47 protein-coding genes and 1 riboswitch (1 of these 48 only partly in view) are annotated in these 57,671 nt (G+C 40.9%); of the genes, 19 read left to right on the forward strand and 28 right to left on the reverse strand.

The window, feature by feature from the left end:
* Both ACE1CI_RS02435 and ACE1CI_RS02440 read right to left on the reverse strand, forming a co-directional pair.
* On the reverse strand, positions 1 to 1,808 hold the 5' portion of the coding sequence (locus ACE1CI_RS02435; RefSeq protein ID WP_459564165.1) for an efflux RND transporter permease subunit. Its footprint begins 1,381 nt before the window's first position; 1,808 of the gene's 3,189 nt are visible here — the first part of the coding sequence; its start codon is at positions 1,806 to 1,808; its stop codon lies off the left edge, out of view.
* Positions 1,808 to 3,382, reverse strand: a complete 1,575-nt coding sequence (locus ACE1CI_RS02440) for an efflux RND transporter periplasmic adaptor subunit (protein WP_413268104.1) — start codon at positions 3,380 to 3,382, stop codon at positions 1,808 to 1,810. Before ACE1CI_RS02440 ends, ACE1CI_RS02435 begins: the two co-directional genes overlap by 1 nt.
* 680 nt (positions 3,383 to 4,062) lie before the next feature.
* Here ACE1CI_RS02440 and phnD point away from each other — a divergent pair.
* From phnD to ACE1CI_RS02460, 4 genes are all read left to right on the forward strand, one after another.
* Positions 4,063 to 5,034 (forward strand): phosphate/phosphite/phosphonate ABC transporter substrate-binding protein, encoded by a 972-nt coding sequence (gene phnD / locus ACE1CI_RS02445; RefSeq protein WP_413265543.1) that lies wholly within the window; start codon positions 4,063 to 4,065, stop codon positions 5,032 to 5,034.
* An 88-nt stretch (positions 5,035 to 5,122) separates the two neighbouring features.
* Positions 5,123 to 5,836 (forward strand): phosphonate ABC transporter ATP-binding protein, encoded by a 714-nt coding sequence (locus ACE1CI_RS02450; protein WP_459564087.1) that lies wholly within the window; start codon positions 5,123 to 5,125, stop codon positions 5,834 to 5,836.
* 16 nt (positions 5,837 to 5,852) lie between these two features.
* Entirely contained in the window at positions 5,853 to 6,680 is an 828-nt protein-coding gene (phnE, locus tag ACE1CI_RS02455; protein ID WP_413265545.1) for a phosphonate ABC transporter, permease protein PhnE, read from the forward strand.
* 296 nt (positions 6,681 to 6,976) lie between these two features.
* Complete coding sequence (locus ACE1CI_RS02460; protein WP_413265546.1) at positions 6,977 to 8,893, forward strand: AAA-like domain-containing protein; 1,917 nt, start codon at positions 6,977 to 6,979, stop codon at positions 8,891 to 8,893.
* 132 nt (positions 8,894 to 9,025) lie between these two features.
* Here ACE1CI_RS02460 and ACE1CI_RS02465 read toward each other — a convergent pair whose 3' ends face one another.
* Complete coding sequence (locus ACE1CI_RS02465; protein WP_413265547.1) at positions 9,026 to 10,009, reverse strand: CHAD domain-containing protein; 984 nt, start codon at positions 10,007 to 10,009, stop codon at positions 9,026 to 9,028.
* 117 nt (positions 10,010 to 10,126) lie between these two features.
* The gene (locus tag ACE1CI_RS02470) at positions 10,127 to 10,849 is read right to left on the reverse strand and encodes a hypothetical protein (RefSeq protein WP_413265548.1); all 723 of its coding nucleotides are present in this window, start codon (positions 10,847 to 10,849) and stop codon (positions 10,127 to 10,129) included.
* 365 nt (positions 10,850 to 11,214) lie between these two features.
* Between ACE1CI_RS02470 and carB the strand changes: the two genes are divergently transcribed.
* Positions 11,215 to 14,520: a carbamoyl-phosphate synthase large subunit gene (gene carB / locus ACE1CI_RS02475; protein WP_413265549.1), complete on the forward strand. Its 3,306-nt coding sequence runs from the start codon at positions 11,215 to 11,217 to the stop codon at positions 14,518 to 14,520.
* Between the two features lie 48 nt (positions 14,521 to 14,568).
* On the opposite strand, the gene ACE1CI_RS02480 is transcribed toward carB, so the two are convergent.
* From ACE1CI_RS02480 to ACE1CI_RS02490, 3 genes are all read right to left on the reverse strand, one after another.
* Entirely contained in the window at positions 14,569 to 14,766 is a 198-nt protein-coding gene (locus ACE1CI_RS02480; protein ID WP_413265550.1) for a DUF6887 family protein, read from the reverse strand.
* 328 nt (positions 14,767 to 15,094) lie between these two features.
* Complete coding sequence (locus ACE1CI_RS02485) at positions 15,095 to 16,429, reverse strand: Rid family detoxifying hydrolase (RefSeq protein WP_496615200.1); 1,335 nt, start codon at positions 16,427 to 16,429, stop codon at positions 15,095 to 15,097.
* A gap of 157 nt (positions 16,430 to 16,586) precedes the next feature.
* Positions 16,587 to 17,018, reverse strand: a complete 432-nt coding sequence (locus ACE1CI_RS02490; RefSeq protein ID WP_413265579.1) for an NUDIX domain-containing protein — start codon at positions 17,016 to 17,018, stop codon at positions 16,587 to 16,589.
* Between the two features lie 284 nt (positions 17,019 to 17,302).
* Here ACE1CI_RS02490 and malQ point away from each other — a divergent pair, with 284 nt between their 5' ends.
* A complete protein-coding gene (gene malQ, locus ACE1CI_RS02495) occupies positions 17,303 to 18,799 on the forward strand; it encodes a 4-alpha-glucanotransferase (RefSeq protein ID WP_413265552.1) in 1,497 nt (498 codons plus the stop codon).
* Between the two features lie 67 nt (positions 18,800 to 18,866).
* On the opposite strand, the gene ACE1CI_RS02500 is transcribed toward malQ, so the two are convergent.
* Both ACE1CI_RS02500 and ACE1CI_RS02505 read right to left on the reverse strand, forming a co-directional pair.
* Positions 18,867 to 19,652, reverse strand: coding sequence for a helix-turn-helix domain-containing protein (locus ACE1CI_RS02500; protein ID WP_413265553.1), 786 nt, complete (start codon positions 19,650 to 19,652; stop codon positions 18,867 to 18,869).
* Positions 19,653 to 19,782: 130 nt separating this feature from the next.
* Entirely contained in the window at positions 19,783 to 20,547 is a 765-nt protein-coding gene (locus tag ACE1CI_RS02505) for a pseudouridine synthase (RefSeq protein WP_413265554.1), read from the reverse strand.
* 96 nt (positions 20,548 to 20,643) lie between these two features.
* Here ACE1CI_RS02505 and ACE1CI_RS02510 point away from each other — a divergent pair, with 96 nt between their 5' ends.
* On the forward strand, positions 20,644 to 21,405 hold the full coding sequence (locus ACE1CI_RS02510) for an LmeA family phospholipid-binding protein (RefSeq protein WP_413265555.1): 762 nt from the start codon (positions 20,644 to 20,646) through the stop codon (positions 21,403 to 21,405).
* A gap of 131 nt (positions 21,406 to 21,536) precedes the next feature.
* Here the strand turns inward: ACE1CI_RS02510 and ACE1CI_RS02515 are convergent, their stop codons facing one another.
* From ACE1CI_RS02515 to ACE1CI_RS02525, 3 genes are all read right to left on the reverse strand, one after another.
* The gene (locus tag ACE1CI_RS02515; RefSeq protein ID WP_413265556.1) at positions 21,537 to 22,406 is read right to left on the reverse strand and encodes a phosphatidate cytidylyltransferase; all 870 of its coding nucleotides are present in this window, start codon (positions 22,404 to 22,406) and stop codon (positions 21,537 to 21,539) included.
* A gap of 74 nt (positions 22,407 to 22,480) precedes the next feature.
* Positions 22,481 to 23,083 (reverse strand): precorrin-6Y C5,15-methyltransferase subunit CbiT, encoded by a 603-nt coding sequence (gene cbiT, locus ACE1CI_RS02520; protein ID WP_413265557.1) that lies wholly within the window; start codon positions 23,081 to 23,083, stop codon positions 22,481 to 22,483.
* Positions 23,084 to 23,254: 171 nt separating this feature from the next.
* Positions 23,255 to 24,547, reverse strand: coding sequence for a tRNA nucleotidyltransferase/poly(A) polymerase-related protein (locus tag ACE1CI_RS02525; protein ID WP_413267092.1), 1,293 nt, complete (start codon positions 24,545 to 24,547; stop codon positions 23,255 to 23,257).
* Positions 24,548 to 25,198: 651 nt separating this feature from the next.
* Here ACE1CI_RS02525 and ACE1CI_RS02530 point away from each other — a divergent pair.
* Both ACE1CI_RS02530 and ACE1CI_RS02535 read left to right on the forward strand, forming a co-directional pair.
* Positions 25,199 to 26,752: a group II intron reverse transcriptase/maturase gene (locus ACE1CI_RS02530; RefSeq protein WP_413267091.1), complete on the forward strand. Its 1,554-nt coding sequence runs from the start codon at positions 25,199 to 25,201 to the stop codon at positions 26,750 to 26,752.
* Complete coding sequence (locus tag ACE1CI_RS02535; RefSeq protein ID WP_413267090.1) at positions 26,749 to 27,030, forward strand: Ycf34 family protein; 282 nt, start codon at positions 26,749 to 26,751, stop codon at positions 27,028 to 27,030. The genes ACE1CI_RS02530 and ACE1CI_RS02535 overlap by 4 nt, the downstream gene beginning before the upstream one ends.
* Positions 27,031 to 27,204: 174 nt before the next feature.
* On the opposite strand, the gene ACE1CI_RS02540 is transcribed toward ACE1CI_RS02535, so the two are convergent.
* Both ACE1CI_RS02540 and ACE1CI_RS02545 read right to left on the reverse strand, forming a co-directional pair.
* Positions 27,205 to 28,086 (reverse strand): exosortase-dependent surface protein XDP2, encoded by an 882-nt coding sequence (locus tag ACE1CI_RS02540; protein WP_413267089.1) that lies wholly within the window; start codon positions 28,084 to 28,086, stop codon positions 27,205 to 27,207.
* 609 nt (positions 28,087 to 28,695) lie between these two features.
* Positions 28,696 to 29,571, reverse strand: coding sequence for an exosortase-dependent surface protein XDP2 (locus ACE1CI_RS02545; RefSeq protein ID WP_413267088.1), 876 nt, complete (start codon positions 29,569 to 29,571; stop codon positions 28,696 to 28,698).
* Between the two features lie 383 nt (positions 29,572 to 29,954).
* Here ACE1CI_RS02545 and tsaB point away from each other — a divergent pair, with 383 nt between their 5' ends.
* Positions 29,955 to 30,608: a tRNA (adenosine(37)-N6)-threonylcarbamoyltransferase complex dimerization subunit type 1 TsaB gene (gene tsaB / locus ACE1CI_RS02550; RefSeq protein ID WP_496615202.1), complete on the forward strand. Its 654-nt coding sequence runs from the start codon at positions 29,955 to 29,957 to the stop codon at positions 30,606 to 30,608.
* A 42-nt stretch (positions 30,609 to 30,650) separates the two neighbouring features.
* Here tsaB and lnt read toward each other — a convergent pair whose 3' ends face one another.
* Entirely contained in the window at positions 30,651 to 32,204 is a 1,554-nt protein-coding gene (gene lnt, locus ACE1CI_RS02555) for an apolipoprotein N-acyltransferase (RefSeq protein ID WP_413267086.1), read from the reverse strand.
* Between the two features lie 62 nt (positions 32,205 to 32,266).
* The gene (gyrA, locus tag ACE1CI_RS02560; RefSeq protein WP_413267085.1) at positions 32,267 to 34,834 is read right to left on the reverse strand and encodes a DNA gyrase subunit A; all 2,568 of its coding nucleotides are present in this window, start codon (positions 34,832 to 34,834) and stop codon (positions 32,267 to 32,269) included.
* A 1,015-nt stretch (positions 34,835 to 35,849) separates the two neighbouring features.
* On the opposite strand from gyrA, the gene ACE1CI_RS02565 reads away from it, so the two are divergent.
* The 3 genes from ACE1CI_RS02565 (at position 35,850) to ACE1CI_RS02575 (ending at position 39,679) form a co-directional block, all read left to right on the forward strand.
* The gene (locus ACE1CI_RS02565; protein WP_413267084.1) at positions 35,850 to 36,524 is read left to right on the forward strand and encodes a hypothetical protein; all 675 of its coding nucleotides are present in this window, start codon (positions 35,850 to 35,852) and stop codon (positions 36,522 to 36,524) included.
* A gap of 96 nt (positions 36,525 to 36,620) precedes the next feature.
* Entirely contained in the window at positions 36,621 to 38,363 is a 1,743-nt protein-coding gene (locus tag ACE1CI_RS02570) for a hypothetical protein (protein ID WP_496615203.1), read from the forward strand.
* Positions 38,360 to 39,679, forward strand: a complete 1,320-nt coding sequence (locus tag ACE1CI_RS02575; RefSeq protein ID WP_413267082.1) for an O-antigen ligase family protein — start codon at positions 38,360 to 38,362, stop codon at positions 39,677 to 39,679. Before ACE1CI_RS02570 ends, ACE1CI_RS02575 begins: the two co-directional genes overlap by 4 nt.
* Here ACE1CI_RS02575 and ACE1CI_RS02580 read toward each other — a convergent pair.
* Entirely contained in the window at positions 39,621 to 40,967 is a 1,347-nt protein-coding gene (locus ACE1CI_RS02580; RefSeq protein ID WP_413267081.1) for a chloride channel protein, read from the reverse strand. The two genes, ACE1CI_RS02575 and ACE1CI_RS02580, sit on opposite strands and share 59 nt — an antisense overlap.
* A 172-nt stretch (positions 40,968 to 41,139) precedes the next feature.
* On the opposite strand from ACE1CI_RS02580, the gene ACE1CI_RS02585 reads away from it, so the two are divergent.
* The 3 genes from ACE1CI_RS02585 (at position 41,140) to ACE1CI_RS02595 (ending at position 43,232) form a co-directional block, all read left to right on the forward strand.
* A complete protein-coding gene (locus ACE1CI_RS02585; RefSeq protein ID WP_413267080.1) occupies positions 41,140 to 42,057 on the forward strand; it encodes a histone deacetylase family protein in 918 nt (305 codons plus the stop codon).
* A 62-nt stretch (positions 42,058 to 42,119) separates the two neighbouring features.
* Positions 42,120 to 42,569 carry a tellurite resistance TerB family protein gene (locus tag ACE1CI_RS02590; protein WP_413267079.1) on the forward strand — a complete coding sequence of 150 codons (450 nt, stop codon included), beginning with the start codon at positions 42,120 to 42,122 and terminating at the stop codon, positions 42,567 to 42,569.
* A gap of 174 nt (positions 42,570 to 42,743) precedes the next feature.
* The gene (locus ACE1CI_RS02595; RefSeq protein WP_413267078.1) at positions 42,744 to 43,232 is read left to right on the forward strand and encodes a hypothetical protein; all 489 of its coding nucleotides are present in this window, start codon (positions 42,744 to 42,746) and stop codon (positions 43,230 to 43,232) included.
* A gap of 82 nt (positions 43,233 to 43,314) precedes the next feature.
* On the opposite strand, the gene ACE1CI_RS02600 is transcribed toward ACE1CI_RS02595, so the two are convergent.
* The 5 genes from ACE1CI_RS02600 to ACE1CI_RS02620 form a co-directional block, all read right to left on the reverse strand.
* Positions 43,315 to 43,467, reverse strand: a complete 153-nt coding sequence (locus ACE1CI_RS02600; protein ID WP_413267077.1) for a hypothetical protein — start codon at positions 43,465 to 43,467, stop codon at positions 43,315 to 43,317.
* A 15-nt stretch (positions 43,468 to 43,482) separates the two neighbouring features.
* A complete protein-coding gene (locus tag ACE1CI_RS02605) occupies positions 43,483 to 43,650 on the reverse strand; it encodes a hypothetical protein (protein WP_413267076.1) in 168 nt (55 codons plus the stop codon).
* On the reverse strand, positions 43,647 to 43,994 hold the full coding sequence (locus ACE1CI_RS02610) for a hypothetical protein (protein WP_413267075.1): 348 nt from the start codon (positions 43,992 to 43,994) through the stop codon (positions 43,647 to 43,649). The genes ACE1CI_RS02605 and ACE1CI_RS02610 overlap by 4 nt, the downstream gene beginning before the upstream one ends.
* An 83-nt stretch (positions 43,995 to 44,077) precedes the next feature.
* Entirely contained in the window at positions 44,078 to 44,254 is a 177-nt protein-coding gene (locus ACE1CI_RS02615) for a hypothetical protein (RefSeq protein WP_413267074.1), read from the reverse strand.
* Entirely contained in the window at positions 44,251 to 44,601 is a 351-nt protein-coding gene (locus ACE1CI_RS02620; RefSeq protein WP_413267073.1) for a hypothetical protein, read from the reverse strand. Before ACE1CI_RS02620 ends, ACE1CI_RS02615 begins: the two co-directional genes overlap by 4 nt.
* A gap of 99 nt (positions 44,602 to 44,700) precedes the next feature.
* Between ACE1CI_RS02620 and ACE1CI_RS02625 the strand changes: the two genes are divergently transcribed.
* Complete coding sequence (locus tag ACE1CI_RS02625) at positions 44,701 to 45,975, forward strand: FGGY-family carbohydrate kinase (RefSeq protein WP_413267072.1); 1,275 nt, start codon at positions 44,701 to 44,703, stop codon at positions 45,973 to 45,975.
* A gap of 46 nt (positions 45,976 to 46,021) precedes the next feature.
* Here ACE1CI_RS02625 and ACE1CI_RS02630 read toward each other — a convergent pair whose 3' ends face one another.
* The 3 genes from ACE1CI_RS02630 to ACE1CI_RS02640 all read right to left on the reverse strand — a co-directional run bounded on the left by ACE1CI_RS02630 (position 46,022) and on the right by ACE1CI_RS02640 (position 51,022).
* Complete coding sequence (locus tag ACE1CI_RS02630) at positions 46,022 to 46,246, reverse strand: DUF4327 family protein (RefSeq protein WP_413267071.1); 225 nt, start codon at positions 46,244 to 46,246, stop codon at positions 46,022 to 46,024.
* A 298-nt stretch (positions 46,247 to 46,544) separates the two neighbouring features.
* Positions 46,545 to 48,893 (reverse strand): DNA helicase PcrA, encoded by a 2,349-nt coding sequence (pcrA, locus tag ACE1CI_RS02635; RefSeq protein WP_413267070.1) that lies wholly within the window; start codon positions 48,891 to 48,893, stop codon positions 46,545 to 46,547.
* 248 nt (positions 48,894 to 49,141) lie between these two features.
* On the reverse strand, positions 49,142 to 51,022 hold the full coding sequence (locus tag ACE1CI_RS02640; RefSeq protein ID WP_496615204.1) for an ATP-binding protein: 1,881 nt from the start codon (positions 51,020 to 51,022) through the stop codon (positions 49,142 to 49,144).
* Positions 51,023 to 51,814: 792 nt separating this feature from the next.
* Between ACE1CI_RS02640 and ACE1CI_RS02645 the strand changes: the two genes are divergently transcribed.
* Positions 51,815 to 52,900 carry an EAL domain-containing protein gene (locus tag ACE1CI_RS02645; RefSeq protein WP_413267068.1) on the forward strand — a complete coding sequence of 362 codons (1,086 nt, stop codon included), beginning with the start codon at positions 51,815 to 51,817 and terminating at the stop codon, positions 52,898 to 52,900.
* A gap of 309 nt (positions 52,901 to 53,209) precedes the next feature.
* Positions 53,210 to 53,294: riboswitch (Glutamine riboswitch) on the forward strand.
* Positions 53,295 to 53,326: 32 nt separating this feature from the next.
* Positions 53,327 to 53,752 carry a hypothetical protein gene (locus ACE1CI_RS02650; RefSeq protein ID WP_413263913.1) on the forward strand — a complete coding sequence of 142 codons (426 nt, stop codon included), beginning with the start codon at positions 53,327 to 53,329 and terminating at the stop codon, positions 53,750 to 53,752.
* Positions 53,753 to 54,046: 294 nt separating this feature from the next.
* On the opposite strand, the gene ACE1CI_RS02655 is transcribed toward ACE1CI_RS02650, so the two are convergent.
* Genes ACE1CI_RS02655 through ACE1CI_RS02665 form a run of 3 tightly spaced genes read right to left on the reverse strand, consistent with a single transcriptional unit; the run spans position 54,047 to position 57,493 of the window.
* Entirely contained in the window at positions 54,047 to 54,877 is an 831-nt protein-coding gene (locus tag ACE1CI_RS02655; RefSeq protein ID WP_413263914.1) for an ABC transporter permease, read from the reverse strand.
* Positions 54,878 to 54,880: 3 nt separating this feature from the next.
* Positions 54,881 to 55,786 carry an ABC transporter permease gene (locus ACE1CI_RS02660; protein ID WP_413263915.1) on the reverse strand — a complete coding sequence of 302 codons (906 nt, stop codon included), beginning with the start codon at positions 55,784 to 55,786 and terminating at the stop codon, positions 54,881 to 54,883.
* A gap of 24 nt (positions 55,787 to 55,810) precedes the next feature.
* Positions 55,811 to 57,493, reverse strand: coding sequence for an iron uptake porin (locus tag ACE1CI_RS02665; protein ID WP_413263916.1), 1,683 nt, complete (start codon positions 57,491 to 57,493; stop codon positions 55,811 to 55,813).
* Between the last annotated feature and the right edge of the window lie 178 nt (positions 57,494 to 57,671).

Genomic DNA, 57,671 nt, shown 5'->3' on the forward strand with positions numbered 1-57,671 from the left:
CCTGGTGGAAATTGAGCAAATAAATTCGCTTGACCAGTATTAATTCTAGGTAAAATTTCTTGGGGAATTTGTCCTGCCATCCACCAACTACCGCCGCCTAAAATTAGGAAAGCTGCCAGAATTATTAACACCCGAAACCGCAATACAAAAGCTAAAAACCTTCCATAACTGCCCATTGAAGCTTCAAATCTTTCATTGAACTTTCGCAACAGCCAAAAATTACTTGCCCCGCTTGTCCAACGAATAGCTAAGAGTCGCGAACAGATCACTGGCACAATTGTTAAAGCGACTAAGAGCGAAGCGGCGACAGAGAAACTAATGGTGAGAATTAACTCATTGAAAAGTAAGGAAAAGAAACCACCAATTAACAAAAATGGTAAAACTGAAACTAAGTTAGTAGTTGTGGAAGCAAGTAAAGCTGATTCTACACTTTGACTGCTATTAACGGCGCTTTCAACTAACTGTTTGGAACTGAGGCGAGTGCGCGAATCTTTTCCGGGAGTTAACCCCGCACCTTCGGCAATTGTCTCCATCATGACGATCGAGTTATCCACCACAATACCGACACCTAGCGCCAAACCACCTAAACTGAAAACGTTAATCGAAAGTCCAAATAATTGCATTAAAATAATTGCGGCAATTGTCGCTAAAGGAATCGCTATAACGATAATTAAAGTTTGCCGCAGCGAACCTAAAAATAACAGAACTGCGATCGCAGCTAACCCCGCACCAATTAAACCCGAACTTGTAACGTTAGAAATTGAATTATTAATAAATCTCGACTCATCCAAAGTCGCCACGATTTGCATATCTTCGGGAACTAACCCCGACTTTCGTAACTCAGATATGCGTTTTTTTACTCCATCGACAACAGTAATAGTATTAGCATCAGGCTGTTTAGTCACGCTAACTTTAACAGCTGGTTCGCCATTTAAAAATACAAATATTCTTTGTTCTTCCGTACCATCAATAACTTCAGCAAACTCGCGCAGATAAACCCGACGATTGGAAATAGTAGATGTTGTACTTGCTCCCGGAGTTCTCACTAAAAAAGACAAGTTTCTAATTTCTTCTGCATCGCGAAATCGTCCCACCGTTCGAGTTAAAGGTTCCGAATCTTCACCGCGTAATCTACCACCAGAAACATCTTGATTGCGTTCTTCTAAACCATTTAAAACATCAGTTAAATTGACACCTAATGCTTGTAAACGTTTCAGGTCAATTTTTACTCTTACTTCTTCTTGAACTCCCCCCGCTACATCCACTGACGCAACACCAGAAACCACATTCAATTCACGGGATAATTCTTCATCAGCAAACACCCGTAAATCAACATCTTTTAAAGATGGAGATTGTAAGGCAAATTCATAAACTGGTTGTTGGGAAGGGTCAATTTTAAATAAGCGTGGTTCTTCAATTATTTCTGGTAATCTACCCCTAGCGCGGTTAAAAGCAGCAGTTGCATCATTCAATGCTTGGTCAATATTTCCCCCTGGTTCAAAGTATAAATCTACGTTTACTTGACCTTCGCGAGTTTGGGAATAAACTTGCACTACACCTTCTGTAGCACTTAAAGCTTCTTCCAAAGGTCTAGTAATTTCGTCAATTGCTACTTCTGGCGAAACTCCAGGGGCGGTGAGTCGCACGCCGATGCGCGGATAGGTAATAGAAGGCAACAAATCAACTTGCAGTTGGGTAAAAAAGAAAAATCCTAATACCAAAACTGTTAAAGTCAGCATTAAAGTACCAATATGCTGACGAATAGAAGTAGCACTCAGGCTAAACCCAGATGTTTTGACATTTTCCATCATTGCCGACCTTTTTGTTGAGTGTTTTCTTCTTGAGTTGGTGCAGAAGACTGACGTTCGCGCCCGCCCCCTCCCCGCCCCACACCTTCAGACAAAATACTAAACCGCACCGCATCCCCATCTTTTATAGGTCTGCCACTACGCACCACAAACCTTTCTCCCGCTTGCAAACCGGAAATTACTTCAACTTTGCTATTAGCGCGATCGCCCAAAACCACCTGACGCGCCGCCACCTTCCCTTCCCTACCTTCTGCCGTCACCACAAAAATAGTCCCTTGGTTGGAGGACTGGGGACTGGGGACTGGGGACTGGGGACTGGGGAGGTAGGGGGATGGGGGGATGGGGGGAGAGAAAGAATTATTCTCCCCTGCTCCCCTGCTCCCCTGCTCCCCTGCTCCTCTGCTCCCCTGCTCCCCTGCTCCCCTGCTCCCCTGCTCCCCTGCTCCCCTGCTCCCCTGCTCCCCTGCTCCCCTGCCTCTACCTCTAGAAACTTCTAGCGCTGTCGTTGGAATCAGAACCTTGGGGGCATTTTGTTGAGTAAATTGGACTCTTGCTAATAAACCGCTACCAATTTGCCCATTTTGATTCGGAATTAAAATTTCTACGGGAATTTGCCTTGCAGTAGGATCGGCAGCAGGAGAAATTCGGGCAACTGTGCCTGCAAAATTTTGATTAGGAAAAGCGTCTAATTGTACTTGTACCGACTGTCCGACTTGAATATTAGGCAGTTCCAATTCGGAAAGCGGAACTATCACTTTTACTTGATTGAATTCTCCCAGTTTTAAAACCTCGCCTCCCGGTTGTACCAAATTTCCCGGTTCGCTGGTTCGTTCAATAACTACGCCATCAACGGGCGAGATGAGTTTGGCGTAAGATAAGCGCTCTTTCAACTCAGCAATTACGGCTCTTTGGGCAACTACTCTACCTTGAGCAGCGGCAACTGCTTGCTGTTCGGTACGAATTTGTTCTTCTGCGGCTAAAACTGCTTGTTTATTAGTGCCTACTTCGGTTTGGGCTAATTCGGCATCTTGCAGGGAAATTGCCCCTTGTTTTTGTAAAAATGCTCGTCTTGCTGCGGTTGACTGGGCTTGTTTCAGTGTTACTTTAGCTTGTTCGGCTCTAGCTCTGGCGTTACTAACTTGAGTTCTGGCGCGTGCTACTTCTGAGTCACGGGTAGCTAGTTCCGCTTCCGCTTGAGTTACTTGATTTAATAATAATGTGCTATCCAACTGCGCTAACTGTTGACCCCGCTGCACCCGATCGCCCACATTAACGTTCAAGTTCAGCAATCGCCCTTCAACTTGCGATCGCAAAGAAACTTCCCTTGCAGGTCTAGTTGTACCTATATATATAGGTGCTTCCTGGAGAACGCCAGGACGTGCGATCGCCACATCCACTGCTATAGAGGTTGGCCCCCTTTCGGCTCCTCTCTGGGCTCCAGATCCCCGACTTTGTGCTTCCGCTTCTGCTTTGGGCGTTCCGCTACAGCCCGTTAAAGTCAGCAGCAGCGGTGCAAGGCAAAAGCCAAAAGCCAAAATGTACGAATATGAAATTTTTACCTTGGCTCTTTTCATAATTTCTTTAGACTTCCTGCACAACTGCCAAGCTCAAACCCTTTACAAAAGTTAACCTCTCCCTAGAATAACGGCAAAGAGAAGATTTCAGCTTACATCTCTAGTAAGGTTTGCTCAAGACTAAAGCTACTAGGACTTACTGAGATCTTGCACCTGCGATGCGAGCTATTAGCCAGGGACTCAAGTCCCTGGCTAATAGCTCAAGTCCATTAAAATGGACTGAAAATTTTTGAATCCTAAGTAGGGCTTGCTGAATAAGTCTGTTGGTGAGGGTAGGGACACGGCATCAAAAACATTTGCAACTCCTGCGTTATCTCCTGAATGCCGTGTCCCTACAATTTCCCTGAAAAAGGCTTGGGGAATTCGCCAAAAGATGCGATCGCAAAGACTCGTTTTGAGCAAAAAAGGCGCTTTCACCCTTACCTATCTTACTTTCTTCCTTTCTTCAGCAAGCCCTAAGTATTTAGTCTTATGACAGAGGACTTTAGCTACTCGCGGTGCGAATCAATTCGCAGGCGGATTTTAGGACTCATGCAAGATCTGAGTACATCAGTCTTGACGGAGGCAGGAGAGATTTATTGCTTTGATTTCTCAATAGATAGTCAAATAAGTGAAAAATTATCTCAATTAGCCCGTATAATATAAACGCAGTTTAAATACCTAGTTTTCATTGTAAGGTCATGGGTCTGACAAAAAGATTTTTACTTGGTGTGAGTGCGGTAGCCTTAGCATTAACGAGTTTGACTTTGAACACAACCGGGAAAAAGTCATGGGCAGAAGCACCAAATGTTCCTCAGAAGTTAGAAAATACTCTGGCTCAAGCATCTCTGACAAAGATTAGAATTGCTTTTCCCGCTCGTGGTGATAGCGCTGATTTACAGAGAAAAGCTAATGCTGTGGCTCAATTCCTCTCCCAAAAACTAGGTATGCCTGTAGAAGCGTTAGTAGCTGATGACACGGCTGCTGTAGAAGCTTTACGAGCAAATCGTGCCCAAGTAGCTTTTTTGAGCAGTCGTCCAGCAATTAAAGCCGAACAATTAGCCAATGCTAAATTGTATTTAGCTGAAGTACGTCCGAATTATTCTGGTGGACACACTTACAGATCGATATTTGTAGTTCCTAAAGATAGCCCTTTACGCAGTGGCAATTCTCCTGATACTCTTAAACAATTGCAAGGAAAAAAAATCGCTTTCACTTCTCCAACTTCAGGTAGCGGATTCATTTTCCCTGTGGGAGAATTAGTTAAGTTGAGTTTAGTTCCAAATCGCGATCGCCTTAACGGTTTCTTTAGCCAAGTTAGCTACGGAAACGGTTACAGTGGAGCATTACAAGCCGTTTTACGGGGACAAGCAGATGTAGCAGCAGTTTCCGAATACACCCTTGGCGCACCTTATATCACTCCCCAAGAAGCAAGTCGCTTGCGGATACTTTATGCTATTTCAGGTGTACCTGCTCATGGAGTAGCAATTGATGATAGTGTTCCTCCAGCTATGCGTGAGAAAATCATCAACGCTTTGATGGAAATGAATAAGCCAGAAAATAATCAATTGCTGAAAAATTTGTACAATTCGACAAGTTTTGTAAAAGTTAACAGCACCACTCATTTACTACCTATGCGTGAAGCATTGCAACGCGCTGGAATTGAACCATAATTTTGTCATTAGTTATTTGTCATTGGTCATTTGTGAAAGTTAACTTTTGACCAATGACCAACTACCAATTACCAAGTACCAACTACCGATGACGATCGAATGTGAGAAAATAACTACTCCCTATAGTGCCAATCTGAATCGTCCGATTTTAAACGGGATTAGTTGCCAAATTGAACAGGGTGAATTTGTTGCTTTATTAGGATTAAATGGCGCGGGAAAGTCTACTTTACTGCGTTCTATAGTTGGCTTAGTTCCTTTGGAAAGTGGAATAATCAAAGTTAATAACATAGTGCAGAATCAGCAACAAAAACATTGTTCTGATGTGGCGATGTTATTTCAGGGCGGAGGTTTAATTCGCCAGTTAACAGCAATTGAAAATGTGCTGTGTGGGCGTTTGGGGAGTTTATCTGCTTGGCAAAGTTTGTGGGGGTTTCCGAAACGCGATCGCCGTTTAGCCCTAGAACTTTTGGATCGCTTAGGATTAAAAGAACACGCTTATCAAAAAACTGCTTATTTAAGTGGTGGACAACAACAAAGAGTTGCGATCGCCAGAGCTTTAATTCAAAATCCTAAGATACTATTGGCTGATGAACCAACTACAGGTTTAGATATTTTAGCAGCTAAACAAGTAATGGAAACTTTAGCTCAATTAAATTCGGAACAGGGAATCACAATTGTGGTAGTATTGCATGATTTAGCGTTAGCTGCTGCTTATGCTCAAAGAGCGATCGTCCTTGAAGCCGGAAGCATTATTTATGATGGCAAATGCCATAACTTACCAGAAATTCTGCAAGCTGGTTAAACCTGAAGTAAAACCAATGACAAAAACATTTAAAACCCTCAAATTTAAACATCCTTTATTCTTCAAATGGGTAAAACGACTATCCATTTTATCAGTTGTGATTGCCGTTTATACTTGGGCATTAAAAGGGTTACAAGTTGATTTAAAACTTCTCAAAGATAGCTGGCCTCATATAGTAGATTTTATCACCCGTTTGTGGCCTCCTGATTTATCAATTTTGGATATTGCCATTGTCCGCTTAATAGAAACAATTCAAATGTCAATTTGGGGAACTACCATTGGCGCAATTCTTTCCTTACCTTTAGCAGTTCTTTCGGCGCGAAATTTAGCACCTCGCTGGATGCAATTATTCGCCAATTTCTTACAAAACGTAGTGCGTTCTGTTCCCTCAATTGTTTTAGGATTACTGTTTGTTGCAGCAACCGGACTCGGCGCACCTGCGGGAACTTTGGCTCTCGGTATCTATACAATTGGTTATCTTGCAAAATTTTATCAAGAAGCAATTGAGTCTGTTGAAGCTCGTTCTCTTGAATCATTGCAGGTTTGTGGCGCTTCGTGGTTACAAATAGCACAATATGGCATTCTGCCTCAAGTGTTGCCTTTGGGCTTAGGCTATACTCTGTATATGTTTGAGTACAATATTCGCGCCGCCTCTGTTTTGGGGGTAGTGGGAGCCGGAGGTATTGGTTTTGAACTGGTTAACTACATTAAAGGTTTTGAGTACAATAAAGCTACGACCATGATGTTAGTCTTATTGGTTGTGGTGACAGCGATCGATGCTCTGAGTAGTAAATTACGCCAACATCTGGAAGCTAGCTATCGTTTTACTCACAAAAACAAGTAAGCGAAGTTTTATATTTACTAACAAAAAAATTTTTGTATAACCTATTACTAGGAATTACGTGAGCTTTTCCAATCAAAGTCAGTGGTAATTCTATTACATTTAGGCGATCGCCGGAGCCATACAAGGTTATAATACTGGTCTCATATAAAATCAAATTTCCCAGAACAAAGGTAAACAAGTTTACCTAAGATTCTACATGGGCTACTAAAAAGTTACAAATCAGGCTGTTTATTGACGACAGTTCTGTTAATAGCTGATTAACCAGGGTGCAAGTTGTATTTAAATCTGTTTTTACAATGACTATATATGAATTAGTACAATTGTTAAATGCTACTCAGAAAAAACCCTTGACATCGCTGCAAGAATGGGTACTGCATCAAGCTTGGGAGGGAAAAACTTACTCGCGGATGGCAGCAGAGGGTAATTATGTCGATGAATATCTGCGAAAAACTGCTTCTGAGTTATGGGCATTGCTAAGTGAATTTTTGGGAGAGACAATTACAAAATATAACTTTCGTGCGACTTTGGAACCCCGCAAACTCACCAAAGCACAGCAGCAATTAATTAGAGATTTTAGCTATTCTAGTAGTTCTTCACCCCTAGAATTCCCAGGCGCACCCCTAGCCATCAACTCTAAATTTTACATTCCCCGACCACCAATAGAAGAACTTATCTATGAAGAGATTACCAAACCAGGAAGTTTAGTGCGAATTAAAGCTCCCCGGAAAATGGGAAAAAGTTCTTTAGTGCTGCGTGTTGTTGCTCATGCAGATAGCTTAAATTATCGCACTATAAATATAGATTTTCGTCAAGCCGATCGAGCATTTTTCGCTAATATCGATAAGTTTTTGCGTTGGGTTAGTGCTAATGTCTGCCGAGAGTTAGAGCTAGAATCAAGAATAGATAATTACTGGGATGAGGAGATTGGTAGTAAGGTAAGTTGCACGGTTTATTGGCAATCTTATTTATTAGAGCAACTGCAAACTCCCTTAGTTTTAGTTTTAAATGAAGTTAACCGGATTTTTGAGTATCCAGAAATTGCTCAAGAATTTCTGCCTTTATTGCGTTATTGGCACGAACAAGCTAAATATATTGAAGTTTGGCAAAAGCTGCGTTTGGTAGTAGTTTACTCTACAGAAATTTATGTGCCACTAAAGCTCAATCAATCACCCTTTAATATTGGCTTACCTCTAAAATTACCACCTTTGACTGCGGAGCAAGTTCAGGAATTAGCACAACGCTACAACTTAGATTGGACGGATCATGCAAAAACTAAAAGACTAATCGCTTTGTTAGGAGGACATCCTTATTTAGTGCAACTAGCTTTCTATCACTTACATCGTCAAGATGTGGGACTAAAAGAATTATTGCAACAAGCGGCGACTGAATCAGGAATTTATGAAGAATATCTGCGCTATTCTTTGGCAACAGTGCAAGCAGAACCGGGATTAGAAGTAGCTTTGCAACAGGTAATCAGGAGTGAGGAACCAGTGAAGTTAGATCCTGTAGTTGCTTATAAGTTAGAGAGTATCGGGTTAGTAAATATTGATGGCGATCGCGTAGTTCCTAGCTGTGAACTCTATCGCCTCTATTTTAGCAGAAAACTATTACCTAGCCAAGCAGAAATTGCCACAAATGATTCTCTGACTCAGAACTTTACCCAGTTAGAAAGAGAAAATTTAGAATTGCGCCGCCTGCGAGACATTGATGATTTTACCAAACTTGCTAATCGGCGTTACTTTGAACAATATCTAGTAGAACAGTGGCAAAAGTTAGCTCTCACAACATCACCTTTGTCTGTAATCTTATGCGATATTGACTTCTTCAAAATTTATAATAAAACTCAAGGTTCGGAAGCCGGAGATAATTGTTTACGCCAAATAGCAGAGGTAATGCGTCAACTAGTGAGAAGATCTTATGATGTTGTTGCTCGTTATCAAGAAGATGAATTTGCCATCATTTTACCCAATGCTAATGCTAACATTGCCTGTGAAGTTGCCGAAAGAATTCGGGAAAAAGTCAAAAGTTTAGCTATTAGTCACGATCCTAAAATTGGTGGTCTTCCCGCTCCGGTGTTAACTGTAAGTTTAGGAGTAGCAAGCACTATTCCTGATAACAATATTAACTCAGATAACTTGTTGCGTAAAGCCAAGGAAGCTCTTTCTCAAGCTAAAACTTTAGGGCGAAATCAAGTTAATTTTCAGGAACTTTAGAGTATGTTTGAAAGTTGAGTTACTCAGATCCCCGACTTCTTGAAGAAGTCGGGGATCTGACAGGGAGATCCCCGACTTCTTGAAGAAGTCGGGGATCTGACAGGGGATCTGACAGGGATCTGACTTGCTAGATTAATCCGGTAAACCTTGAGGTTCTAACACTTCTTTATGGAAACCTTGCCGAACTGGGAAATTTAGATATCGCGCTTGTAAAACTTGCCATTCTTGCCATGCTTGGTAACGAGTTTCTGCTAGTTCTTTACTCAAAGTATCAGGTAATTTTGCTTTTTCCGTTCGCAAAGCTTCGGTGAGGAATTCATCTAAAACCATGCTATCCTGAATATTTCCTAACACTTCTTGAACTTTCTTGACATCTTGGCAGTAAGTGGCAAAACTTTCCCCATAAAAATCGGTAAATAATTCCATTTGGTAGCGAACTCGCTTTGCTTGTTTGCGTAAGTCGTGCAGCATTTCTCCTTGTTGATTTAACTGTTCTTCTACCGCCTGATGATTCAAGTTTTCCCTGGGGCGAATTCCACTTTCTTCGCTTTCTACTCCCACTAACCAACCAGGGTGCAATAAAAACTCGCTAACTTCGGGTAAAAGTAAATCTGGTAACACTTCTAGAATTGGTAATTGAGCCGTTACTTGATATTTTGGTTCTTTAAACCAATCCTGAAATCCTTGCTTCAGTTTTTGGTAACTTGACTTTTCTTCTAAAGTCCTTTTTACCTGTTTGAAAGCTTCAGATCGTTTTGTTTCTAAGTAATCTAAGGCAATGTTAATAACTTTTTGTTCTGACTTAGGTAAAGCTGGTTTGTACTGATTTTCCAATGCTTCTTTGAGTACGTCTAAGTCTCGTAATACCCCTAAAATGCGAGCAATTTTCCCAACTTGTCTTTCTTGGGCTGCTGGTGGTAAATCTAAGGCAGGTGCAAAACCTGTGGTTGCGGTTCTGAGGCGGCGCATTCCTACACGCATTTGGTGTAAGGCTTCTGGATCTTTATCTTTGAGGACTTCTGCTTCATACTTAATTGTTTTGTTGAAGTGTTTCTCAACGGCAATATAAGCCCAGTCGCCCAAGGTATTAGCTTTTTTTGGGTTATTTGATGTCATAATTGTTTGGCATGGAATTAGATGCAACATTCAGTTGACCAATCTATTCTTGTAGACTCGATCGCGAAACTCAGCTAAATATCACGCTGCCTTTTAGTAAGAAATAAAATTGATTTCTTAGAGGTATATTACTGAAGGAATACCTATTGTATCATAAGGAGTGGAAATGCACAAATCATAACGAGTAAAAGTTTCTCCCGTTTTCATATTTTTGAGTAATGGTTTTCCAGTCCAAATTTGACAGCTACACAAAGGCTTTGGTTCTTGTAGTTTAAATCCGCCATCTATGGCTTGCAATTCAAAAAATTCAATATGTAGATGTGCAGGTTCAATGGCTACATAATCAGCAGTTTCTTCTAGGGGAATGTTGGCGATCGGCTTATTATTTCTTTGCAAACTTGTGGGGAAAAAGTCAATATCGATGACATCAGCACTTAATCCCGAACTGTGAACAAATTGCAATACTTCTTGCCAATCATAAAGCGGTTGATTTTTGCCGTCGAAGTGAGAGTCTACGCCTAAGCAATGTCCGCCCAATAACCAAACCAGTTGTCCTAAAATAGTTTCTATTCTCGGTCGATCGCTTCTGAGAACTTCCATATCTTCCGGTAATAGGATTCGCCCTGGAATACACCACCAATATTCCCAAACTTTGGCATAATCTAAAGGCGAGATGCGTTTGTGTAAACCGGAAATGCGATCGCGTTTTTGAATTTCCCAAACTTCTTCGGGAGAAGTTACACTCTCGAAACTAGCTAAAGACAGACTGCTATTTTCTGCTAATGGATGAGGTTGAGCAAATAAGATTTCATCAGAGATAAAAGTATCCAATTTCAGCATAAGAATTGTGACCTAGTGATAGCTGCTTTTACCCTATAACATTAAGTTTAAACCAGATGCAATTATCGCAACATTTTTAATACAAAGTTGCATAGGTTAATCCAAGGGACTGGGGAGAGTTTTGAGTTTTGAGTTTTGAGTTTTGAGTTAAACTTCCCCTTGTCCCCTTGTGCCAAGAGTCCCCTTGTCCCCATCTCCCCATCTCCCTATCCCCCCATCTCCCCATCTCCCCATCCCCCCATCTCCCCTGTCCCCACCCATTTGTCATCGAAAGTTGTAAAACAAGAATGAAATCGAGGGGCTAAAGGGAGTGAAAGCCTTTAAAATGAGTGGGATTTGTATAGTTGTAACCTAAAGCAAAGAGTATGCCTCGTCGTAATGACATTAAGAAAATCTTGTTGTTGGGTTCTGGCCCAATTGTAATTGGTCAAGCTAGTGAATTTGATTATTCGGGGACGCAAGCTTGTAAGGCGTTACGCAGTGAAGGTTACGAGGTGGTGTTGATCAACTCTAACCCTGCTACGATCATGACCGATCCTGAAACAGCAGACCGCACCTACATCGAACCTTTGACACCGGAAATGGTGGAAAAGGTGATTGCCAAGGAAAGACCTGATGCTTTATTGCCCACGATGGGTGGACAGACTGCATTAAACTTAGCGGTAGCCTTGTCAAAGAATGGGGTTTTAGAACGCTATGGCGTGGAGTTGATTGGGGCGAAGTTAGAAGCGATCGAAAAAGCAGAAGACCGCTTATTATTCAAAGAAGCAATGCTGAAAATTGGGGTAGATGTTTGCCCTTCTGGAATTGCTTGCGATCTTAACGAAGCTAAAGCGATCGGGCAACAAATTGGCAGTTACCCTTTAATTATTCGTCCAGCATTTACATTGGGTGGAACTGGTGGTGGTATTGCGTACAACCAAGAAGAATTTGAAGAAATTGCCCAATCAGGAATTGATGCTAGTCCAGTTTCCCAAATTTTGATTGAAAAATCACTTTTGGGTTGGAAAGAATACGAATTAGAAGTGATGCGAGATTTGGCAGATAACGTAGTAATTATCTGTTCCATTGAAAACCTCGATCCAATGGGCATTCACACCGGAGATTCAATCACCGTTGCCCCTGCCCAAACTCTCACCGACAAAGAATATCAACGCTTGCGGGATGCCTCAATTAAAATCATTCGAGAAATTGGTGTTGAGACTGGAGGTTCTAACATTCAGTTTGCCGTAAATCCGGTAAATGGAGAAGTAATTGTCATTGAAATGAACCCTCGTGTGTCTCGTTCTTCCGCCTTAGCTTCCAAAGCAACTGGTTTCCCCATTGCGAAATTTGCGGCTAAGTTGGCAGTCGGTTACACCCTGGATGAAATTAACAATGATATTACCAAGAAAACGCCAGCATCCTTTGAGCCAACCATTGACTATGTAGTTACCAAAATTCCCCGATTTGCCTTTGAGAAATTCCCCGGAACTCAACCAGTATTAACAACTCAAATGAAATCTGTTGGGGAAACAATGGCAATTGGACGGACATTTTTAGAGTCCTTCCAAAAAGCTTTGCGCGGTTTAGAAACTGGGCGGGCTGGTTGGGGTTGCGACAAACAGGAAAAACTGCCATCTTTAGAACACATTCGTGCCCAATTACGCACCCCTAACCCAGAAAGAATTTTCACTGTTCGCCATGCGATGCAGTTGGGAATGTCGGTAGAAGACATTTACGAATTGACGGGAATCGATCCTTGGTTTTTGGATAAAATACAGGAATTACTGGAAACCGAGAAATTCCTGAAACGCACACCTTTGCAACAGATTGGTAAAGAGCAAATGTATGCGATTAAACAGCAAGGATTTAGCGATCGCCAAATTGCCTTTGCTACCAAAACCACCGAAGACGAAGTGCGCCATTACCGCAAAGATTTAGGCGTAATTCCGGTATATAAAACCGTTGATACCTGCGCCGCAGAATTTGAAGCTTTCACACCTTATCATTACTCAGCTTATGAATTAGGTGCTGTCAGTACCACAGAAGAGGAAAATAGTGCTACTTTATTGCCACCAGAATCAGAAGTAATGGATTCAAACAGGCAGAAGGTAATGATTTTGGGTGGTGGGCCTAACCGAATTGGACAGGGGATTGAGTTTGACTATTGTTGTTGTCATGCCAGCTATGCTTTGCGCGATGCTGGTTTTGAAACCATCATGGTTAACTCTAACCCAGAAACAGTTTCGACTGACTATGATACTAGCGATCGCTTGTATTTTGAACCCCTAACCAAAGAAGACGTTCTCAACATCATCGAAACCGAAAAACCCGCCGGAATTATCATTCAATTTGGCGGACAAACTCCGTTAAAATTAGCGGTTCCTTTGCAAGAATACCTGACGAAAAACAACGTCACCGAGACGAAAATTTGGGGAACTTCGCCGGATTCGATCGACATTGCCGAAGACAGAGAACGCTTCGACGAAATTGTGGTAAAATTGCAATTATTAACCGCACCAAATGGGATTGCGCGATCGGAATCAGAAGCGATCGCTATTGCTGGAAAAATCGGTTATCCAGTGGTAGTGCGTCCGAGTTACGTATTAGGTGGACGGGCGATGGAAATCGTTTATTCTGATGCTGACTTACAGCGTTATATGACAGTGGCGGTACAAGTTGAACCGGAAAAACCAGTGTTAATTGACAAGTTCTTAGAGAACGCTGTAGAAGTAGACGTAGATGCGATCGCAGATGCAACTGGTAATGTGGTAATTGGCGGAATCATGGAGCACATTGAACAAGCAGGAATTCACTCAGGCGACTCTGCTTGTACCTTACCAACTACATCTTTAGCACCAGCAATTTTGCAGACAATTCGCGATCAAACTATCAGATTAGCCAAAGCATTGAATGTAATTGGATTGATGAACGTGCAATATGCGATCGCAGACGCATACAGCTACACCCCCAAAGTTTACATTCTAGAAGCGAATCCCAGAGCATCAAGAACCGTACCATTTGTTTCCAAAGCAATTGGCAAACCCTTAGCGAAACTTGCTTCTTTGATTATGTCAGGAAAAACCCTGCAAGAATTAGGAATGACACACGAAATTATTCCCAATCATATCGCTGTCAAAGAAGCCGTGTTACCATTTAATAAATTCCCAGGTACAGACACATTACTTGGGCCAGAAATGCGATCGACTGGCGAAGTAATGGGAATAGATACTGACTTTGGGAAAGCCTTTGCGAAAGCAGAAACAGGTGCCGGAGAAAAGCTACCATTATCAGGAACAGTGTTTGTTACAATGAGCGATCGTGACAAACAAGCCGTAGTTCCAGTAGTGAAACAATTCATGGAATTAGGATTTCATATTGTCGCCACTGATGGTACTCGGCGAGTCTTGAAAGATAGCGGTTTACAAGGTGTGGAATTAGTGCTAAAAGTACATGAAGGTCGTCCCCACATTGTAGACGCAATTAAAAATGAAAAAATCCAGTTGGTTATTAATACCCCATCTGGAGAAGAAGCGCAAACAGATGCGCGTTTATTGCGACGGACTGCGCTATCCTATAAAGTACCTGTAATCACAACTATAGCGGGTGCAAAAGCGATCGCAGCAGCCATTTCTCGATTACAATCTGCACAATTAGACGTGAAAGCGATTCAAGAATATTTGGTGTAGGTTGGTAGTAGGTAGTAGGTAGTAGGTAATGGGAATTTCTCTTATCTATTACCTATTGTCTTTTTGCTTAATTTGGTCAGTTATATTTTCTTCCCAATGTTCGTTTTCTAAGTCTATAGTTATCATACGACCTGCTGCTTTTGAGCGATCGATATATCTATGAAAAGCATCGATATCTTCTCTATTAGTTAAAACATATTGCCGTAATTCATCAAGACTCATTGCATCATAGTTAGCTGCTGTCATGGCTCGTATCCTCCAGTTCTTTTTATCTCAAATTCTAAATTGTTTCCGGCAAGTAGGGACACGGCATCATTAATATTTGCAATTCCTGCGTTATCTTTTGAATGCCGTGTCCCTACAATTTCTCCCAAAAAGGCAAGGTTTTTGCACTTTTAGATGCGATAACTTTATACTTATTGTGGACAAAAAATGGAGAAAACCCTTGAATATCTAACTTTCTACCTTTATTCAGCAAGCCCTAACTACTTTTATTTGTAGTGGTGGGGGCGAATCTACAGAATGCTTCACCCTTGCACCAGTTCACCAATGACAAATGACTAATGACCAATTTTTAAATCATGGCAATGCACTCAATTTCTACTAAGACATCTTTGGGTAGACGGGAGACTTCTACACAAGCGCGTGCAGGGGCAGTTGCTTCGTCAAAGTATTTAGAATAAACTGCATTCATGGCGGCAAAATCATTCATGTTTGCCAAGAAGACGGAAGTTTTTACCACATTTGACCATTTAGCACCTGCGGCTGTTAAGATGGCTTCAATGTTAGCCATAACTCGTTCTGTTTGTTTAGTGATATCATCTTTGTAGACGACATCGCCTAATCTGGGATCGATCGCAATTTGTCCAGCAACAAACAGCATTTGTCCACTAGCAAGAATTGCTTGATTATAAGGGCCAACGGGCGAGGGTGCCGATTCTGTAAAGATAACTTTGCGATCCATTATCACTTTTTCTAAATAAACTTCTTGGTGGCGAAGTTCCCCCGGAAAAACTTCTGGGTGAAAAACTTCTCCATCTGGCATTATCGCACCAGTTAGGTCTGCATTTTCAATACTCATACCATAAGTTTCTGTACGAGATAAATCTGCCCTTCTTAAATTTGCTCCTTTTAGATTTGCATTAATTAAATTCGCCCATCGGAGATTAGCTCTTTCTAAATTTGCTCCTTGAAGGCAAGCTTTTATAAGATTTGCACTTTGGAGATTTGCTGCTTTAAAATTTACCTTAGTCAAATTCATGTTAGACAAATCGATTTTATAAAGATTAGATCTATCGAATATAGCGCCTTGAAGTTTGGCATCTTGAAGGGTTGCTTCGAGTAAATTTGCCAGACTTAAGTTTGCTCCTAGCAGATAAGCCGCTGTTAAATTAGCTTTATTTAGATTTGCTTTACTTAGGTTTGCATAATTTAAAGAAGCAACAGTTAATTCTGTAGCAGTTAAGTTGGAATCGGTTAGATTTGCCTTATCTAAATTGGCGAAATTTAATTTAGCACTACTTAGGTTTACACCAGTCAAATTAGCTGCATCCAAAATTGCATAACTCAAATTAGCGTTACTCAGATTTGACCAACTTAAATCAGTACTGCTAAGATCTGCCCAAATCAAACTCGCATATTGCAAATCTACTGTTGTCAAGTCCGTATTTGTAAGAGAGGCTCTACTAAAATCTGTTTGGTAAAGTTTTGTCCCTGCAAGATTAGCTTCACTCAAGTCAGCCCCTGATAAATTTGCTTGAGTTAGGTTGATCCCACTCAAATCTGCGCCTTTGAGATCTTCTCCTCTTAAATCTTGTTTACTAAAGTCTCTTTTTCCCTGAGCGTAAGCTTCAAGCAGTTCATCTGCAAACATAAATTCAAAATTCGATCGCACCCTAAAAAACAACACTTGCGATCGCTCCATCAACAAGTATTCCCATTTACATACCTAAAAATCTCTTCTTTTCTTCTCTTCGCGCTCTTCGCGTCTTCGCGGTTAAAAAAAATTCTCTTCGTGTCCTTCGTGTCTAAGTGCTACGCACCGCTACGCGAACGTGGTTCAAAAATTACCCTAACCTGGGACGCAAACCATAAAACCGATAATGCCAGTAATCCCTTAAAATTCGATCGTGATCGAAACAGAGATTATCTGGCAACTGCCAAAACTCAAAAACCCCTAAATTTTTCGCATCATCAGCAGCTTTTGGTTCACCCTTACCCGTCGCAATAAACACCACACTTAAAGTATGCTGACGCGGGTCACGATTCGGGTCAGAATAAACATGAAACTGTTCCACCAATTCTACTTTTACGCCCGTTTCTTCCTCAGCTTCCCTAACAGCAGCAGATTCCACAGACTCGCCATAATCTACAAAACCGCCAGGAATAGCCCAACCGAAAGGAGGATTTTTGCGTTCAATTAAGATGATGGGACGTTGGGAGCGATCGATCAACTCAATAATGATGTCAACAGTAGGAGTAGGATTGCGGTAAGTCATCATGGATTTTCGATTTTAGAACCCTTGTAGAGACGTTGTATACAACGTCTCTACATTCTTTGAAAGGAGAGGTGTAATAGACATCTCCAATAACTCATGTGGGGTAGGCATCCTGCCTGCCTTTGAGATTCTTTTTTGGAGAGGTGTAATAATTAGCCAGTTAACCACAAAACCGAGGATTCTGCCAAACGTTAGAGAAAAAACCTTTCGACAGTCAGGTTTAAACACAACTCTGCCGTGATAATCTCACAGATATCCCTCGATCGACCTTTTTTGGGTAAATTATGCCGTTTCCTAGATCAAGTGGCGTTTTATTGCACCCCACATCACTTCCGAGCCGTTTTGGAGTGGGAGACTTAGGCTCAGAAGCCTATCGTTTTGTAGAATTTTTAGCCGAAAGCAAACAAAAACTGTGGCAAGTTCTACCATTGGGCCCCACAGGATATGGTAACTCTCCTTATATGTGTTTTTCAGCGATGGCTGGGAACCCGCTATTGATTAGCCCGGAACGGTTGCGAGATGATGGATTATTGAGTGAAGAAGACTTTGCTGACTTACCACAATTTCCCGCAGACAAAGTAGACTTTGAATCAGTAATCCAAGTCAAAACTCCCCTGCTGAAAAAAGCCTGCGAAAAGTTTGTCCAACAAACTTCGCCAAAGGTTCAACAACGATTCAAATCATTCTGTACCAGTAAAGCTTATTGGTTAGATGATTATGCTTTGTTTATGGCATTGCGAGACGCACATGAAGGAGAAAGTTGGCATAAGTGGGAACCAGAATTAGCCGAACGCGATCCTGCTACATTAGCGAAGTATGAACGGGAATTAGCAAGTGAAATAATCTACCAGAAATACTTACAATTTGAGTTTTTCCGCCAATGGTCCGATATTAAGCGCTTTGCTAACGATCGCAACATCCAAATCATCGGCGACATCCCCATTTATGTCGCTCATGATAGCGCCGATGTTTGGGCACATCCCGAATACTTTTGCTTAGATGAAGAAAGCAAAGAACCAGCATTAATGGCGGGAGTACCACCAGATTACTTCAGCGAAACCGGACAATTGTGGGGTAATCCGGTTTACGATTGGGAAAGCCTGCAAAAAGATCATTTTAAATGGTGGGTAGAGCGTTTCCAATCTTTATTAGATTATGTTGATATTGTTCGTATTGACCACTTCCGAGGTTTTGAAGCATACTGGGCAGTGGAAAGAGGCGAAGAAACTGCTATTAATGGCGAATGGATTAAAGCCCCTGGAGATGCTTTATTCACAGTAATTCGGGATAAATTTGGCAAATTACCCGTTTTAGCCGAGGATTTAGGCATAATTACCCCAGAAGTGGAAAAATTGCGGGATGATTTTGAATTCCCTGGCATGAAGATTTTACAATTTGCCTTTGGTTCTGGTGCAGGTAATCCTTATTTGCCGTTTAATTACGATCGCAACAGCGTAGTTTACACAGGCACCCATGACAATAATACGACCGTCGGTTGGTATGACTTCCTACCCGAACATGAAAAGCAAGGTGTACTCGCTTACATAGGTTGCGTTTCTGACGAGGGTATTCACTGGGATTTAATTCGATTAGCTCTGAGTTCCGTAGCAAATCAAGCAATCATTCCCTTACAGGATATCTTAGGTTTAGGAAGTGCAGCGAGGATGAATGTTCCTAGTGAAGGCGTGGGTAACTGGGAGTGGCGTTATCTACCAGGTGCTTTAACTTACAAAGAAATTGAAATCTTCAGAAAGTTAACGGAAACTTTTGGTCGTGCTTGATGAAAATTAGGGGATAAATAGGAGAAGGTTGAAGAGTAAAATTCGACTTCTCCTCCTCTATCCCCGATTAATTAGCTTTGAAAATCACTTGTTTGACGACTCCGGGATTTCCCAGTGTTTTGGCTTCCTCGTTATTATAAGCAACCATGACTCCCCCAGCATTACCAGCACGTAAAACTAGTTCTTGTTTTGCTGAAAAAGTGCGCTGAGTTCCTTGGGAAAGCGTTCCTTCAAACTCTGTTTTGCCATCAATGACAACCCTCACCCAAGAGTCAGATGTGACATTCAAACCAACTTTTACAGGTTCAGAACTGTTTTTGCCATCTTTCATGCTGACAAGCGCCACGTTGTCTTTTGTTTGCCCTTGCTTAGAATTGGTAGGTTTTTTAGGAGTTGCTGGTTTTTCTGTTGTGGGAATCACTGCTTGTTGAGCAGAGCGATCTACCATTTGCGACAGCCCAGCTACTGCGAAGATAATCAATACCAGGTAAAACAGGTAAAGGTGAATTGGTTTTAACTGACCAGCTGGTATTTCTCCCCAAAATTTCCTTTTAGTACTGGAAACTTGCGCTGTGGGGAAGACGCTGGCAAATTCAGAGCCATTCAAACCGAGTGCATCAGCATAGCGTTTGATGAAACCCTTAGTATAGACTGGTTCCGGTAAGGGTTCTAGCCTACCCTCTTCTATGGCATTGAGCATTCGGACGGGAACTTTAGTGATAGATGCTACGTCATCTAAAGAAAGGGCTTGTTGTTCCCGCAGGTGACGCAGATATTCACCCATTTCTGCTAGCTTTATGGCTCGTTGTTCTTCTAAATAAGAACCTAGATCGTCTCTTTTATTCGTCTTCATCAGCTGCATCCTTGACATTTACTAGCTCATTTACTGGCTTAGGTGGTTGGGTAAATATTTTTAACTTTTTTGTGCAAAGTTGTCATCAATGAAAACTCTACACTGATAAACAGAAAAATCTACGCTGGATTTACCGACTTTGTAAAAAATTAATTTCCACATTTGTCAGATATCGGTATTCTCCTGGCAAAAGTCTCTGCTTGGGTAACTGTAGTTGAATTGGGCCAATTGCGGTGCGGTGCAGCTGAATTACAGGATATCCCAGTTGTTCAGCTACCCGCCGGATTTGGCGATTTCTCCCTTCTTTTAAAATCACTTCTAAGAGAGTGCGGTCGCGGTAGCGTGGCGTAGCCATATTGCCGTTAGACCCTGTTTCTAATACCCTGATTTGACAGGGTAAGGTTTTTTTGCCCTCTAGGATAACTCCTTCCCGCCACATTTGCAGAATATTTTCTGGAGGTTGACCTTCTACCCAAACTTGGTAGGTTTTCGGCACACTATGACGCGGGTGGATCAGGCGGAAGGCAAGATCGCCATCGTTAGTTAATAGTAAAGCTCCTGTAGAATCAGCATCCAAGCGTCCCACAGGATAAATTCCCTGTCCTCTTTGCAGTGACGCGGGTAACAGATGGAGCACAGTGGGTCGTCCTTGGGGATCGCTACAGGTGGAAACTGTTCCAGCTGGTTTGTTGAGTAATAAGTAAATCTGTTCTGGTCGATTAGTAGATTTAATCAATTTACCGTTTACTTCGATGCGATCGCTCAAGGGGTCAGCTTTTTGTCCCAAATGAGCAATTTCGCCGTTAACACGCACTTGACCTGCTTGGATCATTTCTTCTGCGTGACGGCGCGAGGCGACCCCCCACTGTGAAAGTAACTTTTGCAGCCTTTCCATACTTAATTTTGACTGCTGGGCTAACTGGTTTTTTCCAGAATCAGTAAACTATGTACAAATATTACATTATTCAATGTATCGTCATAGGTGGTGTTTATGTTCGGTCTCCCGGCAAATGAGGTTCAAGGAACGGAAAATACAGAAAGTACAGAAACTTTGCAAGAGCAACGCAGTCGAATTATTAGTAAGGTGTTGTCACCTGCGGTAAAATTGTGGCTGCGATCGCAAGTGGAACAAGCAGAAGACCTGCAACTTCGCATTGAGGGAGGCGATCGACAAATCTTATCTGGGTACATTCCGAAAGTAACACTTTTTACGAGTCGCGCTCTGTACCAAGGTTTACACCTGCAACAAATTGGGTTAGTTGCCGAAAATATTCGCGTTAACCTGGGTCAAGTAATCAAAGGTAAACCTTTACGTTTGCTAGAACCGATTCGCGCCCAAGGTGAGTTACTCTTATCTGAAGATGACTTGAATGCTTCTTTAGAGAGTGAATTACTCATCAGCGGTTTAAATGAATTTTTCCAAATGTTGCTCAAAGCGACAGGTACAAATTCCCCAACTCTCCCAAATCAACAGATTCATTGGCAAAAAATTACAGTTGATGGCAATCAGATTCATTTAAAAGCCTGTTTGCTAGATAGTAACTCTGCGATCGCAATTAGTACTGGTGTGAGAATCAGCGATCGCAATCAATTACATTTAGATAATCCCCAAATTCAAGGAGATCTAGGCTTCAATTCCCCTAATTTAGCCAGCTTAACCATAGACTTAGGCGCAGATGTAGATATTCAAGAACTAACCTTAAGCAATGGTCAATTAATCTGTCGAGGCAGCATCTCAGTAACTAGTGACTAGGGACTGGGAGAAAGAGATAGGGGGGTGGGGAGGTAGGGGGGTGGGGGGAGTAGAAGAGGAAGTTAAATTATTTTCCCCCATCTCCCCATCTCCCCATCTCCCCATCCCCCCATCCCCCCATCTCCCCTGCCTCACTTCGGTAGCAAAGGCAAAAGGAGAGTAACAAAATAGTAGACTAAGGGAGCGGTGAAAACGTAGCTATCGGCGCGGTCTAAAATTCCGCCATGTCCGGGGATCAGTTGACCTGAGTCTTTGACACCTGCATCGCGTTTCATCATTGACTCAGTGAGATCTCCCAACAAACTAGCAATACCAATTAACAGACCTAAAGCTACTCCTGTAATAGGCCATAAATGCCAATTGAGATACCACGCTCCAGCTACAGCTACGGCTACACTAGCGCTAACACCAAAAACTGCGCCTTCTACGGTCTTTTTCGGGCTAATGTGGGAAAGGCTAGTTTTGCCAAAGAATTTACCAATAAAGTAAGCGCCGATATCAGCTGCCCAAATACAACTAAAGGCGAGTAATGTAACGATCAGTCCTTGGGGCCAATCTTTGATGTTTGTCCAATTTTGGGGCCAATAACCGCCTAAAAGTAAGTTACTGCATTCTGCTTGACCAAGAGAGCGTAAACGTACCCAATAACTAGGTAAATAACCGCCATAAAATAGCCCTAAAATTGAAGTTGAGATATCAGCAATAGTGGCTAATTTGGGCTGAAATAAGAGATAAAAACAGATAAAAGTTCCGGCTACTGGTAATACTGCATCAGCTAGGCTAGAAGAAACTGTAGCTATTATCAATAATGCTATACTAACTGCGAGTGTAGTTTTAGCTGCGGGGGCAATTCCGGTGGCTCGTACTAGTTGAAAATATTCTAATAGACCTAAATAAATGATTATGCAAAAGCAAAGGGTGAAATACCAACCTCCCAGGAAAATCATTCCTAAAGCTAGGACGATCGCAACAATTCCGCTAAGTATTCTAGGCCAAGACATGAGACGTTCTGTAAATTTTAGATTTTAGATTTTAGATTTTAGAGTGGATCGAAAATCTAAAATCTACTTTGCTTTTACTCTAACTTTTCGCCACTGAGGATAAAAATCGGATCGACAGCAGCAAATGTTTGATGATTTCCTCGCTTCTCCAGGCGGTTAACAGCTGATTGTACAACTTCTATATTCCGTACTTGTAACTGAGCAAAGGTTTCAGAGACACTGTAAAGGGTTTCCAAGTTGCCTGCTGTAACTACAACTCTGCCTTGGTGTGGCAAGTAATGCCACACTTCAAACAGAATATCTTTAATTGGGCGACCACCTTCAATGCAAACTCGATTGGGTGGTGCTGGTAAGTCTTTGAGACATTCAGGAGCGCTTCCTATGATTATATCTACGTTGGGGACACTGAAGCGATCGCAATTCCGGCTGATTAATCCTGCTACTTCCTCATCTCGTTCGACAGCAATAATTTTACCCTGTGGACAAAGTAACCCAACTTCTACGGGTATTGTCCCTGTGCCTGCGCCAATATCCCACAAAATTGTGTCGGGAGTTAAACGCAGATGAGAAACTAACAACAGTCGCACTTCTCGCTTGCTTAGGGGAATGCCCGGTAAGCGATCAAACAAATCGTCTGGGATTCCTGGGGTAACATAAGGCCAGATTGGTGAGGGCATAGCAGGGGGGCAGGGGAGCAGGGGGGCAGGGGGGCAGAGGAGCAGGGGGGCAGGGGGGCAGGGGGGCAGAGGGGCAGGGGGGCAGAGGGGCAGAGGGGCAGAGGGGCAGAGGGGCAGAGGGGCAGAGGAGAAATTTTTTAGGAGAGGTTAGTGCAATCTTATCATTTAGTGTTAGTAAGCTCGCATATTCTTGAGTAATTCAGCAGCAAAAGCGATCGCTTCTTCAACAGTGGAAATTTTACCTTCAATGCGAGCAATTTGAATTTCTGTGAGTAATTCGCCAAGTTTTGGGCTAGGTGTGAGGTTAAGTTCTCTGATTAAATCATTGCCGGAAATTAGGGGAATGGGATGGGCAACTTGGTCATCGTGATTAAGATAACGGTTAATTAAAGGCGAAATTACCTCGATTGAAATTTCGTTAGCTAAAGCTGAAACTGCGACAATCGGAAAAGCTTTTCCAGCTTCACGAAAGAAAAAATATTGTTGTCTTAAAGACATTCCATTGGGTAAAACTTGCTGCCTTCGCAACTGTGGTAAAAGTTTCAATATCGTGGTTACAGCTTTGATTTCGGCGCGACTGTAAGATAGTTTCTGTAATTCTACTTCCGCTAAAATGGGATCGGTTGTCACTAAACAAGCGAGTTTGGCAAGACTTAACCAAGGAGTTTTGATAGTATCACGAATTGCTTGAGAAAGTTCTATTCCTAATAGAGGCCAAATTTCTACTAATGTGGTAGCTGCCCAGTCAACGGCGACAAGTTGGTGGAAACTTTTCTCTGTGGCGTGACTCAACCAAATATTAATTAATCCATCTTCCCAAGCAGCGGTTAACCAGGGAATTCCAGAGGGAGAATTGAGCAAATAACCTAACTCTACTCGGACTCTTTCAGCTGCCACTTTACCGAGTAAAGGTGCCATTTCTCGAATTACAGAACGAGTTTCTGGTTGAATTGTAAAACCTAATTGGGCAGCTTGACGGTATGCTCTTAATAAGCGCAAAGGGTCATCTTGCAGGTTAGCAGATGATACCATGCGGATGAGATTTTGCTTTAAATCGGAGTAACCTTGCAGAGGATCGATGAGTTGGTTAGTGTGGGGGTTGTAGGCGATCGCATTCATGGTAAAATCTCGTCGCCGCAAATCAGTTTCTAACGAGTCACCTTCTTGCTGGGCGAAATCAGCGGTAGCGTTAGGAAAAACCACCCTGGCAATTTGTCTTTGGGGATCTAACAAAACAAACCCAGCTTTGTAGTGAGTGGCAATTTGGCGGGCGACTTTCACTGCTTTTTCCGGGATAATAAAATCCAAATCTAAATAATCGCGCCGTTTCCCCAAAAGGGCATCTCGCACCGCACCACCTACCATATAAGCAGATTGGGGCAAAAATTCTAAATCGAAAGGCCAATTTTCGGGAGATAATGCAGAAAATTCTTTCTCTGCGTTCTCTGTGTCTCTGTGGTTCATGCTAATTCTTCACATTGTCGCAACAAAAATCAACCAAGGGACTAAGCGATCGCCCACTCGTCTAAGCTAGATTAACAAAAAAGCCACTGGAGAAGACGCTATGTGTAGTGCGATTCGTTGCCGCCGAATCAGTGGATAAAACCACGAAATAAAGCGGCTCATAGCCAATAGAGGCTGTGAAACTCTCAATACGATGAGGGTGCAAGTCCCTCCCACGAGGTATGCGTGTGACTCCCAATCTATCCACGATGACCCGACTCGGAATTCGGGAGGTCGAAGCTGGAAGTAGGGCGCAATCAGAGCCTGACCGAGGGCGCACTGGCGCTAGGGGAGTCCCCAAGGTGAAACAGAGCCTACAAAAGCAACTTAAGGTCGAATCAGGACGGAAAAGAATACTACCCCCTGATTTCGCTAGAAATAATACCCGCTAGCTGTTACGCGAAGACTAGCCATACCAGGGTATCTAGCAGTTGAAATGGCTACACCTACAGGGACAAGACAATCGATTGAGGGAACGAATAAAAACGGATCTAAGGTCTTGGGGAAGGTCGAACCCCTGGTAGGCGAGACGAGACGCGGAACCCCTTAGAACCGGGTAGGATTGGGCGTAATTGCTCAAAGGCAATCAGAGTACATAAACAGGAGTAGAGCATGATTAGGCACAGTCTCAAAGCTAGTGAATTTTGGAGAAAGTTACCTTGGAAGCAATTTCGACGTAACCTTTTCCGCCTACAAGTGAGAGTGTACAAAGCTATTCGAGCCAAAGACAAGCGAAAAGCTAAGTCATTACAAAAGCTAATTCTGAAGTCCCGTGCAGCAAGACTACTGGCAATCCGTCAAGTAACACAGCTAAATGCAGGAAAGAAAACCCCAGGCATTGACGGCAAAGCGTCCCTGACGCATCAGGAACGCTATTATTTGAGCGAACGGCTCAAAGCAAATGTTAACACCTGGAAGCACTCCGGGTTGAGACAAATTCCCATACCAAAGAAAGATGGGTCAACCCGAATGTTAAAAGTGCCTACTATAGACGACAGAGCATGGCAATGCCTAGTGAAATACGCTATAGAACCTGCACACGAAGCCACATTCCATGAAAGAAGCTATGGATTCAGGCCAGGTAGAGCGGCATTCGACGCTCAGAAAATCCTGTTTCTTAACCTAAATTCCAAAGTAAATGGAATGAATAAGCGAGTCATCGAATTAGATATCGAGAAATGCTTTGACAGAATAAGTCACACTGCCATACTGGAAAGACTCATTGCCCCATTAGGCGTTCGCAAAGGAATCTTCCGTTGCTTAAAATCAGGAGTAAACCCAGAGTTCCCAGAACAAGGAACGCCACAAGGCGGAGTGGTTAGCTCATTGCTAGCCAACATTGCATTGAATGGTATCGAAACCATACACCAATCTGTCAGATACGCCGATGATATGGTGTTCATACTCAAACCAAACGATGACGAGCAAAAGATACTTGAGCAAATCGGTCAGTTCCTTGCCCAAAGAGGAATGAAGGTTAGTGAGAAAAAGACGAAAATCACCGCAGCGACAGATGGATTTGACTTTTTAGGTTGGCACTTTAAAGTGCAAAAAAATGGGAAATTTCGGAGTCAGCCCTCAGTGGATAACTTCAAAAAGTTCCGAGAAAAAGTCAAAAAAATCGTCAACAACTCGAATTATGGGTCAAGGGTGAAAGCGCAAAAATTAGCACCCATTGTCAGAGGATGGAGAAACTACCACCAGTTCTGCAAGTTAGATGGCTCAAGATATAGTTTATGGTACATCGCAAACAGAGCCTGGAAGGTATTCAACAAAGAAAGGAAGCTTAATCGAAACCAAGTCAATGAATTGGTCAAAAAAGCATTTCCATACTTCCCTTATCACGAAAATAATTTCGTAAACGTAAAAGGAAATAAAACACCTTTCGATGGAGATATCTTGTACTGGACAAAGCGCAACAGCGCACAATATGACAGTACAACCTCTAGACTGCTTAAAAAGCAGAACCATACTTGTGGACATTGTGGAATGTTCTTCACACATGAAGAACAAGTGCATCTACACCACATCGACGGCAATCACAGCAACTGGAAAGCTAACAACCTAATGGCTGTACACGAAAGCTGTCACGACTACATCCACATGAGCAAAACAAGATTGTCGGGAGCCGTGTGCAGGGAAACCCGCAAGCACGGATCTAAATGAGAGGGGCGGGAGGTAATACTCCCCCTCGACTCAACCTTTGCGTTAACTGCCATTATGTCGATCGCTGCATTACCTACCACGCCGTAGAAACGCAGCATGAGGTACCTCACATCGCCGAAGATCCTGATTTTGAACCAATTGAACCCAGCATCAATGTTAACATTCGTCCCCAACAAGATTATGTGGAAATGGAATGGGATGTTGTCGGCTGCGTTAGCTTTAAACAAGAAATGGGCAAATGGGCGAAGTTACGCCCCGGTGAGTTAGTACCTACTTGAAGCAGGGGAAGGGGAAGGATTGATCCAAACCCTTCTCCTTCCAGCTTTCATAAAAAACAAAAGGGTTCTTTTTGAGAGAACCCTTTTTGATTTAATATAGGCAATTTATAGATGCAGTTTTATCGCCCTGATTAAATTTTCCGCAGTACTTATTAAACTGCTTAGTTGTGAGAATTAACCAGCTTTACTAACTTTACGACGACGAGATGCTACTAAAGAACCTGCAACTAATCCTAAACCAACTAAGGTGGCTGGTTCGGGTACTCTTTCCCGTAATACAGGGTTGTCATTCAAGCGTCCGATCATTTTAAAGTCTGGGCCATTAAAACTGCTTTCGGTTCTAATGCGGATACCAGCCGCAGAAGTAACTCCCAATTGGCTGAGGCTAATTCCCCATCCACCTACGCTTTGTGCACTACCAATTTCTGTGGTATCAATGCTATAGCCAAGATTGGTTTGATTTTGGCGATCGAGTTGCAAAAAGTTACCGATCTTGTTGCCTCTTTCATCAATTGCTTGAATAGCTAAGTCGCTATTTCTACCCCGTTCAAAAACAAAGATACTATCCAATCCTTTGTTATCTTCCTGAAGCAGGTAAGTGAAGAATAGGTTCATTTCAAAAGAACCATTATCTTCAGTGTCAACAATGTTGTTCAAATTGGTGTTACCCAAGTATGTGGCAATTTCAGGCATTGTCGGGTTTTTAATACCAGATACTTCTAAACCATTGGGTTTGCTGGCATTGTCGCCTCTGTCTGTGCTAGCTGCACCTGTGTTGTTGGTTGAACCACCTTGAGTAGGATTGGCTGTTTCTCCTTCTTTGCCAGTCAATTTAATCATGTCATTGAAGACAATATCACCTTTGGCTTCATTAATCAGGTTAAATTGATTGAATGTGACACCATTTTGCGTAATACTTTGCAACAAAATATCTGCTTTAGCATCAGTGCTTTGGCTAACACCAACCGAGAAAGAAGCAGCTTGTGCGGTGGTAGAAATAGAAAGAATTGTTCCGCAAGCAATGCCGAGAATTGTAGCTGTATTTTTAAGTTTCATTTTGTTGTTCTTTCGGAGGTTTCGAGTTGAGTAAGAGTGTTTATTTCCTGATTTCTATGATTTTGTTACTGAACTTTAAAGCTAAATCAGTTAACTTACTCTGGTTTAGTAAAGTAACCAATAGACACAATGTAATTTCCTACCGAAGTCATTTGGGATTCACACAACTCAATCTTAAGCATAAAAAATCAAATTGACAAGTGATAAAAGTGAAATTTGCATAAACTTAAATAACTCAGTAAACCTAAATAAATACTTATTTAATAACATAAGTATTTACCTGTAAAAATTTTCGTATAAGGACTGATACGTAGGAGAAAATCTTAGATTTATCATGAAATTATCTAGGAAAATATAGAGAATAAATTTAATTTTTTAGGTTAACTAATACGGCATTTACTCGGTCAAGGGAAGTACGGGATCGGTTTTTACGCTACTGGCTGGGAATTAGGCATAGTAATCAGTAAGTTTACAGATGATATTTGTTATAGATATGAAAATTTAGGTGATGATTTATTGATGAAACCAAAACAGATAAAAACAAAGAGGTACTACTTTAAGTGTGTACCTCTTTGTTTCCCTAAAGAAGGAAAGTATAGTGGAACTGTCTTAAGAGCTTTTGCTAGCTTGACGACGACGAAATGCGGCTAAAGAAGCAGCTACTAATCCTAAACCTGCGAGGGTTGCAGGTTCAGGTACGCTGGCGCTGGGTGAGCTCGATCGCGCAATCACCTTGAAATCAGGGCCTCTGTACTCCCAATTTGCAAAGACTTGGATACCCGCAGCAGATGTTACTCCCAACTCGCTGAGTTTAACTCCCCAGGTTCCTACTCGTTGTGCCCCAGCAATTTCGAGTGTGTCAAGGCTAAAGCCTGCATCTTGTTTAGCATAGCCGTCGAGCCTGAGAAAGTTACCGATCGGGTTGCCGTTCGCATCAATTGCTTGAATACCCAAGTCGCTGGCATTCCATTGTCCTTCACCCCGTTCCCAGAAGAACAGGTTATCTAACCCTGTACTATCCGCGAAAATAGTATTTTGGAAGAACAGGTTCATTTTCATGGTTCCACCATCCTCAACATCAATAATATTGTTGAGATTGGTATTACCCAGATATGCAGCAATGTCATCACCTGTAGGGTTACTCAAACCAGATACTTCTCGACCGCCTGGTGCAGTAGCTCGATCGCCTCGGTCTGTACTAGCAGCACCAGTGTTGTTAACGGAGAGACCGAGTTCTGGATTGGAAGTTTGTCCAGGTAGTAAATCCTTGATCTGGTCGTTGCGAAGAATGTTAACCCGGTTGACCAGATTAAAATTGTTAAATGTAGCACCATTCTGAGTGATTGAGTTTAACCAAATGTCAGCTTCGGGGTCTGTTGTTTGGCTAACATTACTGGTGAAACTGGCAGCTTGAGCAGTAGCAGAAAAGGCTAAAACAGTGCTACAAGCTAAACCTAGAAAAGTCGCGGTGCGTTGTAATTTCATTTTGTTGCTCCTTGTTGTTTTGTTCACAAACAATACGATAATAATGTCGTTTTTTTTTATTTTGTGATCGGGATCTTTACTAGTTTTATGGAAAAAGTTTAAAACTCTATTCTAATTGTCTTTTGCTGAATCAAGTATTTAGCTTAACTCTTGTTCCCATACTTAGTTCAACCTAGTTCTATATTACCCATCGCTGTTGGCAAATTACAGGAATCGAAGGAAAATTTATTTTAATCTTTAAAATTCACTTGGCTTCTTAAGTAACCCGGAAAATTTAGCTTTTATAAAGCTCGTGTATCTAGTTAATTAACGCAGTATTTGCGGTGAAATGGGAATTATACTAGGAGTATTACAGAAAAGTTTTGCTCAAAATAATTTGTTGAATGGTTGAATTCATGGAGAGGTGTATAGAGTTGGCGGAATACGGTTTGGGTATTCACAGTAGTAGCCCGGAATTAGGAATAAGTATCAGTAATTTCACGGATGATACTCGCTGTCAAACTTGGAATTTAGGGCATGATTTATCTACGCACTTGCATCAGTATTTAGCCGGATTTATTCAACCACAATCTTGGTCAGACTTGGCTTTTATTGCGGTTGCAAAAGGCCCTGGTAGTTTCACGGGTACGCGAATTGGTGTGGTGAGTGCCCGGACTTTGGCGCAGCAATTAGAGATTCCTTTGTTTGCGATTTCTACTTTGGCAGCGATCGCATGGTCACATAGTTCTAATGACGATCGGTTAGCGATCGCAGTTCAAATGCCAGCTAGTCGCGGCGAGGTATTTGGCGCAGTTTACCAAAAATCTGTCGATGATTTAAAGCAAATTGAGTTGTTACCAGATACAGTGATGAAACCGGAAGTTTGGCAACAAACTTTGGCAAATTTGAGTTATCCTTACAAGTTAATTGAAGTTTCCGGTAACATAGGTGCGTCGGTTTCTCCTTTACTAGAACTGGCATATTTAGATTGGAAACAAGGTTTACGTCCTCATTGGTCGGAAGCTTTACCTTTTTACGGTCAACACCCAGTAGAATAAGTTCGTTGTAGCGACTTTAGTCGTGATGGAGCACTGAAGTGCTCACAACGAACTTAAGGTTAAAATAATTGCGGAAGTTAGTAATAAAAGCGGTGTTAACCAATCTCCCCAACGGACATATAAGGTTTTGGTTTGACGGCGATAAACTGTGTCAGCGTGAATTTGATATGTTTTAGTTTGGGAGAGCCATTTAGTTTTGCCATGAGGATCGACAATAGCAGAATAACCTGTATTTGTAGCTCTTACTGCCCAGCGATCGCTCTCAATAGCCCGTAAAACATCCTGTGCATGATGTTGAAATTGCATGGCAGCATTGTAAGGATCGTTGTTTGATGATGTGAGGATAAATTCACCTCCTAAAGCTGCTTGGCGTTGAAAATGTCGGGTAAATGCTGAATCATAACAAATACCAACAATGGCACGACCAAAAGGTGTATCAAATACTTGATTAGATACACCAGGAACTTGATCCGATCCTACTGCGGAAACTTGGGGAAATATCCGCCCGAAAATGTCTCGAAAAGGTACATATTCGCCAAAGGCTACTAAGTTTACTTTATCGTAACGGCTGAAAATTTCACCTGTTCCATTAACAGTAAATAAGCTATTCGTAAAGCTATTTCCTTGGCGACGATGTGCGCCTATCCAAGCAACTATTTTTTCGTCCAAAATAGCTTGATAAAAGGGGTTTTTTGGCGATGGTGGGTCACTCCATTGAGATGATAAAGCACCTTCTGGGGTTAAAACTGCTACTACTCCTTGTTGTGCTAAGTTGCGATATCCATTGATATATCTAATTAAGGAAAGGCGCAAACCTTCGGGAGTAAATTTAATTCTATTGGGAATGTTACCTTGAATGATTCCTACTTTTAAAGCGTTATTTGGTTGTTCGTTTAATGGTTGGCTGTAAATTATCCATCCGACTAAATGGGAAGTAATTAGTAGTGCGATCGCAAAACTCAAATAACCTTTATATAATGATTTTGTCTGTAATTCGCGGGAGATTAAAGCTTCAGCTATTAACCCATTTACGGCGACTATTACAGCGTTAATTGTATTTGGGCCAGAGATTTGACTCAGATGTAAAATGGCTAAGTTATGGGGGCTTTGAGTAAAAGATAAGGAAGTCCACCAAAAGGGGCCAGCACTCCAAATATATTCAAGAACGCACCAGATTGTTGTTCCTATTAATACGCGAATTAAACCGTTGGGAATGGGGGATTTAAAATTGTTAATTAGTTGGAAAATTGCTCTGCTACTAATTGCCCAAATTGTTACTAGGACAATGCCCCAAATTGTAAATAATAGTAGTGCTCCGCAGGCGATCGCTAAACTCAAAATCCAAGGAATTCCCAACCACGTTAAGGGGTGAAGTCCGAGAATCCAAGATAAAGTTAAGCCATGATAACCTATAGCCCAAAGTATAGCGTAAAGGTAAAGCGTTTTTTCTGTTTTTTGGCTCTTAACGGTAAAAATCCACAGGGGAATTAAAGCGATCCAAGCTAAGGGCCAAACACCAAAAGGTGCGGCTGTCATTCCCATTAAGATGCCACTGATAAGGCTAATAATTAAACGTAATTTGGTGTAAGTTTTCATTGAATTTAAGCGAACTCAGATCCCCGACTTCTTCAAGAAGTCGGGGATCTAGGGATATAGAATTATTCGGCTTCTTCTTCTTCGCCATTGGTGGGAGGAACTAGGGCGACGGCTGCGATCGCATCTTCGTCATCCAACCTTTGCACTCTTACGCCTGTGGCATATTGAGATTGGGAAGGAATGGCATTCACCGCTTGACGAATAATAATTCCTCGCGTTGTTACCATCATCAATTCATCATCTTCATTGACGATTAAAAGTGAGGCTAATGTATCATTCTGTTTGCGGAATTTGATGGCAATTTTGCCTTTTGTTGCCCGACTGTACAACTTAAATTGGGAAACTGGGACTCGTTTTCCATAGCCGCCATTGGTGACTACTAACACCCAAGGCCCTTGAGTTCCGTTGAGTACTTCTTCTCCATTACTATTAGTTTCTTCGGCTTCCACTTCTGGTTCAACTTCGCTTACTTCGGCAATGTTAGCAACAATTGAACCGGGCAAAACATCCATGCTAATTACTTCATTGCCATTTTCTAATCGCATTGCCCTTACGCCTCTGGTAGCGCGACCTAAAGGACGTAATTGATCGTGATCTGCTTTGAAGTGAATTGCCATTCCTTGACGCGATCCGATGATAATACTATCTTCTATTCTGGCGCGTCTTACCCAACGTAATTGATCGCCTTCTTCTAAGGAAATCGCAATTAATCCATTTGCCCGAATGTTGCTAAATGCTGAAAGTTGGGTTTTCTTAATGTAGGCTTGCTTGGTTAACATTACCAAGTATTCATCGTTGCTGAATTCGGCTACCGCTACCATTGAGGTGATTTTTTCATCGACGGGGATGGGTAACATTTGGACGATCGGAACGCCTCTGGCAGTACGCGATGATGTGGGAATTTGGTAAGCTTTTAAGCAGTAAACAACGCCTTTATCACTGAAGAACAAAACGCTGTCGTGATCGCAGCAGGTGAGGAAATGTTCCACGACATCATCCTCTTTCATTTTGTTAGCTGCTTTGCCACGAGTTCCCCGACTTTGGGCTTCAAAAGTGCTGACTGGCATTCTCTTGATATAACCTTGTTCAGTTAATAGAATCAAGGCTTTTTCATTGGCAATTAAATCAGTGTCGTCTAGTTCACCTTCGGCGTGTTCAATGACTGTTCTTCTGGGTGTGGCAAAGGTGGTTTTTAGCTGTGCTGCTTCGGTTTCAATGATTTCTAAGATGCGTTCCCGACGTTGTAAGATGTCGCGCAAATCAGCAATTTTAGCAACTAATTCTTCGTGTTCTTGGCTAATCTTTTCGGCTTCTAAAGCTGTCAGACGGCGCAATTGCATTTGTAAAATTGCGTCAGCTTGGGCATCAGAAAGTCCATAATTTTCGATTAGTTCCTGGCGTGCGGTAGGCGCATCAGCGGCATGGCGAATTAATTCGATAATTCCATCTAAGTTAGCTAAAGCAATTAACAACCCTTGTAAAATGTGATCTCTTTCTTCCGCTTTTCGCAGTTCGTATTGAGTGCGTCTGGTAATACATTCAATGCGGAAGTCTAGGAAGACATCGAGGAATTGTTTTATGGTTAATAGCTGGGGTTCGCCGTTGACTAACGCCAGCATATTTGCGCCAAAATTTGCTTGTAATGGGGTTTGTTTATAAAGGTTGTTCAGCACAACTCTGGGATAGGCATCGCGTTTTAATTCGATGACGACTCTCATGCCGTCGCGATCGCTTTCATCCCGAATATCAGCTATTCCTTCTAGTCTTTTATCGTTGACTAATTCGGCAATTTTTTCGATTAATGCTGCTTTGTTTGTTTGGTAAGGTAATTCAGTAATGATGATTGCTTCTCGATCGGGTCTGCCACGATGTTCAATAGTTTCTATATTGGCAACACCCCGCATTGTAATGGAACCGCGTCCAGTGGTATAAGCTTCTTTAATTGCTGAGGTTCCTAATATTTGTCCGCCTGTGGGAAAATCAGGGCCAGGAATATACCGAATTAACTGAAGATCGGTAATTTCTGGGTTGTGAATTAAGGCGATTAAACCATCAATTAATTCTCCCAAATTGTGTGGCGGAATGTTAGTTGCCATTCCCACAGCAATACCGGAGGAACCGTTGAGTAATAATTGGGGAACTCTAGCAGGTAAAACTACGGGTTCTTGTTGCGAACCGTCGAAATTATCCGCAAAATCAACGGTTTCAGCTTCAATATCCCGCAACATTGCTTCGGTGGCGAGTGCTTGCAAGCGACATTCGGTGTAACGCATTGCTGCTGGTGGATCGTTGTCTACCGAACCGAAGTTGCCATGTCCGTTGATCAGGGGCGATCGCATGGAGAAGTCTTGCGCCATCCGTACTAGCGCGTCGTATACTGCCGTGTCTCCATGTGGGTGGTACTTACCTAACACTTCCCCTACCACACGGGCGCACTTTCTAAACGGGCGGTCTGGGGTGAGTCCCAATTCGTGCATTGCATACAGAATGCGCCGATGTACTGGTTTCAGACCATCCCTAGCATCTGGGAGTGCCCGCCCTACAATCACGCTCATTGCGTATTCCAGGTAAGACCGGGACATCTCGTTCCCTAAATCCGTGGGTATAATCCGCTCCTGGGAAGTGGTCATACAGTGAAAAACTCCAAAAATGAGAGATAAATGTTGCTAAAATACAACTAATTGAAAAGTCAGTGAATCTGGCTTTCAAGAATTGAAAATCATCACTAAAATTCTATCACATTTTGGCTTTTTTGGCTGTTGTCAGTTGGAATTTGTCATTAGTCATTGGTTATTCGTCATTGGTCGTTGGTTATTACTAAGTTGAAAAAGCAATTAATGAATAAAGAAAAACTAACTTTACTCATATCTTGTACCTGGATTAGAAGCCGGATTTATGGTAAATAACTAAACCTTAAAATTTATATTATTGGTTAAAAAGACAATTTTATCTGGTCTGTCTGACAAATAATTAATAACAATTAATTATTATATTTTAGACTATTTTACTCTTAGGGCTATGGTTTAAAATACTATTCTATAAAAATTTCTTGGTATTTCTATTTAAATTAACTGAACAGAGAGAAAAATTGAAAATTTACCTCTAAAATTCGCCGATGAATACTCGGTATATGCTTTAATTTATCAGTTCTAAAAATAGATTTTATTGATACAAAAAAATTATCAAGATGCAAATAACTGTCAAATATAGCATCTATAGGGCAGATTTTATTAGCTAAAAATGTCCGTATACTGATATTATAGTAAATACTACCAGTATTTATGTAAGAACCGTTTAACTATTGAATTTACAGAAGAAATGCGGTTAATCTACGCAAGTGGTAATTCCTGAAGCGTGTATCAAGGCTAAAATTACTTGCTAATGGCAGGGGAATAGGTTGACAATTAGCTGGTAAAAAACTCCAAAGATTTAATTATAATTATCTTCATAGATTCTTCATCAAAAAATTATGTAGTCTTACTAATAGACGGGATTTGGAGTTTCATGTTTAACTTTTAAGCAAGTTCAGCTTTGAATCTTTAGGGTGAAATAAAATACAAAAAGTTCAATAATAGGGGAACTGTACAAATTACTTTTATATGCGATATCACTGACTTATGGAATTCTTAGGTAAGGGAATAGACCATGAGATTTTTTTTTGTTTTCAGTTTAGCTTTTTTGATTTTTGTGGTGGTGATATTGAGTCATGTTCCTGATGGATTGGCACTATTTAAGCACTTAGAAATTGGGAGGGTAGCCAACATGAAATCTGGAGAATTGAATGATAGCAATGCCGTTGAAGTGGATGGGATTCGCTTTGAAACATTAGTGCCGGAATCCGTGTTGACTGTTCCTAATTCCCAGCCGGAAACTAATATTAATGTCGAGTTTGGTATCCGTATTACTAACAACACTTCAAACCCTTGGCGATTCAATTTCCATAGCAGAATAACCCCTGAACTCTTGAGGGCGGATGGTCAAGTTGTACAGCCAGTTTTCCTTCGCATTAGACGCCGAAAACCTAAAGAAATCCATTTTCCCTTAGTTATGCCCGGAGAAAGTGCGACATTCTTTCCAGACGTAATTCTCTTATGGAGCAAGCATGGCCAGTTAAATCTTAGTATTGCAAAGAGTTCTGGAGGCCGTTGGAATTTTGATGTTTTCAATCCAGGGACATATCAGTTTCGATTTACTTATAAAAACGAAATGGCGACGGAGACAATACAGGGTCAAAGCCAAGAATGGGCGGACACAAAATTATTAGAAGGATTCTGGACGGGTGTGGTGTTTACACCCTTTGTCGAATTTCGTCTAATCTAACCCTGAATTGAAGTTAAACCTGATCGCCATCTATAATCTGATTCCGAAAAAAGTTGGTATTTTTTCACAAATTTGCTGTTTAAAGGAGCTTAGAAAATGGCGTTACGAAAATCTTGTCTACTTGGGTTAGCAACGACTTTGCTAGTTGCACTCACAGAGCAATCGACTATAGCGTTTACTATTACGCCTCCACAACCAGGTGCTAATGGAAATTACAATCCCTTAGCTCCCTACAATCTGTCTAATGGGACTGGCGAGACATTTTTGGATACCTATTTATTGTGGTATCCAGACACATGGCGGGACATTTCCGGTGGAGTTACCGAAATTGCACGAGGAGGAACGAGGGGTCTTTTGAACCTGCTGCAACCTTTCGTAGATCGAGGTTGGACTTTTAATGTTGCACCCAATAACTTGAAGGGAAGTTTTGAAATTTTACACAATTACGCCTGCCAGCCTACAACGAATTGTGGAATTGAGGACTTCCCTGGCGACTTCGATCAGGGTTCAGTCGGCTCTCATTTTCGTTTAAACTATCGTCCAGGAACAAACGATCCTTATGGCAATAATGTCCACTGGATTCAGCGGGTGATTAGTAGCTACACTGAAGACTCCGAGCAAAAACCGAGCGACTCCCTCGATATAGATCCTGGTCAAGACAATCCTTACTATGACTTTGATAGTACTGCAACTACAGACTACTTTATAGACACACCATATACCGTCAACCCCCGTATAAACCATTACTTTGTTGCTGAACTTTATCTGGTAGAACAAACTGCAACTAGGAGAGTTGGAAGTAAAAATGTTGGAGACGTAACGATTTATAACGGGATTAGATGGGGTTGGAAAAACAGATTTACTCCTTCCGGTTGCATTACGGTTGACATGGGTGGGATCAGCGTTAACATTGGTATTAATTGCTCTCCTCCCTCTCAACCTACCAAAACCTTCTCCGGTACCCTAAAATCAGGTTCTCAAACAGACCAATACAAACTAGACGGACTCACCCCTGGCAACTACTTCTATGCCTGGACAAATAACAGCATCCCCTCAAATCGCTGCAATCCAAACACCTACTTATACGCCACCTCTGGCACTGGATATAACTATGACAACGATAGTTCTTCCGTAGGAGATGGTTTTGCTTCTGCCCTCTCAGGAATTGTCCCCAACAATGGCATCATCGACCTGTTTGTTAGTGCTAACAGTGGTGTTCGTGGCGAAGACAGAGGCAGCTACGAACTAAACGTCAAAGTGTACGATTCTGAACCTGCCCCACCCTCGATAATAATTGGCAGTAGCGGCGGTGGTGGAGTCAGCAGACCTAGACCGGGCAACACGCAACAAAACCCCATTTTACCAACTAGTAATTCTGGGAGTTGGCAAATCTTCAACAACGTACCCAGTTGTCGTTGGTACGACCCCCACACTACTTACGGCTTTGAATTTCAGGCATTAGAAGATACTTTATTCACCGAAATACTCGACTTTCCCGTAGGTCTGGACAATCGATTTAAAGTCTCAGTGGGAAACGCTTATTTAGGCGAATTTAGTCCGGGAGATAGAGTGGATTTTGTTTCCTTATTTGGTCAAGGAGTTTCTCAGTTTAAAATTACTGATATCGACGCATTAATTGGCAACACAGAAGAAACGGCTTTTCCGATTCAACTAGCATTTAATAAATCAGTCGGCAGTTTCCAAATGCGTCCTTTCCACGCCGATGAAACACAAACTCCCAAGCGCGTTCCCGAACCGATGTCTGTATTAGGTTTATTGGTTTTGAGCATTTGGGGCGGATTTCAAGCAATAAAAATTAGCTCAGATTCTCTAGAATGAAATATATTTACACCCTGCTGTTTGCCCTGAGCATTACAGCAATTAATCCTTGGGGTTTTTTGCGAGGCGAAATCTGGACAGGGCCAAAAGTTTTTCTTGTCCTGCTGATTAGTCTAACGAACCTGCTCATTTTGTGGAAAGAAAGAGAATTTGTTAAATTTGATAAACATGAAAAAATCAGCTTTCTGCTGTGGCAAGTTTTTTTGGGAATCGGACTGCTTTCAACTCTACAAAGCCCTTTCCCACTTCGTTCTCTTTTTGGTCAAGAACAAATGGGCGATGGTTGGTTATATTGGTTAATAATTGCTACTTTTACTCTCAGCAATACCTTAGTTTTAAAACTTTATCCAAACTTATTCCGGTGTCAACTCAACGGTCTACTAATTGGTGGCATTATTCTAGCTATTAGTATTTACCCCCAAGTCATTGATTGGAAGATTGATTATACAGTTACAATGGGTCAAGTGATTAAAGAAAATATTTTAGCTAGTACGATTTTTCAAAATCAACAGCCGATCGGTTTGTATTCCCATCGCGGTCATGCAGCTTTTGTGTTGGCAGCTATTTCGGTGCTTTTTTTGGTAAGTTGGCAGGAAAAATGGCTCGGTGCTGTGCCAACAACAATGGCTTTGATTGTAATGATTCCAGCTTTGGTGTTGACTCAGACTAGGGCGGGAGTTTTAGCTTTGCTTGGAGCAAGTGTTTATCTGTTGGGACGAAGATATTATAAACTGTTAATTACAGCTTTTTTGGGAGGTTTGTTAATAGTTTTGCTTTTGGGTAGTCAGCGACAAATTGATAATTTACCTGGAATTAAACAAATGACATCCGATCGCATTTATCTTTGGGAGTTATCGCTGAAGGGAATTAGCATTCGCCCTTTACTGGGATGGGGAATGAATGGTTTTGGGATTGCTTATCCTTTTGTGTTCAGCGAACGGGAAAAACCACAGGTTGTCAATTTGGGGGATTTAAGTTTTGATTATATAGGGAAAAATGGACAAGTGAGATCGAGAATTATCCCCACTTATAAAGTCCACAATTTGATTTTAGACATGACTTTATCTGTGGGTGTTCTGGGGATGCTATCTTATACGGCGCTGTTTGGTTTTTATTGGTGGCGTGGGATGCTCACGCCAAGTCGTGAGCGTAGCGTACCGTCAGGCGTAAGAATTGCCACTGTGATAATTTGTTATTTCATCTTTACCTTTACTTGGTTTGAGTGTGCCCAATTTACTCATTTGGTTTGGTGGGCGCTCAGTCTGTGGAGGGCTTCCCACTTTCCATTTGGCTCCCAGTCCGCTCAATACCAATAGGTATTTGTTTTTTCAATTGCGAGGCAATTAAGGGTACTTTGGGAGCTAGGAAAAAGCCGATTAAACTGGCGAAAAGTATGGGAGTAAAAGGGGTAATATTTGTCAGTTTGGAGAGTAATAAAGTGGTACTAACAGGAGTGCGCGTCACGGCGGAGTTGAGGGCTGCCATTGTACAAATCATCGCTAATGCAGGGTTTAATCCGGGGATGGAAAGGGCGATCGCTTTTCCAATACAAGCCCCTGTGAAAAACAGCGGAATAATGAAACCTCCTCGCCATCCACCTGTGACGGTCATGCTAATGGTTGCCATTTTAGCAAAGGCTAAAGTTAACAGAAATATTGCCGGGAAATTTTCGTTGAGAATCACATCTAATTCTTCATGTCCAAAGTAACGAGTTAAGGGGAAGAAAAAGGCGAAAATTCCTAATGCTAAACCTGCAATTGTGGTGCGAAAATAAATTGGGATGGGAAGCTGGGCAAAAATGCGATCGCAACTGCGGAAAATTGCCATAAAAATCCATCCGGCTACGGCTCCAATTATGCCATAAGCGATCGCTAAAGCAAAATCATCAATGTTGTGTAAACCATATTGGGGAAAATGCCAAGTAGGGGCAATTCCTAAATGAGTAATTGTGGCAAAAACTAAATAACTTGCACAGCTAGAAACGATCGCTGGCATCAAGGCTTCATAGTATTCCAAAACGTGCTGATGATGCAGAATTTCTAAAGCAAATACAGCACCTCCCAAAGGTGCGCCAAATAAAGCCGTGAAACCCGCTGCCATCGCTGCTAAACTAATAGTTCTCAAGTCTTCGCCTTCTAATCGCCAGCGGTCTGCAACCCAAGTACCGAAAGAACCCGTAACCTGTACCAAAGGTGCTTCCGGCCCAGCACTACCACCCGTAGATATACTGACTAAGGATGCGAGAATCATGGCAGGGTTTTTGCGGGCATCGAGTCTACCACCACGAAAATGAATATTATCGACAATTACGCCAATTTCGCCCGGATTTCCTAAAAAATGAATTACTAAACCGATAATCAAACCAGCTAAGGGCATTACAATCAGTACAGTCAGACCTTTAAACTGGCTCAAAATGTGAATCATCCACTCCAGGATGTTCCAATACAACCCAGCGAATAAACCGCAAACTGTACCGAGTACCATCCAGCGTAAAACCCAGCGGGAAATCATCAGCGGATTACGCTTTACTATTCCCAACAATTGCGGGCAGGGTGTCCAACTTTGTGTTCGATCGGTGGGGGAATGCTTTTTTGGTGGCACCATTTATTTACGAAATGAGAAAAGTGAAACTAAAGATACAGAACATTTAGTGTGTATATGTTAAGTGTCTTGCTTCTGAAGAGGGAACTTTCTCAGGTATTAATTCCTCATTCCATCTGTTGCTAAGGTGGAAAATTTTCTGAAAAACCAAACTTTTTTCTAGTTAGTGAAGATTATGTTACCTATCATCTATTCTGATGAATTTTTGCGACACGATACTGGTTCATTTCATCCAGAACGTCCGCAACGTTTAACTGCAATTGTGGAAGCTTTGAAAAATGTTCCTTTTGCTGACCAATTAAAGTGGCAATTACCAACACCAGTGGCAAATAGAGATGTAATGCCTTGGCTGCAAAAAGTGCATTCCCAGGAACATATTGAAAGGGTGGAATTAATTGCCAAACGTGGTGGGGGAAATTTGGATGGTGATACTCCGGTTTCTGCTGCTAGTTACGATGTGGCGTTGTTAGCGGTGAATGCTTGGTTGGATGGAGTCGATCGCGTTTTGGCAACAGGAGATCCAGCGTTTGTGTTGGCGCGTCCACCGGGACATCATGCGGAACGCGATCGGGGGATGGGTTTTTGTTTGTTTTCCAATGCGGCGATCGCAGCTACTTACGCTTTGGAACAACCGAGAATTAAACGAGTGGCTATTTTAGATTGGGATGTGCATCACGGGAATGGCACACAAAACTTTGTGGAACATCATCCTAAATTGGCATATTGTTCGTTGCATCAGTCGCCTTGTTATCCGGGAACAGGTTATGCAGAGGAACGAGGTGAATATAAAAATGTGTTAAATATTCCCATGCCTCCGGGTAGTGCTATTGCAGAATATCAAAGGGCATTTGAATCGGAAGTAATGCCATTTCTATCGATTTATCGCCCAGATTTACTAATTGTTAGTGCTGGATATGATGCTAATGCTGCCGATCCTTTAGCCAGAATTGAGTTGCAACCTGATGATTTTGCCATCTTTACAGAGTATTGCTTAAAGTTAACTCGACGGATTGTTTTTGGTTTAGAGGGAGGTTACGATTTAGCGACTTTGGCTGAATCTGTAGTGGCAACAATTGAACAGTGTTTAGTTTAGTAAAGTAGGCATTTTTATTGAGCAGAACTCATAACTAATCAACTAGGGAGGAGATTACAGCCGTGAAGTACCAAGAAATCTTTGATGTAGATATTACTAGCAAACAAAAGTTGAGTCCAGAAGAGGCTGTGGCTGCGATCGTCATGGTAGCAGTTTACGCTAATGGACAACCTTCAGAAGAGGAAAATGAGGAAGCCATTAATATTATCAATACTCAAGATATCTTCGAGAGTTACTCAGTTGATGAGTTTGAGAAGATGCTCAATAAAATTATCCGAATGTTGAATGACGATGGAATTGGCGTTTTATTTAAAACAGCTGTAGAGTCTGTTGATGATTTGGGGGAAGTTGCGTTTCAAGCAGTAGCAGAAATGATGTTAGTCGATCAGAAAATTGAGCATGATGAGGAAAGTTTTTTGTCTCAGTTAGCGTCAGCTTTGGATATTTCTGAAGATGTGGCGCAAGATATGATTGATGAGTTAATTGATGAGGAGGAAGAGGCGTTTTCTTAGTTCAGTTTTAGTAGTGCGATCGCAGTTAATAATTTATTCATTAATATGCGTTTACTGCTAAGGAGGAAACAAAACTGTCAGAAGATTACACAGAAGGCGAACTTTTCAGTAATCCTGAAAATGTTGCTTATGCAAGAGCGATCGCATTACAACAAGCTTTGGAGCTAAGTAAAGATGACAGAAAATCGTTTAGAATTGCTCGATCGCGATTTATCTACACTTCTCAAAAAAGCCTCTGTTTCCCAACAAAGAAATGCGGCTTTAATTGCCAGCCAATTTGCAATTGAACGCACTAACTTAAACGATCCAATTGTTTCCCAAGCATTAAAAGCAATAGAACTTGGCAATTTTGGTGACGAATCTTTAAGGGAAAAAATCGAAGCTTTGGTTAACCAATTGGATGAAATTCAATGGGATTTACAAGAAAAGATGGATGCAGGTGAGGCAGAGTTATCAATCTATTTAACGACTTTTCAACAAGCAAGATCGGCTAACTCTCTATATTTTGCCTTAGATGCCGATGCCTTCAATGCAGCAACAGAATCTATTTATGAAGCTGATGCAGCTACCGATGATTTAGCAGCTTTGAAACAAAAGGTTTTGCAAGTATTTAAACAGCAAAGCGATTCTGAAGAAGTGATTATTGAAATTCCAGTAGTATGACTGATGCTAAAGGAAATTTGAGGTGCGATCGCACTTTTCACCATAGTATAAATGCGATCGACCTTTGCCAACCTTACCCATTTTACTTTTGTGGCGCTATTTCTGCTGCTTTTTTAGCTTCATACCAACGTTTGTATTTTGCTGTATTAGCTGTTATCGTCTCACACATTTTCCTGGCTTTCTGTTCAGCTTCTTTTGCCAATTCCAGAATCTCTAGCAGTTCTTTTTGTGTCATTTTCTCCAAACTCTCTCAAACTTCAAGCTTTTGTGCAGCATCCGGGTTAGCTTCCGCCCTTAGTCGCCACTTTTTTGTATTAGCCGTTGATATTTCACACATTTCTTTAGCTTTCTGTTCAAAAGTTTTAACCATTTCCAGAATTTCTAACAGTTCTTTTTCATCAGATTTGGGTTCTGTCATTGTAAGTTCTCCAACCTAGCTTTAATCCCTTTTACCATTATTTTACTTTCCAAAACTCGACCTAGTTCTATTGCTAAATCTTCTCCTGCTTCCTGAATTTGCTCATTTGTAGCCACCTTTGTTGAGAGATCTTCAATACGAGATTCAATTTGCCTTCTGTGGGTAGCCACAAAAAATAAAGCGGTATTAAAAGAAGCAAACATTTGGATAAGTAAGAAATTGTTGGGAAAACGCTCCAGCCTGACTCTGACTAAGTTAAGCCCCTCTGTTGCTTCCCGCTCAATTATATCTAGCTCTTGATTTAACCGTTCAATGAGTGCATTAAGTTCTGATGGAATTGGCATAATTATTAAATTGTATCATCTGGGAAAATAGCGATCGCACTTTTCACCATAATATAAATGCGATCGCCCTTTTCCAAACTCTCTCAAATTTGCTGTTTTTGTGCAGCCGCCCGTTTAGCTTCCGCCTTCAATTGCCACTTTTCTGTTGCTTTTGCTGATTCCTCAATAAACTCTTCAAGCTTCTGTTGCCCAACTGTCACAATTTCTTGAATTTCTTCTAGGATAGCCAGTTGTTTTTCTGTCATTTCTTGTTGTTTCATTGCAAGTTCTCCAAACGACTTTTAACACTACTAACAAGTATTTTAGTTTCCAAAACTCGACCTAGCTTGTTGCCTAAATCTTCTCCAGCTTCTCGAATTTCCTCATCTGTAGACACCTGCTGAACTAACAGATTGTCAACTATAGCCCTAATCAGTCCTCTTTCGGTGTTTACATAGAAAACAGCGTTATTCAAAAAAGCAAACATTTGAATTAATGTAGCATTATCTGGAAAACGCTCTTGACTGACTCTAGCTAAGTTAAGCCCCTCTGTTGCTTCCCGCTCAATTATATCTAGCTCTTGATTTAACCGCTCAATGAGTGCATTAAGTTCTGATGGAATCGGCATAATTATTAAATTTTATCATCTGGGAAAATAGCGATCGCACTTTTCACCATAATATAAATGCGAACGCTGCTCTGATCTAGATAAATCAAAGAGTTTTTCATGAATCTCTACCTTGGCATTGATTTCGGCACTTCTGGCGCACGGGCAATAGTAATAGATTCAGCAGGAACTATTCAAGCTGAATCACAATATTCCTTTGCTGATTCAACTGATAATTTAACAGCAGTTTGGCGACAAGCTTTGTTTTCTTTAATTGCGGAAATACCGGAAGAAATTAGAGGGGGAATTTGTGCGATCGCAATTAACGGCACATCTTCAACGGTGTTGTTATGCGATCGAACTGGCAACCCCATTGATTCACCAATTTTATACAACGATTCCAGAGGTGCAAAAGTAATCGATAAACTCAGAGAAATTGCACCACAAAATCATACAGTAATTAGCGCCACTTCCTCATTAGCAAAACTTTTATGGTGGCAACATCTTATCCCCCCCTTAGTAAGGGGGGCTAGGGGGGATCTTTCTTTTTTACACCAAGCTGATTGGTTAGCTTTTTTATTACATGGACAATTGGGAATTAGCGATTATCACAATGCTTTGAAACTGGGTTATGATGTAGAAAAACTTTGCTATCCTGAATGGATTGAAAATTTAGAAATACCTTTTCAATTACCAATAGTTATTACTCCGGGAACTGCTATTGCTGAAGTTACATCAGAAATAGCTGCAAGTTTGAAATTAAGAAAAGATTGTGTTGTATGTGCAGGTACAACTGATAGTATTGCAGCTTTTCTTGCTAGTGGCGCAAAATTTCCGGGGGAAGCTAGCACATCTTTGGGTTCTACTTTAGTGATTAAACTGTTGAGTAGCACTCGCATTGATGATGCAAAATATGGAATTTATAGTCATAAGTTAGGAGATTTATGGTTAGTTGGTGGTGCTTCTAATACGGGAGGTGCGGTGTTAAAAAGTTTCTTTAGTGATGGGGAATTAGAAAGTTTAAGCTCACAAATTGATGCGGAAAAACCCAGTAATCTTGATTATTATCCTTTGTTGAAGGCTGGCGATCGCTTTCCCATTAACGACCCTAATTTACCACCAAAATTAGAACCACGTCCAGAAAATCCAGTTGAATTTTTGCATGGTTTGTTAGAAAGTATTGCCAGAATTGAAGCGAGAGGATATGAATTATTAAAACAGTTGGGTGCAACACCTTTAAGTTGTGTTTATACTGCTGGTGGGGGTGCAAAAAATCCAACTTGGACGAAGATTCGGGAACGTTATTTACAAGTCCCTATTTTAAAACCAACGCACACACAAGCGGCTTATGGTTCGGCAATTTTGGCAATGCAAGGTATCAATAAAAAATTATAGAATGGGGAAACCCCACCCTATTTTAGTTGCTACAAATATAGGGAACTTAATCATTTTTCCATTGTTCAGAACCCATCAAATCACAAATGCGATCGCGCAATAAATAACCAGAATCTTCTAATTCATATTCCACACAAACCCATTCTCCCGGACGAATATACTGACAAAGAGTATAGATTGGTTGTTGAGGACTAACTAAACCTTTCTTGACAAGTTCCCGCGCTTCTTGTTTGATCACGTCTATTGAATAATGCAAGTTAGAGGTAATCATTATCGCTTCACTCCATAATTTTATTTGGTAGCAGTTTTCGCTGTATTTATATCATCTCTCTATTGGCGTATTTTTTATCAGTTAATCTGAGAACTTCATTAAAAAAAGTAACACAATGGAAATGGTTGTCCTAGCTAGCTTTGAGACTTTTCCGCACCGGATAGATCATCAAAAATTAATAAGTTTTCATAGAATTATACAAAACTTTTAAGAAATATGTAGTTACTAAAAAATCAGTACGTTATTGCGCTTTAGCGCTATTATCGAGAGCGCTAAAGCGCAACAACGTACTTACTTTTTATTGAACTTTTTGCAGGGGAGCAATTTTTGGATCGAGGATTTTTTGTCCTACGCTGGGGAATTTGACTGCGATACAGAGTTTATTTCCTGAACCAAAAACGTGACTAATTTCGCCTACTCCGAAGGTTTTGTGAACTACGCGATCGCCTTTTTTCCAACCTTGTCCGCTAGTTGTCGGAGTGCTATTAGGTTTCTCTATTTGAGATTTAGCAGTTAAATTTGTGCGATCGCTGCGAACACCTACGTCTATTTTACTACTCAACAATTCTTTGGGTAATTCTTTCAAAAATTGCGAATTAATTGCTGGTGCTCTTTCACCCCATAAGCGTCTTTCTCTAGCATAAGAAAGATACAATCTTTCCTGTGCGCGAGTAATGCCAACATAACACAAACGTCGTTCTTCTTCCAATCCTTCTGGATCGTCTAAACTGCGAGTGTGAGGTAATAACCCTTGTTCCATTCCGACTAAAAATACTACAGGAAATTCCAAACCTTTAGCTGAGTGTAATGTCATTAAAGAAACTGCTTTTTCTCCCTCTTCCAAATTATCTAAATCTGAAGATAAAGAAGCATTTTCTAAGAAATTACCTAAACTTGGTTCATCATTTTCTTCTTCAAATTGTTTGACGGCGTTCAACAATTCAAAGACGTTTTGTAGGCGATCTTGCGCTTCATCAGTTCCTTGCTTTTTCAAATCATCGATATAACCGGAATCTTCCATAATTCCTTGGACAATTTGCGAAGCTGGTAAAACTTCTAATTGCATTTGCCATTTTTGAATTAATTGGCAAAAACTATTAATTGATTTCGCCGCACGTCCAGCTAAGTTATTTACTGATACTTCATCGCTGATAATTTCCCACAAAGGTATAGTTAATTCCCTAGCAGCAACTACTAAATTATCTATTGTGGTTTTGCCAATTCCGCGACGGGGAGTGTTAATTACTCGCAACAAACTGACAGTATCATTGGGGTTAACAATTAAGCGCAAATATGCCAAAGCATCTTTGATTTCTTTGCGATCGTAAAACTTTAACCCGCCTACCATTGTGTAGGGAATTCCCGATCGCAACAAAGCATCTTCAAAAGGACGAGATTGAGCATTAGTCCGGTAAAGAATTGCAAAATCACCCAAATTAAAACCGTTATCTTGGCGTGATAACTGACGAATTTGTTGTAAAACAAAATCAGCTTCATCTAATTCATTTTCGGCACGATGCAGGAAAATTGGCTCTCCTTCACCGCGAGTTGCACGCAATATTTTATCAATGCGTTGGGTGTTATTTTCAATTAACTGATTTGCTGCTTGTAAAATGTTTTCTCTAGAACGATAGTTCTCCTCTAATTTCACCATTGACTGTGTTTTTTCATCGGGTAAACCATCGCCAAAGTCTTCTTGAAATTCCAGCAAAATCCGAAAATCTGCCATGCGGAAAGAGTAAATTGCTTGGTCTACATCTCCGACTACAAAGACCGATCGACTTTCCCAATTATCAAATTTTTTCGGGTTTTCCCCGTTAGTAACCAACAATCGAATTAGCTCATATTGAATCCGGTTAGTGTCCTGATATTCATCAACTAAAATATGTTGAAAACGGCGATGCCAATAACCTAAAACTGATTCGTTTTGCTGGAATAGTCGCACCGGAACTAAAATTAAATCGTCGAAATCTAGGGCATTATTTTCAGCTAACGCATCCTGATATCGACTGTAAACATCAGCAATTACTCTACCCCGAAAATTGGGTTGTTCTTTTTCAAATTCTTGGGGAGATAAACCTAAATTTTTCGCATTACTAATGGCGTAACGAACCGAACTAGGATCAAATTTCTTATCATCTAGGTTAAGTTGTTTAGTAACAATTTCTTTAACCAAACTTCTGGTGTCAGACTCATCAAATATAGAAAAGTTGCGATTCCACTTCCGACCTTTTGCGTCTTGATATTTTTCTATATCGTATCGCAAAATGCGAGCGCAAAGACTGTGAAAAGTACCCACCCACAGAGGTTTAATGTATTGTTTGTAAATGCGCGATCGCCAATGTGTCTGCTCCTCTGGTGACAAAGAGGCAAAACTTTTACCAGTAGTTTTTTCTACTATTTGCTCCGCAAACAATTTTTCGATCCGTTCTTTCATTTCCCGCGCCGCCTTATTAGTAAAAGTGACAGCGAGGATATTTTCAGGATCTATTTTATGCTTAAGGATGAGGTTGGCAATACGATAAGTCAAAGCTCTAGTTTTACCGGAACCTGCACCAGCAACAACCAACAGAGAACCGCAGTGATGTTCCACTGCGCGACGTTGACTAGGGTTAAGATGGCTAAGAAAATCAGAAATTGTTGTCATAATTGCTTTGTAGGGGCGAAGCATTCGGGCAGAAAATCTGGCTTTTAGGTCATCAACTCCGATCCGAATGCTTCGCCCCTACCCTTAACTAAAACCGCAGAATATGCCTTCTAATAGTACGTCATTCCCAAGGCATCTGCTCAATAGAAAAGAAAATTTATCTTAGCAAAAATGAAGGCGGGAGATAGCACTCTTAGTTACCAAAGAAAGGCTGAGGGCAAAAGGCTACAAATAAGAGGAAGTTTTGATTATGCAGAATTAGCTTTTTGTTGCAAAGGAATCTCTATGATAAACTCTGTACCCTGTCTAGGTGCAGAAATACACTTCAATTTACCTCCATGATCTTTAATCACCTGATGGGAAATTGATAATCCTAAACCTGTTCCCTTACCTACAGTTTTAGTAGTGAAAAATGGGTCAAAAATCCGTGATTGTAAGGATTGTGGTATACCTGGGCCATTATCTAAAATTTGAATCTGAACCTGAGAATTTTTAATTAATTCAGTGCGAATGTAAATGGTTGGTAATTGCTGATTTGCTGGTAATGCGTAATGACAATGGGCATATTTTGCACTATTTTTTTGTTCTTCAACGCCTTGATTTGTCTGTTCTTCTAGAGCATCGATCGCATTACCAATGATATTCATAAATACCTGATTAAGTTGTCCGGCGTAACACTCAACCATTGGTAAATCTCCGTATTCTTTGATTACTTGAATTCCGGGCTGACTGGAGTGCGATCGCAATCGATTATTTAAAATTAGTAGTGTATTGTCAATGCCTTCATGAATATCTACTAACTTCATTTCCGCTTCATCTAAACGAGAAAATTTCCGCAAAGAAAGGATTATTTCGTTAATTCGCTGCGCCCCTATTTCCATAGAATTTATTAGCTTTGGCAAGTCTTGAGACAAAAAATTTAACTCAGTTTCTTCTATGGCTAATTGTACTTCTGGTACTGGTTCTGGGTAATGCTGTTGATAAGCTTGTACCAGAGATAAAAGATTGTCAAAATATTGCTTGGCATAAGTAATATTGCCTTGGATAAAACTTATCGGATTGTTAATTTCATGGGCAATTCCAGCAACCATTTGCCCCAAGCTAGACATTTTTTCATTTTGAACTAATAAAACTTGAGCTTGTTTGAGTTCAGATAAACTTTGCTTCAATTGCTCTGTTTGCTGTCGCAAATTCTGAGAAGTTAATTCTAAATCTGCATTGGCACGCGCCAATCTTTCTTGATCTTTTGCTTTTTCCAAGCGCGTTCCCAAAATTCGACAAGCTGCTATGAGTAATTCTTGTTGATGAGCGCCTTGAATATTTTGAAAATTATGCGATGATAAAGTAATTACACCGATGACGCTACCATCTATTGCTGGAATTGGAAAAATACCAATAGCCCGAACTGCTGGATGACAAAATTCGGGAATAGCATCAGGATGGCTGGCATAATCTTCAATAAATAAGGGTTTCCCTGTTTCTACAACTTGCCAAAGTAATCCTTTACCTTTAGGAATTCCCCTACGTAAAGCTGCTTCCATTTCTGCCATTATCGGTTCACCATAAGTGGCTATAAGTTCAGCAGAAATATAATTAGTTAAAGGATAAGCTTGATAGTTTTTTTCCTGAGTAACAATTTCTTTGATATCGCCGAAAGTGCAATTACTAGATTGCACTAAATAATTGAGTGCAAACTGAGCAATTTCTTTGACATCAGTAGTACTTTGCAAGCGTTCAGTTAAACCAAATAAAAAAGAAAGCCTTTTAACTTCGTTATTTAATTGCTGCTGACTGGTGATATCAACTAACAACCCATTCCAAAAAATATTGCCGTTACCCTGTAATGAAGGTTGAGCATCCCATTGAATCCATTTCACTCTTCCTGTGGGTAAAATAAACCGTCCTGCCCACCTCCACGACTGCAATTTTTTGGCAGATTTGAATATAGAGTCGTAAAAATCTTCTTGCTCGTCAGGATGAATCATGGAGAGCAGAATATCCGTATCTAATTCCATCTCTGCTGATTCCATCTCGAAGAATTCTTGAAAGCTTGGACTGAGAATCAAGAAACTCAGGGAACCATCTTTACGCAGCAGAAATTGATAAATTAATCCCACTGTATTATTCATTGAAACTTGTGGTTTCCTGGGAGTTGTATAAGAAATATTTGCAGGCGTTAGTAGATTTGCCTCTTTACTTTCAGACGATGCTTGATGATGCGAAGACGTAACAATAGTTGGATGTTTAGCTATCATTGACTTACTTTTCCGATGGATGAGGAATAACTTTGAACAATTAATTCAGTTAAAAATTAACGTTCTTCTCATCTAAAAATTTAAAAACTAATTTAATTAATTAAATTAAAACACGGCTCAAATATAATTGCATTTGACCACAGATAGATATTATCCTGTAACTCTTTTTACAAATAAAAGCTATCTGAGCGAATTAAAAGCTCTTTTTTACAGAACCTTTAAATATTCCTCGATCGCCTTTACACATTTTTTACTAAAGCTCCAAAAGTAAATTAAAACTTAATATTTATTAAACTAAATTATATCCATTATATATATCTACCTTTAGATAGATATTGAAAAAAATTACCTCAACAATGAGAGGGGATGAATACTCAACCCTTTACAGGGAAAGACTTTACAGCTATTCCCAAACCATATCAAAGTCTTTTGTTTGTAATAATAAAAACAATTCCCCGAATCCTATAAGATTATATAATTAATTTATTAACAGCAACATTTTATAATTAAGAAAAAACTTGATTAAGTGTTAAATTAATATGTGATAACTCTTACAAAAATATTCGTACTTCGTAAGATAGATGTGTCTAAAAAATAACTAGAATAAATTTTGTTAAGATAAAATATTTCGATAGCTAACTCATTGCACTAGATTGGTTAAAAGTTATGCTGCCAAATTGTACTCGTTGTGAAACCATACCAAACAAAATTGAGGGTGAAGGAACGCTATATTTGTGGTTTCCTGTAGGACACACTACAAGCAAGGTAATTTCAGCTTTAGATCAAATCAACCAGAGTTATCAACTTCTCGAAGATAATGAAGGTTGTCAAGTATATTTTGATCCTAAAAATGAAGAATTAATTAATGTACTAACGACTAAACTAACCAATAAAGAATTAAGAGAAACACAAGCTTTATGGATTTCCGGGACAAGAGAACCGCAATTTAGGGATTTTTCTCGTGTGACTTCGCTACATAATTTTATTAGTTTGAACAAGGCGGAGTGGTTATTAGATGTATTAGCATCTGAGCGTTTAACTTGTCATTTTCAACCGCTCGTATATGCTGAAGATACATCGCGGATTTTTGCCCAAGAAGCATTACTTCGGGGAATTGACGAACAAGGAAATTTAATTAGTCCGGGTCGAATTTTTTCTCATGCTTATGATGCAGGTTTAGTGTTCAAGTTAGATGCTTTTGCGCGACAAATTGCGATTCGCGAAGCTAATCAACATGGGATTGAACAGTTGATTTTTATTAATTTCTCGCCTACCGCAGTTTACGATCCAACTACCTGTTTACGCATGACTGTACGGGCAATTAATGAGGCAGGTATTCCTCACGATCGCGTAGTTTTTGAAGTGATGGAATCAGAACAACCACCAGATATTAAACATTTAATTAAAATTCTGAAATTTTACCAGGATGCAGGTTTTAAGATTGCCTTAGATGATTTTGGCACAGGATATTCTAACTTAAATTTAATTAGCGCATTGTCCCCTGATTTTATTAAGTTAGACAGAGATTTAATTTCTAATATCGATCGCAACCCCCAAAAAGCAGTAATCACTAAAAAATTATTAGAAATCGCTCAACATTTGCAAATTAAAACAATTGCTGAAGGGATAGAAACTTTAGAGGAATTACATTGGGCACAGGAACACAAAGCTACTTTTATTCAAGGTTTTTTAATTGCCAAACCCCAAAGTCCACCAGTAACAAACACTCCATTATTTGACGTACTCACCTGATTAAAGTCGAGGAGCGTTTAATTAAAAAACCTTTAGCATCTCCAAAAATAAAAGGTACATCGACAAAAAACCTTGTAGAGACGTTATATATAACGTCTCTACAAGGTTTTTTGTCGATGTCTATTGATAGTAAGTAGGTGCAAATAAATAAAGTGAAAATAGTTATCTATCAATGGGGCGGGCAAGATGCCCACCCCACAAGAAAGCTGAAAATCTTGTGGGGTGGGCATCTTGCCCGCCTTTGTTTTAGGAAAGCGACAATAAAGTTGCCGTTGTAGGAGAAATTATGTAACAATAAATACAGAAATAAACGTTCATCCTATTTCTGAGAAACTATTTAGCATGAAGTTTGAAGAATGGGACGGAAGTAGGGAATTCCCCGAAGGAACGCGCTTCATGTTGTGAAAATGCGATGGAGCGTCTGTGATGAACATTCAGTGGCATATTTATAGGAACTTAGAACTGATTCCTGATACAGTAACAGAACCTCAAGCGAGGAACTCAGCATTTGTAATTCGATTAACTAAAGGTTGGCGATCGCTGGTTAACAAAATTATTGACAACTTTTCACTAGAACGACAAGTTGAGCATTTAGAAAAATGCTGGTTTCTCAATGGAACTGAGCATAAAAATAGAAATTGGGCTACAACTGCATCTACTGTTTGGCTGTTCCTAAATCAACCCATTTTTAATAACAGCTTTCCCACCTCTCCTGAACCTATAATCCGCCAGTTGAGCGACGATCGAGGAGAAGTTTTCTGGTGTGCCTACGACCCTTTGACAAGGGAGGAAATTTTTTTAGAATCTGAGGAAGAAGTTCAAATTTGGCTTGAAGAACGCCTCTATTACTAATGCAAGAAAGCAGGTAGGGAGGTAGAGCAGGGCTAATTCATTTAAGTGGAACAGGACAACATTTAACGCAAGTTGCTAGTTATTAATTATTTCGGAGTTCCCCCCTTGAGTAAGGGGGGTTAGGGGGGATCTAACGCTGTGATTACTAGGTTTTGATCCCCCCAACCCCCCTTAATAAGGGGGGCTAAGAAACAGCCAGACTTATAACTAGCAACTTGAGTTATTTAAATGTAGAGGTAATTCATAAATTACCCCTACATTTAGATGTTCTGCCTCTGTATGACAAGTTTAGTTTTATCCTTGTTTCGGCTTGCTTTGACGGTTGGAAAGGTATTGAATAGCAAACAAAGCTACCCCAATCAATAGAAACGAAAAGATTGTGGTAATAGTACCCAAAGCATATAAAGTCGGAGAAGTTACATTAGTAGTCATGCCAAAGATTTCCAAAGGCAGAGTATTTGTTTCTCCAGAAATTAGTGATGTACGAGTAAATTCGTCGTAAGATAAAGTAAAGCCAAGCAGACCAACTCCCACAACACTAGAAGCAATTAAGGGAAAGACAATCTGCCAGAAAGTAGTTGTTTCACTGGCACCTAAATCACGCGCTGCTTCTTCATAAGCAGGATTAAAACGACCGAAAATACCGAGCATAATTAAAAATGCAAAAGGTAATGTCCAGGTTAAATGTCCTGCTAGCGCAGAGGAATACCATTGGTTATCAAGTCCTACCAAACCAAATACAATTCCTATTCCCAATGAAACTAGAATACTAGGCACAATTAAACTAGATATGGTCAGGTAAAAAATTAGATTTGAGCCAGTGAAACGACGGCGGAATGCCAATCCTGCCATAACGCTGAAGACAACCGTCAACACCATGACGATTAATCCTAAACTGAACGATCGCCAAAACGCCTCGACAAAGTTTCCTACTCGCTGTTCGCCAAAAACCGCACCCAGCCAATAGAAACTAAATCCTCGCATTGGGAAGGTTAACTGACCTTCTGGCCCTTGAAGAGACAGCAGAAAAACGGCAAACATTGGGCCATACAAAAACAGCACAAACAGTCCAAAAAAGCCAGCTAACAGATAATAAGACAGAGGTTTCTTTTTCTTTTGGGTCATGATTTAAAGTTCCTTGCGAATATCAACAGCACGTAGGATTGCAAACACAATCATCAGCGTTATTATTAAGAGAACTACAGCATTTGCTGCTGCTAATGGGTATTGCAAACTATCTAATTGGTTTTTAATTAAATAGCCCACAGAAGAAGACTTCCCACCGCTCATAATTCGCATTGTGGCAAATTCACCCATTACCAAAGTCACCACAAAAATGGAACCTATAGCAATTCCTGGTGCTGATAATGGCAGAATAATTTCTTTTTGAATTTGGAAAGGTGAGGCTCCTGCATCTTCGGCAGCGGAAACGAGATTGCGATCGATCCGAATCATGCTATTAAAAATTGGTGCCACCATAAATAAAGCGTAAAGATGCACCATTGCCAGCACTACAGAAAAATCGGAAAACAGAAAAACTTCAATTGGTTGTTTAGTCAATCCTATTCCCATCAAAGCTTGGTTAATTAAGCCTTCCCGTCCCAAAAAAGGAATCCAAGAAATCATCCGAATAATGTTAGAAGTGAGAAAGGGAACGGTGCAAATTAAAAACCAAATCGTTTGCCATTTGGGATTTTTGATGTGGAAGGACAAGAAATAAGCAACTGGATAGCTAATTAACAAACACACTAACCAAACTAAAAACGCAAACTTCAGCGTATTTAGATAAGTTGCTAAATAGACTTTGGATGTAAAAATTCCCAGATAGTTGTTTAAAGTGAATCCGGGAGACATGGCAAAGCCATTGAAATTCCAAAAACTAACTACAACGATCGCGGCAATGGGAATCACCAAAAACAGCAAGAACACAAGGGTTTGCGGTGCTGAAAGTAAATAAGGCTGGAGTGTTTTCCAGTTGATTGACTTGGGAGTGCGCGATCGATTTTCCGAACTAGGGAGTTGAGTAACTGCCATAATGAATATCCTGATTAAGCAACATCAGAAATTAAAATTGGTACGAATAACACCAACAAAAACTGTGTCATTCGAGCTATTATGTTCCGGGCTAGTGATGACTATAATGCCCGGTGTAATGCCAATATTGTCGGTAATTTGAAACTTGTAAAACGCATCAACCATAATCGAAGTGTCTGGATCTTCAAAACCTTTCACATCATTTTCTGTAACTTTAGAAGGCATTCCCACTACAATGCCACCTAAGCTACCTTTTTTGAACAAATCTGGAAATGCTAAAGCAGCTGCCCAAGCTTGAATCGTAGCATCCGATCCCCTACCAAATCCGCTTTCTGCTTTCGCCTTTGCGAAGTAGTACCAGCCACTTAAAATAAAATTCTGGCTGAATTTATACTGTGCTTCAATACCGTATCCGTTGGTTGTAGTAGGGAAAGGCCCAAAGGGAAAAGCAGAGTTTTCGCTACCAAAAAAACCTCCTGGTGGAGCATTCCCACTGCCATCATCGTAGGAGTGCAAATAAGTAAAAGCGACTGCGAATTTATCGAAGGGTTTGATAGTAATTTGCCCTAATGCACCGTAAGGGCCATTAAATAATCCCCTAGTTGGATCGTTTGCTGTTGGTGTACCTGCCAGATAACCACCACCAATGTTAATTGCATCGGTAATGTTGTAATTAAAACCTGCACCTGTGACACCGCTAGGAAAGTAAATTGGACTCCGTAGAGCAAATCCGGTGAGAACAGTATCGTAATCACCATCAAGAGGATGTAGAGTTGGGACAAATAAATCCAAAAACCCAAAGGCTTCCAGAAAAAATGTACCGCGATCGCCTAACGGAAAACGATACTCTAACTGGTTGATGGAAACTCTATTGTCGCTAGGAGAAGTAAAAGCCAACCTAGACATTGCAGTTCCAGTAGCCCCACCCAGCGCGGGAGTATTACCTGCCTGCAAACGCATAATCAGCTTATCTTTTCCTGTGAAACTGCTAGTGAGAATCAGACGTATTCGATCTGTAAAGATTAAATTGTCATCAACATCTTCAGGGACGAGAGGAGAAGGTTTAGCTCTATTAGGGGTACCAAATTCCCCTGGTGTTGGTGGTAGAATTCCCGCACCAGAACCTATTGCTTTTTTGTCTCCAAATACATTTACTAAGGCAAAAACAGCGTGTCCAGTCAGTTTAGTGGTAGTGGAAAACTGTTGCCTTTCTACTGTCGTAGTTCGAGCTTCTAACGCATCTACTCGACCGCGTAAATTTGCCAGTTCTGCGGCAAAGTTTTCTTGCAATCGCCGTAAAACCTCTAAGTCTTCTTGGCTGACAAGATTAGGATTTGCGGCAGCAATGAGTTCTTGAATTCTATCCAAGCAAGCATTTAATCCGGCGGCGAATTCATATCTTGTCATGGCACGATTGCCACGATAAGTTTTATCAGGATATCCTTCAATGCAACCATAGCGTTCAACTAAAGATTGCAATGCTTGAAACGCCCAATCTGTTGGCTGTACATCTGTTAACTGAGAAACAGAGGTTACTTGCTCTTGTAAGTCATCAAGTGGGTTTGTTTCAAGTTCAGAAATCGCAGTTATTCGCTCTGATAAAGTGCCTTCTTGTTCAGTATTTTCCCAAGCAATAACTGAAGAATCGATCGCTGATTTGCGATCGTTCCTAGTAATTTCAGTAGCACATACAGATGAAACAGCCATTATTAGGAAAAAAGGTACAACAAAGCCTTTCCCCAGGCATTGCCTGAGCAAATTCAACATCATTCAATTCCTCACACCACTGAAAAGTTTTGAGTTTTAAGTTGTAGGGGCGGGTGAGAGCAGATAAGTCTGTAGTCACAGCAGAAGAGTTAACAACAAAACCCGCCCTAGAGAGAGT

It is taken from the genome of Floridaenema flaviceps BLCC-F50 (assembly GCF_041929275.2).
GTDB lineage: Bacteria > Cyanobacteriota > Cyanobacteriia > Cyanobacteriales > Aerosakkonemataceae > Floridanema > Floridanema flaviceps.

Excerpts from the sequence above, each read along its gene's own strand:
- ACE1CI_RS02440 (WP_413268104.1), bottom strand. The coding sequence starts at position 3,382 with ATGAAAAGAGCCAAGGTAAAAATTTCATATTCGTACATTTTGGCTTTT.
- phnD (WP_413265543.1), top strand. The coding sequence starts at position 4,063 with ATGGGTCTGACAAAAAGATTTTTACTTGGTGTGAGTGCGGTAGCCTTA.
- ACE1CI_RS02450 (WP_459564087.1), top strand. The coding sequence starts at position 5,123 with ATGACGATCGAATGTGAGAAAATAACTACTCCCTATAGTGCCAATCTG.
- phnE (WP_413265545.1), top strand. The coding sequence starts at position 5,853 with ATGACAAAAACATTTAAAACCCTCAAATTTAAACATCCTTTATTCTTC.
- ACE1CI_RS02460 (WP_413265546.1), top strand. The coding sequence starts at position 6,977 with ATGACTATATATGAATTAGTACAATTGTTAAATGCTACTCAGAAAAAA.
- ACE1CI_RS02465 (WP_413265547.1), bottom strand. The coding sequence starts at position 10,009 with ATGACATCAAATAACCCAAAAAAAGCTAATACCTTGGGCGACTGGGCT.
- ACE1CI_RS02470 (WP_413265548.1), bottom strand. The coding sequence starts at position 10,849 with ATGCTGAAATTGGATACTTTTATCTCTGATGAAATCTTATTTGCTCAA.
- carB (WP_413265549.1), top strand. The coding sequence starts at position 11,215 with ATGCCTCGTCGTAATGACATTAAGAAAATCTTGTTGTTGGGTTCTGGC.
- ACE1CI_RS02480 (WP_413265550.1), bottom strand. The coding sequence starts at position 14,766 with ATGACAGCAGCTAACTATGATGCAATGAGTCTTGATGAATTACGGCAA.
- ACE1CI_RS02490 (WP_413265579.1), bottom strand. The coding sequence starts at position 17,018 with ATGACTTACCGCAATCCTACTCCTACTGTTGACATCATTATTGAGTTG.
- malQ (WP_413265552.1), top strand. The coding sequence starts at position 17,303 with ATGCCGTTTCCTAGATCAAGTGGCGTTTTATTGCACCCCACATCACTT.
- ACE1CI_RS02500 (WP_413265553.1), bottom strand. The coding sequence starts at position 19,652 with ATGAAGACGAATAAAAGAGACGATCTAGGTTCTTATTTAGAAGAACAA.
- ACE1CI_RS02505 (WP_413265554.1), bottom strand. The coding sequence starts at position 20,547 with ATGGAAAGGCTGCAAAAGTTACTTTCACAGTGGGGGGTCGCCTCGCGC.
- ACE1CI_RS02510 (WP_413265555.1), top strand. The coding sequence starts at position 20,644 with ATGTTCGGTCTCCCGGCAAATGAGGTTCAAGGAACGGAAAATACAGAA.
- ACE1CI_RS02515 (WP_413265556.1), bottom strand. The coding sequence starts at position 22,406 with ATGTCTTGGCCTAGAATACTTAGCGGAATTGTTGCGATCGTCCTAGCT.
- cbiT (WP_413265557.1), bottom strand. The coding sequence starts at position 23,083 with ATGCCCTCACCAATCTGGCCTTATGTTACCCCAGGAATCCCAGACGAT.
- ACE1CI_RS02525 (WP_413267092.1), bottom strand. The coding sequence starts at position 24,547 with ATGAACCACAGAGACACAGAGAACGCAGAGAAAGAATTTTCTGCATTA.
- ACE1CI_RS02530 (WP_413267091.1), top strand. The coding sequence starts at position 25,199 with ATGATTAGGCACAGTCTCAAAGCTAGTGAATTTTGGAGAAAGTTACCT.
- ACE1CI_RS02535 (WP_413267090.1), top strand. The coding sequence starts at position 26,749 with ATGAGAGGGGCGGGAGGTAATACTCCCCCTCGACTCAACCTTTGCGTT.
- ACE1CI_RS02540 (WP_413267089.1), bottom strand. The coding sequence starts at position 28,086 with ATGAAACTTAAAAATACAGCTACAATTCTCGGCATTGCTTGCGGAACA.
- ACE1CI_RS02545 (WP_413267088.1), bottom strand. The coding sequence starts at position 29,571 with ATGAAATTACAACGCACCGCGACTTTTCTAGGTTTAGCTTGTAGCACT.
- tsaB (WP_496615202.1), top strand. The coding sequence starts at position 29,955 with ATGGTTGAATTCATGGAGAGGTGTATAGAGTTGGCGGAATACGGTTTG.
- lnt (WP_413267086.1), bottom strand. The coding sequence starts at position 32,204 with ATGAAAACTTACACCAAATTACGTTTAATTATTAGCCTTATCAGTGGC.
- gyrA (WP_413267085.1), bottom strand. The coding sequence starts at position 34,834 with ATGACCACTTCCCAGGAGCGGATTATACCCACGGATTTAGGGAACGAG.
- ACE1CI_RS02565 (WP_413267084.1), top strand. The coding sequence starts at position 35,850 with ATGAGATTTTTTTTTGTTTTCAGTTTAGCTTTTTTGATTTTTGTGGTG.
- ACE1CI_RS02570 (WP_496615203.1), top strand. The coding sequence starts at position 36,621 with ATGGCGTTACGAAAATCTTGTCTACTTGGGTTAGCAACGACTTTGCTA.
- ACE1CI_RS02575 (WP_413267082.1), top strand. The coding sequence starts at position 38,360 with ATGAAATATATTTACACCCTGCTGTTTGCCCTGAGCATTACAGCAATT.
- ACE1CI_RS02580 (WP_413267081.1), bottom strand. The coding sequence starts at position 40,967 with ATGGTGCCACCAAAAAAGCATTCCCCCACCGATCGAACACAAAGTTGG.
- ACE1CI_RS02585 (WP_413267080.1), top strand. The coding sequence starts at position 41,140 with ATGTTACCTATCATCTATTCTGATGAATTTTTGCGACACGATACTGGT.
- ACE1CI_RS02595 (WP_413267078.1), top strand. The coding sequence starts at position 42,744 with ATGACAGAAAATCGTTTAGAATTGCTCGATCGCGATTTATCTACACTT.
- ACE1CI_RS02600 (WP_413267077.1), bottom strand. The coding sequence starts at position 43,467 with ATGACACAAAAAGAACTGCTAGAGATTCTGGAATTGGCAAAAGAAGCT.
- ACE1CI_RS02605 (WP_413267076.1), bottom strand. The coding sequence starts at position 43,650 with ATGACAGAACCCAAATCTGATGAAAAAGAACTGTTAGAAATTCTGGAA.
- ACE1CI_RS02610 (WP_413267075.1), bottom strand. The coding sequence starts at position 43,994 with ATGCCAATTCCATCAGAACTTAATGCACTCATTGAACGGTTAAATCAA.
- ACE1CI_RS02615 (WP_413267074.1), bottom strand. The coding sequence starts at position 44,254 with ATGAAACAACAAGAAATGACAGAAAAACAACTGGCTATCCTAGAAGAA.
- ACE1CI_RS02620 (WP_413267073.1), bottom strand. The coding sequence starts at position 44,601 with ATGCCGATTCCATCAGAACTTAATGCACTCATTGAGCGGTTAAATCAA.
- ACE1CI_RS02625 (WP_413267072.1), top strand. The coding sequence starts at position 44,701 with ATGAATCTCTACCTTGGCATTGATTTCGGCACTTCTGGCGCACGGGCA.
- ACE1CI_RS02630 (WP_413267071.1), bottom strand. The coding sequence starts at position 46,246 with ATGATTACCTCTAACTTGCATTATTCAATAGACGTGATCAAACAAGAA.
- pcrA (WP_413267070.1), bottom strand. The coding sequence starts at position 48,893 with ATGACAACAATTTCTGATTTTCTTAGCCATCTTAACCCTAGTCAACGT.
- ACE1CI_RS02640 (WP_496615204.1), bottom strand. The coding sequence starts at position 51,022 with ATGAATAATACAGTGGGATTAATTTATCAATTTCTGCTGCGTAAAGAT.
- ACE1CI_RS02645 (WP_413267068.1), top strand. The coding sequence starts at position 51,815 with ATGCTGCCAAATTGTACTCGTTGTGAAACCATACCAAACAAAATTGAG.
- ACE1CI_RS02650 (WP_413263913.1), top strand. The coding sequence starts at position 53,327 with ATGAACATTCAGTGGCATATTTATAGGAACTTAGAACTGATTCCTGAT.
- ACE1CI_RS02655 (WP_413263914.1), bottom strand. The coding sequence starts at position 54,877 with ATGACCCAAAAGAAAAAGAAACCTCTGTCTTATTATCTGTTAGCTGGC.
- ACE1CI_RS02660 (WP_413263915.1), bottom strand. The coding sequence starts at position 55,786 with ATGGCAGTTACTCAACTCCCTAGTTCGGAAAATCGATCGCGCACTCCC.
- ACE1CI_RS02665 (WP_413263916.1), bottom strand. The coding sequence starts at position 57,493 with ATGGCTGTTTCATCTGTATGTGCTACTGAAATTACTAGGAACGATCGC.